This is a genomic window from Vibrio anguillarum, from assembly GCF_001989995.2.
Taxonomy (GTDB): Bacteria; Pseudomonadota; Gammaproteobacteria; order Enterobacterales; family Vibrionaceae; genus Vibrio; species Vibrio anguillarum.
In genome coordinates this window covers 115344-173014 of sequence record NZ_JAHGUP010000017.1, presented here as the reverse complement: position 1 = coordinate 173014, position 57671 = coordinate 115344, and the positions used below count along the sequence as shown (strand labels likewise).

Sequence of the window (57671 nt, the reverse complement as noted above, 5' to 3'; positions counted from 1 at the left end):
CAGCACAAGGCGTTGATGGTTTAAGTGCCATATTTGAACAAGCGGGCAAACACGTGTTGCTTGCCAATACTCATCAAGATCACGCTAAAGAGTTGGAATATATTCAAATATTTAATCAAAAGAGGGTCGAAGGCATTGTACTTTACGCCACACACCTTGATATGCCATTAGTGAAAGCAATCCAACAATCTAATGTCCCGGTGGTATTGGTTGGGCAAGATGGTTCACTGCACGATATCCCAAGTATTGTTCATGATGATCTTCGCGTTGGATTCGAAGCGGGTAAACGGTTGATAGCAAAAGGTTGTCAACACATTGGTTTTATTGGTGTTCAGAGCGATGACGTAGCGGTGGATTGCTTGCGTTCTCAAGGGTTAGAGCAAGCACTGGGTATCAACAATTTAACCCTGTTGTTTCATGTGCGTGGTGATTTTTCGATTGAATCTGGTTACTTACAAGCTAAAACATTAATCACGCAATACCCACAATTAGATGGTCTTTTTTGCGCAACCGATAGAATTGCGGTTGGAGCGGTGAAAGCACTACAAGAGTCTGGAGTTCAGGTTGGATCGCAAATAAAAGTATTAGGAGTTGGCAATGATGAGCTCGCATTTGTCAGTAACCCAAGCTTATCAACATTCAACTATGCCTTTGATAAAGCAGGTGAAAATGCAGCCAAGATGTTGCTTGAACGTATTGCTGGTCGTGGGCAGGAGATGAGTAAAGTCGTGTTAACATTCCAAAATATCGAACGTGAAACCGGCTAAGACTGAAGGTACTTGCTGAGGGGAAGCCCGCATAATTGAGGGCAATATTTCACCAATGCTTGCAAGCAGGCTTATTTTTTTATATTTTGCAATCGTTCCCAGAAATTGAGTGTAAGTCATGTCATTAGAAACAGTGCCAGTGGAAAAAATGTCATTTGAAGAGATGGTGAGATTAGTTGGCGGCCCGGCCAATATTCAGCGAGTACTCGCACCAAGAGGCGAAATCGTTATTGCGCTGCGAGATCCAGCTTTAGTCAATGTTTTGCCTAGCCACATGCGATTGCGTGAAGTGCTCGGTGAATGGCAGCTTTCATTTTTGATTCAACAAGATAGCATCAATGAATATGCCGATGAACTGATCAACAGTTTAGGTCGAATGATTGACTCTCAGCTGCGGCTTAATGCGTACGCCTATTCCTCGCCAAACGATTGTCCCTTTCGTCCAACGTGGCATATTTCTCCGCCGCAAGGGCTGCTCAATGACCCAAACGGTTTCATTTATCACCAAGGAAAATATCATCTTTTTTATCAGTGGTATCCTTATGGGTGTGAGCACAAGGATAAATATTGGGTACAACTGACGAGTACTGATCTTATTCACTGGCAATGGCAAGGTATTGCACTGACTCCATCAGATTGGTATGACAGTCACGGAGTTTTTTCTGGTCATGCTTTAAGTCACAACGATGAGTTGATGCTTTTCTATACTGGCAATGTTCGGTTAGGTGAACAGCGATTGCGTCAAACAACGCAGTGTTTAGCTGTGTCGCAAGATGGCCTCCGTTTTGAAAAACGTGGCCCAGTGATCCGTAATTTGCCAACGGGTGTCACGGAACACATTCGCGACCCTAAAATAGTGCGCCACCGAGGCAAATGGCTCATGTTGCTTGGCGCGCAAACAACGCAGTTGCAAGGTCGGATCGCTATTTACCATTCACATGATCTTAAAGAGTGGCATTTCGATGGTCTATTTGGTGAAGAAATCGCACCGCTAGGTTACATGTGGGAATGCCCTGATATGTTTGAAATTGCGGGCCAAAGTTATTTTGTTTTTGGCCCTCAAGGGATTATTTCAGATAACGTGAACCACACAGTTGTCCATCAAAATCGTATTGCAAAAGTCTTATGGGATGAAAATGATCATCCTCACTTTTGTCATCTGCAACCACTGGATCACGGCTTTGATTTTTATGCTCCTCAAACAATGCAAACGGCAGACGGGCGGCGCGTCTTGTGTGCATGGATGGGGCTGCCTGACGAAATTAATCATCCTAGTTGTGACAACGGCTGGCTGCATCAACTTACGGCACTGCGTGAGTTGAGTGTTGAGAATGGTCAACTTATTCAAAGGCCTATAAAGGAGCTAGAGCAGTTATGCAACCAGCCGGTAAGTTTGGAGTTAAGCGATAAATGCACCATTCTCAACACCAAAAGTTTTGAAATGTGTATCACTTTGCCGTGGGGGGCAAGCTTACGTTTGTTTGAAAAAGATGAGCAATACATTGAACTGAGTTTGGATGCCCAGCAAAAAGTATTACGCTTTGATCGTTCCCATACTTTGATACGCCAAGGTGATGTGATTCGTGAATTGGCCTTAGAATGTGAACAGGTTGAGCTGCAGATTCTCGCGGATAATTCTTCATTAGAAGTGTTCATCAACGGCGGAAAAGCAGTGATGAGTGCAAGAGTGTTTACCGAACAAGAGGCGACAGGAGTATCACTATTAAATGCGTTGGTTACGGCCAAATACTCTCCTATCCAGCCCGTCAGCGCTTCTTCATTCGCTACTCAATTCTAAATTAAGCCGAAAGTAAACTTTCGGCTCAAAAAATAATAACCTTTTTCTTTCTTGGTCTATCCTTAAGTAAAAGATAAGTGAGATCAACATGATCGGTATGAGTTCAGACAATAGCAGAGATGATATTGACCTCTCTTCTGGTCTGCATTGTCCTATTCATTAAACACAAGAGTCAGATGGTTATCATGCGGTGCGATGAAGCCAACGCACAGTGCTTAACTCATACCATTGATTAAGGCGAAATGAAGTATGTGGAAAAGTGTCAAAGTGATCTTTGTTACCCAAGTTGTTCTGGCAGTGTCCATTGTGTTGGGCATTTCTAGTTACATTGATTACCAGTCAAAGAAAGCGGAGCTACAGCATAGCCTAGATACATCAATCTTGAATGCAAAAGAGCGTTTGAGCTACAGCCTACCTAAAGCAGTTTGGGATTTTGATTTACATGCCGCCAAACTCACTATTTCAGCAGAGTTAAATAACCCAGACATACAAGCGGTTAGAGTGAAAGATGCGGGTGGTACACCGCTTCTTTTCCTGAGTACATCACCCGACTCTCAAGATGTGAAAGAGATGGAGCCCAATGAGGGGAAACAATACGAATCCATGCTCTCTTCGGTGCAAAAGCTCACCTTTGTTGAGTATGAAAAGGAAAATGAAGTTGGTCAGGTAGAGCTTTTCTATAACACAGATAGGCTAGAAAAAACCTTGTTACAAAGTCTGCAATATAGCCTGATTGAGTTGCTGATTTTAGATAGCGTAATGATTGTATTCCTAATTTTGGCGTTAACGAAAACCGTCCTTCGCCCGCTCAACGATTTAACAGAGCGAGTGGCCGATCTTGCAACCGGTGAAGGAGATTTAAGTCGTATCATTCCAGAACCCAAATATAGAGAGTTTTCGCAGATCATCCGCAGTATTAATCATTTTACGGAGTCGCTAAGGGAGATAGTTGTACAAGTAACGAATGCTTCTGTGCAGTTAAAAGACACCGCAGAGATGAGTGGTCAGGTTGCCATGAGAAATGCGCAGCAAATTGATCAACAAAAACACAGTTTATCGACCGTCGCTGCCGCTTCCACACAGATGAGTCAGTCGGTGGCAACAGTGGCTGAAACCGCTAATGACGCCGCAAGGCAAGCAAGTGAGGCTTCTCAATTGGTCGATAATGTTTACCACTCAATAGAACGCTCTGCCGCCGAGATTGTAAACATGCGTTCCGAAATGGGTTCGGTAAACGCGGAGATGCATAAGCTGCTTGATGAAGGGCGAAAAATATCAACGGTAGTCGGGGTGATTAATGACATTTCCGAGCAAACCAACTTGCTGGCACTGAACGCTGCTATTGAAGCGGCACGCGCAGGTGAGCATGGCCGTGGTTTTGCAGTAGTGGCTGACGAAGTGCGCAACCTTTCGACCAAAACTAGCCAATCCACCGAACAAATCCAAACCAATATTCGCTCACTTAGCAGTGCAACAGAATCGGTTGAGCAAGAAATTATTCGCATCTCTAATTTGTTAGAAAGCACCGCTAAGCGAGTATCAGAGTCACAACATTCTGTTGAGCAGGTGAAAAATACTATCTCTGAAATTTCTGAAAGAAATGGCGAGATTTCGCATGCTACAGAAGAGCAGAAACAAGCCATTGATGAAGTCAGTCAGGCGATTGTTGAAGCATCAGAGGCCACTAATGAGCTGTCGAGTAGTGGTCAAGATAATGCTCAGAGAACGAAAGAAGTTCTTCAACTGAGCTCAAACATTAAAACTCATATGCGTAAGTTCAAAACATAAGTTCCACCTTCAAGGAGAAGAAAGTATGAAGCGTCTGTTGATCTTTATTTTCAGTATGATGATGGCCTTACCGAGTAGCTTTGCTGCTACTATTACGGCTGCGCAAGATCCATGGCCACCGTTTATTTCACCGGATAAAAGCATGCCGGGGCTATCGGTAGAAATCGCTGTTGCGGCTATGAAAACACAGGGCTATGACGTCAATTTTCAAATCATGCCTTGGTCACGAGCATTAGATGAGGTGAGTAAAGGCAGAATTGATCTGTTGCCTGCAACTTGGTATACGCAGGAGAGAACGGCTTATTTACTTTACAGTGATTCATATTTAGAGAATGAACTGAGCTTTATTAAAAGAGCAGGCGATGCTTTCGAATTTTCAGGTTTAAATAGTTTGAGTGGCAAACAAGTTGGCATCGTTAGGGGCTATGGTTATGGGGATGACTTTTTATCCGCCACTAATTTCAACAAACCAGACGCTAATGATCTCACGACTAACTTGAAGAAACTGCAAGCCAAACGAATTGATCTTACCCTTGAAGATAAGTTGGTTGCGTTATCGACCATGAAAGAGGCGGGCTTAAATAGCAGTGATTTTCAGTTTACCACTGCATCTTTGTCTAAAAATCCTTTACATGTTACCTCAGGTAAAGCAAACCCTAATGCGCAGAAATATATTGATGCGTATAACAAAGGGTTAGCTACGATTAAAGCTGACGGAACATTTGATGCCATTTTAGCGAAATACGGTATTCAGTGATTTTTTTTTTAAAAAAAAGGCCGCAGTTTTAACGCTGCGGCCTTTTTCTATTCCAATAGGATTTGAATCCTTTGAAGTAAGCATTGGGGTAAATATTAGCGCTTTGAACCCCGCTGCTCAGCTTTACGTGCTAATTTTTGCGCACGCTTTTGCTCGATCAGTGATGCGGTATCGCCGCCAATGTGTGCTTCTCCACGCAGTTTTGCGAGCTGAACTTGTTTTTCTCGCTCACGGAAACGGGCCAGTTGTTCCGCAGAGTGAGTACCGAAGCAGGATGGGCAACTGACGCCTTGCTCGTAGACTTCGCTCTGTTTGTCTTCATCGGTAATCGGCAAACGGCAAGCGTTACATACATCGTAGTGACTCTCTTTTAAAGCGTGCCCTACAGCCACTCTGCCATCAAACACATAGCAGTCACCTTGCCATAAGCTCTCTTCTTGCGGCACTTCTTCTAAGTATTTCAAAATGCCACCTTCGAGATGGTACACCTCATCGAACCCTTGCTCTTTTAAATAAGCCGTGGATTTTTCACAGCGAATCCCGCCAGTACAAAACATCGCGACTTTTTTGTGTTTCTCTGGTGCGAGGTTCTTCTTCACATAATCAGGAAACTCACGAAAGGTTTCAGTGTGTGGGTTAAGCGCATTTTTGAAGGTGCCGATTTGGATTTCATAATCATTACGGGTATCGACAACCAGCACATCAGGGTCTGAAATTAGCGCATTCCAGTTTTCTGGTTTCACGTAAGTGCCCACAACGTGACGAGGGTCAATGCCTTCAACACCCATAGTGACAATCTCTTTTTTTAGCTTCACTTTGGTACGGTTAAATGGCTGCTCTGAGGCTTGTGATTCTTTGTAAACCGTGCCTTTCAAATTCGGTTCAGCATCAAGCCAAGCCAGTAGCACATTTATCCCTTTGCGTGTTGATGCCACGGTGCCGTTAATTCCTTCACTGGCTAATAATAGCGTGCCACGAATTTGGTTTTCCTCCATTAGTTCAAGAAGCGGTGCTTGCAGCTCTTGGTAGTGATTGAGTTCAACAAACTTATAGAGTGCACAGACGACGTACTGACTCATGGGGTACCTTTTAAAAAACGATATAAAGAATTGAGGCGCATTATAGCGAAGGGACGCGCCCACAAATACGGACAATTATTAAGGACAATATTAGATGGGGTAGACCATTGGGAAATCCATGGTTGGATGTGCGGCGACAAGCGACGAGTAGCCATACACCTGCTCAATTCTTTCTGCATTGAGCGCTTCCCAAGGTGGCGCATCACAAACCAGTTTGCCATTGTGCAGCATCACCATGCGATCTGCATATTGAGCCGCAAGGTTGAGATCGTGCAGCACGACTACAACAGCGCACTGCTCTTGGCGTGCTAATGAACGTGCAATGCGCAGTGTATTGTGCTGGTGAGCCAGATCTAACGCTGACGTTGGTTCATCCAGCATCAGGATTTTTTTGTCACCGGAGTGGTGAAGTTGAGTTAATACCCGCGCCAGATGTAAACGTTGTTTTTCACCACCCGATAAAGCCGGGTAGAGATTGTTCGCTCTATCGCTGATATCGGTTTGTTGCATGTAGTGTAGCGCCACTTCACTGACTTGTTGGTGGCTTAAATTTAATGGCAGTGCGCCTAATTCCACCACTTCTTGAGCGATAAAAGGAAAGCTCAACGTACTTTGCTGCGGAAGAATAGCCAAGTGCTTTGCTAACTCATTCGGTTGCCACAGTGCTTGCGGAACACCGAAGTAAGCCATTTTGCCTGTTGATGAGATTTCACCGCTGAGTATTTTCAGCAAGGTACTTTTTCCAGCACCATTGGGGCCAAGTAACGCTGTGACTTGACCTGAAAAAATCTCAATATCAATCTTATCCAAAATGGTTCGATGGCCAAATTTAACCGATATATTACTGGCTTGGATCGCTGCCGTTGTACTCAAAATACTTTGCCTTTTTGTTGAAACAGAAGATAAAGGAAGAAAGGTGCACCCACCAGCGCAGTCACAATCCCGACAGGCAGCTCCGCAGGTGCCACTGCTATACGGGCAAACATATCGGCGACAGTGAGTAAGAGTGCACCAAGTAAAGCCGAAATGGGGATCAAACTACGGTGATCGGGGCCAACCAGCATCCGGCCTAGATGAGGGATGACCAAACCGATAAAACCAATCATACCCACCGCGCTGACGGTCACTCCAACGCCGAGTGCGCTGAGTAAAATCATTGAACGTTTAAGCCGTTGCACAGAAATGCCTAGATGACGCGCTTCAGACTCGCCAAGTAATAGTGCGTTGAGCGCCATCGCTTGACGGGAGAAACAGACGAGCAGCAGCAGTAAGGTCACAGCGCACAAGAGAATATTTTGCCAGTTTGCACCCGCCAGTGATCCCATTGACCACAATGAGAGATCGCGTAGCATTTGATCGTCTGCAACATAATTCAAATAGCCAATACCCGCCCCCGATAGCGCGCTGATGGCGACGCCTGCGAGTAGCATGATGGTGACGGAAGTACCAAATTTACTGGTGCCTAATCGATAAACCAACAAGGTAGTCAATGCACCGCCTAAAAAGGCAAAAATAGGTACCACCGCAGCGCTCATCCACGGGTTGGAAAACAGCGCTAAATTGGCGAATAGCACAATCGCAAGTGCGGCTCCGAGGGCTGAACCTGCCGAAACACCGATAATGCCAGGCTCAGCTAATGGATTACGAAACAAGCCTTGCATCACCGTTCCGCACAGCGCCAAAATTGCGCCGACCAACAAGCAGAGCAGGGTACGCGGAAAGCGTATTTCGTGGATGACTAAATTGATGTGCGCGGCAATGTCATTGGAGTGCAGCACGAGACTTTTTATGCTGTCACTGAAGCTGATATTCATTGGACCAACGGTGACAGAATAAAGGCTCACTAAGATTACCAAAACTAACAGCGTTGCATTCACCACATTTTTTGAGAGATGACGTAACAAAATAAGCTCCTTAAGGATAGAGCAATGCGTTTAGACGTTGCGCTTCAGCCAAGCTTTTAAGGCCTAACCCGCCGACGAGAGCGTGGCCATCGATGGTGATGATCTGCTTATTTATCCCAGCCGGAGTTGCTACTAACGTCGGTATGGATTGCAAAATGGCGTCTGCTCCTCCGAGTTTTTCATAACTGCGGCCACTGACTAAAATCACGTCTGGTTGCATCTCAATTATCGCTTCCATCGACAGTGGTTTATAAGACGTCACTTGTTCAGCGGCTGGGTTAACCGCGCCAGCCAACTCAATAATGCTGTTTGGCGTGGTGTCACTGCCCGCCACGTTAGCTGCTCTTCCTTCGTGGATAAGAAGAAATAGCACCTTTTTCGGAGTCTTGTGGGTAGATTGATGGTGGATTAACGCCGCTATTGTGCTTTGAACTTGCTGTTTGAGCGCTTTAGCTTGAGGCTTTGCATCAGCGAGCGTCGCGATTTGGTCAATGCGTGCCAACAACCCCTGTGGTGTGGATTCATCATTCACCACCTCGACGTTAACGCCAGCGCCTTTAAGCTGTTGCAATGTGCTTTCTGGCCCCATTTCACTAGAACCAATCAATTGTGTTGGTGCTAAGGCTAATAATCCTTCTGCGGATAATTGGCGATGATAACCGATTTTTGGGAGAGCAAGATCGTTTGGAATTTCACTGGTGACATCGACCGCAACAAGTTTATTTTGTGCGCCTAACGCAACGAGGATTTCGGTCACCGCGCTGCCCGCACTGATGATCCGTTCTTGCGCGCAGAGCCAAGGTGAGAAGATGAAGAGCGTTATGGCAACAAGCCAATGAGAAAGAGATTTGTGTGTCATCGTGTTGTACTCATGAAAATCATACGGTTTTTAAAAGCGCGTATGAATAGGCTATTGGGGATGGTCGGTTAATAACTGAGTGGCAGCGATGCCATTGTCTTGCAAGAACGCCAGCAATTTAACCAACTGCTGCACTTCGGCGGTTTTGTCTGCGCCAATCACGATCGGGCGATCACTCGCTTTGCTTTGCTCTAACAACGCCAATGTGAAATTATTCCAATCGATATACTGTTTGCCATCGATAGCCCAGTAAGGTTCGTGCGCCAGAAGATTCACTGTGATTGACTGCTTGTTCACTTCACTCACGGTGGGTGAGTCGGTTGTTGGCAGTGAAACGTCTAATGACTCAAATTTAACCGCGGCTGTAAGCAGTAAAAACACCATGACAATAAAAATGATATCCAACAATGGCGTTAAATCTGGCATTAATGCGGATGAGTGAGAGTGCGGCGTTTTAATCATGATGCATTAACCACATCATTATCAGAGACGTCTTCATACTTAGCTACACGCTCTTGTTTGGTGGTGCAATCATGCTGTAAAGAAACACCTTCGAGCCATAAGTTGACATAATTTAGTGTGTGCTCAAGTTTTGCCATCACTCTGTCAGCCCATACGCCAAGCAATTGAGCGCCGGTAATTGCGGGAAGCGCGATCAGCAAACCTGCAGCCGTGGTTCGCATCGCAATGCCTAGGCCATCCGCAAGGTCGTTTGGCGTAATATTGCCAGAAGAGAGCGCCACCCCCTTGAACATTTCAATTAAACCTAACACAGTGCCAAGTAAGCCTAGCAGTGGGCTGATCACACCAATCAAAGATAAAATACGCAGTCCGGAATGCAGTTGATGACGCTTTTCTTGCAACCAAATGCCCGCCGCATCTTCACGTAATCCTTTGGAGAAATCGTGATGAGCAAGCAGCATGGCAACCCCTTTATAAAGCAATGGGCGCTTGCTGGAAAATTCACTGGCTAGCGTCTCAATTTGCGCTGTATGGGTCGGTGATATTTGGTTGAGCGCACTACCGATCGCACCTTTTCCAACACCAAGGCTAAGCAGTACTTGGAAAAGCCGTTCAGTAATGATCATGGTCGCAAGTGCTGAGCAGACAAAAAGAGGCCAGGCCATCAGGCCAAGTTGTTGTTCTAGTTGAGTAAGTAGTTCCATTATCCTTCCAATTTAAAACGTACTGGGATTTGCACTCGGTGGGCTATTTTTTCACCGTTCACCACTTGAGGAGAGAATTTCCATTGTTTGATGGCATTAAGAGCCGATTCATCTAGCAGCGCCGCGCCCGACGAAGAGAGCAAAACCTGTTTGATTTGGCGGCCGTTTTCGTCTAACCACACCTCATACATAGCGACCCCTTCAATTCCTCGTTTTTGTGCAAGCCTTGGATAAACAGGAGGGGCTGGGCGAGTAACAAAAGACGGCGCATCGACTAATTTCGGTTGATTAGTTGCGCCGCTGCTGCTTGGGGCGGCGGCGGTTTTCGGTGTCGATTCAGCGCTATTTTCATTCTCTACAGAGGATGTCACAGCTTCCTTTACAGGAGTTTGCACTTGTGCTGATTTTGTCGGTATTTTAGGAGCCGGCTTGTCTTTTACCGGTTTTGACAGGCTCTTTTTCTGCACCACTTTTTGCGGCTCTTTTTTTGCTGGTTTGGGTTTGTTGGCTCTCTTTTCTGGAGGTGGGGTTTTTGTTGCTTGCTCTTGTACTACCTGAGCTTGAGGTTGAGCCACAAAGTTAATCGACACTGAGGTGGATTGATTTCCCGCAGGCATGGCAAACACTTTTGATTCGTCATCAACAAACAAGATCGCCGCGTGAATCGCGAGAGATAGACTGCCAGCGACAAGATATCTAGTGAAATTCACGTGGTACTCCATATAACAACAAAGCGTTCTGTCTGATGAAGGGATTATTACTCAACATCAAAATAAGATCAATTATCAATTGCATTATCATTTGCATCAAATTATGATTTTACGAATTTAAAAGCTGGGTTAGAAATGCCTTGTTAGCACAGGGGTTTCCATCAACCATAATCAATCATAAACAACCTGAATTAATTCACCCTTGCCATAATTTTACTTACTAGATCGGGTTTTTAGTGGCGATTAATGTGATGTACTGAGCCAGCGTAAGGCGATTTAAAGCGAAGAACGAACTGGAAATGAATATGGATTTACTTGAACAGAAAGTGGCCTCTTTATTAGAGCAACAACCGACCTTATTGCCGGCAGCGATGGCGCAAGAGTTGGATGTGACCGAATTTGAAGTGGTGCAGGCATTGCCTAAAGAGATGGTTGCGATTGTTGATGGTGCTCAAGCTCAATCGCTGTTGGAATCATTAGCGGATTGGGGAATGGTCATAACGATTGTCCACTCTTTTGGCTCTATATTTGAAGTGAAAGCGCCTTTTCCAAAAGGGAAGTTGGCTCGTGGCTATTATAACTTGATGGGTAAAGAGGGTGAGTTACACGGCCACTTAAAGTTGGAATCCATCCAACACGTTGCTTTAGTCAGTAAGCCTTTTATGGGACGTGAAAGTCATTACTTTGGTTTCTTTAGTGAGCAAGGCGATAACATTTTTAAAATTTATCTAGGCCGAGATGAAAAGCGCGAACTGATTGCAGACCAAGTCGCACGTTTTAGAGCATTACAACAAGACGTTCATTCCAACCAATAATATTGATATAACGATAAGCCCTGAACGCTGAGCGAAAGGGCCGAGGAGAAAGTCATGGATCAGCAGATCAAACAAGAGCGATTACAAGGACGATTGGAACCTGAAATCCAAGAGTTTCGTCAAGAACGTCGTACATTGCAATTGGCTACAGTGGACGCGGAAGGCCGTCCGAATGTGAGCTACGCGCCATTTGTGCAAAACCAAGAAGGTTACTTTGTGCTGATTTCACACATCGCTCGTCATGCGCGTAACTTGGAGGTGAACCCGCACGTCTCCTTGATGATGATTGCAGATGAAGAATCATCAAAACAGATTTTTGCCCGTCAACGGCTGACGTTTGACGCCGTTGCGAGTGTTGTACCACGTGAAACGGCGTTATGGCAGCAAGTCATTGGCCAAATGCAAGCTCGTTTTGGTGAGATCATTGACGGCTTAAGCCAGCTGCAAGACTTTGCTGTATTCCAATTGAAAGTAGAAAAAGGTCTTTATGTGAAAGGCTTTGGCCAGGCGTATCAAGTGTCTGGTGATGACATGGTTGATTTTGTGCACCTTGATGAAGGACATAAGAAAATTTCCAACGCGTAATCTTAATCGCTCAAGATACATTGGACATTGGAAGAAAAGGCTAGTTATCTAGCCTTTTTTGATCGTGATTTACCGTTGTTACGAGTTAATGATTTATCTGTGACTTCGTGGGATCGTTAATCGAGTATGAGAAATGTAGATAAAACAAAGCCAAGCGTAGAGCTTGGCCTTGTTGCTTGGATGAGAGAACGTTAGAATTGATAATCTACATTTAAACCCCAGTTACGCCCAGGCTGTGATTTGCTATCGATGTTAAAGGTTTCGCCAGTAGCATCTCGGCCCGTGAGATCGCTATACAGCCAATATTTTTTATCGAGTGCATTGAATAGACCAGCGCGGATGGTTAGGTCTTGCATTGGTTTATAGTAGGCCGTTAAATCGATAAGTGTATAACCAGCGGTATCTGCATTTGTATTTGATTGCCAGTCCGTCTTACTTGCAACCATCTTAACATTAAGCAGTGCTCCGTATTGGTCGCGATCCAGCCCTAAGCCTACATTACTGGTTAGAGGCGCGACTGAATCTAAAGCATCACCTGTTTTCTTATCTTCTCCCTCTGCATAAGCAATGGCTAGACGGGTGTAAGTCCCTTGTGGGGCATTAAACGCTTTATCTAAGTCAATTCGAGAGCTAAATTCCGCACCATAAATCGTGACTTCATCCAAGTTCTCTTTGGTAAAGATATCCTTGCCACCTTGTTTGCCTGTCTTTGACTGAGTAATAAAATCGGTGTACTCGTTATAGAAGGTGGTGATTTCAAAATTAGTTGAGTCATTTTGACCACGTAGCCCAAGTTCATAGGACAAACTTTTCTCTGCTTTAAGATCTGGGTTCGCATCAATGATTGCCCCCTGATTATAGAAGTAGTAAAGGTCGTAAACAGTTGGTGCCTTGAATCCTTGGCTAATTTGACCAAATACCGCTAGGTTAGGATTGACGTGGTAAACAGAACCCAATCGAGCAGTGAATGCGCTGTCTTTATTGGCTTCATAAGACTGAGTGTAGCCAGCATCAACGCTGGGTGTCGCTTCAAAAGAATCGTATCGAAGACCAGCGGTTAATATTAAACGGTCTTGGATGAAGTAGGCTTGGTCTTGTAGGAATAGCCCCCACTGCACGATAGTCGCATCAGGAATGCCAGAGCTACCCGGGGTAGATGTACCTGCATCTAATTTATAGTCAGTATTATCGAGGTCGAAGTCGTTGTTGATGTAGCTGGCACCATAGGTAAATTCATGAAGGTTGCCATTGAGATCTACGGCTTTGGAGAGCTGTCCATCAAATTGAATCGATTGATCTGATGATTCCCGTTCACGTAACCGGCGGCCATTAGATGGCGTTGTGTCGTAGTTCTTAGCGAGAGCGCTAGAATCTTGGAAATTCAATGACCAATCTAAAGAGTCAGCAAGCAGGGTATTCATCAACCATTGATGCTCTATACCGACACGAAGACGCTCATTGGTATCTTGGTTGTAGTTATCGGTATAGGTAAAGCCGGGCATAATGGAATAACCGTTATAGTTTAGCTCGTCTTCATCATACCGTTTGTTGTAATACTCGGCGGTTAGCCCAAGTCGATGGTTATCATTGGCTTGATAAAATGCTTTTGCCAACAGGTTGCCAAGTTTGGAGTCAGCCGGGTTTTGAGCGCCGCGATCAGGGCCTTCGATTTCTGAACCTGAGCCATGAGTTTGGGTCTCACTGCCATTGGCATAAGTTGCCATCAGTAAGGTTTCCAGTTTATCTTGACGCATTGCCCACGTTAATGTCGTTTTAAATTGCTCGTTAGCGGACGTATAACCAGACTTGATACCGAAGCGTTGCTCATTTCCTTCTGTGACGAGAACGTCTTCTGGATTTTTAGTGCGTAGCAATACCACACCACCTAAAGCGTCAGATCCATACAGTGTAGATGACGCACCTTTGTTCACTTCAATAGCTTGTAGAGTGTCAATCTCTATTGCGTTTGGATATTTTCGTTGTTCAGTTGCGCCAGGGTTATAAGGTACAGGTTGCTGTACACCATCAACCATCATTTTTACACGGCTTCCATCCATGCCGCGAATATTAAATCCTGCTATTCCAAAGCGGCCATTACCTTCCGCTTCAACACCTGGGGTGGAATTTAGAGCTTGCTGAATATTATCAGCCATTACTTCTGCAATCTCAGAAGAGGAGATACTTTCAATGGATGACGATACATCTTTTTTACTCTGCTCGGTTCGCGTTGCCGAAACAACAACCTCATCGAATCGAGAAACTTCTTCTGCGAGAGCAGCAGGGGAAAGCGCTAGCAATATGGAGGCTGATAGTAGTGTTTTAGTGTACATCTGAGTTATTACCTTATTCATCAATAACAGATTCAAGCTGTGCGCAATGATATTGGATCTAAATGGTAATTACTATCATTTGTGTTTATGTGTTAAGGTGAAATGTAAATAGAACTAGGAGTATATGTTTTAAATATCAGTCATTTGATATGTAAAACACTTGCTTTACTTAATTTTTCGATGACTAAAGTTGTGACTTTAATCACTTTCTGCTAGTTCAAACCTAGCCAAGCTGCGCCACGGATGCCGCTGCTGTCACCATATTTTGCTTGGGTAAACACAATCTGTGCACTATCAGAAAAAACGTAGTTCGCTGTTGCCCGAGGTAGATCAACATACAGCGATGCTACGTTTGATAATCCTCCGCCAAGCACTATCACATCAGGATCCAACACATTGACGATGCAAGCAAAGCTGCGCGCCATTTGATCAATTAATTGTTGATAAAGCTTTGTTGCTTGTGGGTCTTGCTGCTGGTAGCGAGTGATAATTTCGGCTGCATTCCACTCTTGTTGACCAATCAACTGAGCACTCTTTGTTAAGCCAGAACCGGAGATAAAGAGTTCAATACAGTTATCGCGTCCGCAATAACAGTGGCGATTAGGCCCATCACGTTCATTGCTAAAACTTGGCAGCGGATTGTGCCCCCACTCACCGCATACGGCGTTCGCACCGACCAATACCTTCTTGTTGATCACAATACCGCCGCCGCAACCTGTGCCCAAAATCGCGCCAAAGACTACGTTGCCATCTTTGGCGGCACCATCGACCGCTTCAGACAGCGCAAAGCAATTGGCATCATTGGCAATAACAATATTGCGTTGTAGGCGAGTGCACAGATCGGCTTTTAAATCTCGACCATTTAAAAAAGTGCAATTGGCATTTTTGATAAGCCCTGTCGCTGGGCTGATGGCTCCGGGAAGTCCAATCCCGATTTGGCAGTGAGTTTGCGTTTCGCTTTCGGCCATTGCAACCAGTTGACATAAGGTGCTTAGAAAAAGATCGTACTCATGTGGGGTAGGGGTTCGGTGTTTAAAGAGGGTGTTTCCTGATTTATCCAGTACGCAAATTTCAATTTTGGTGCCACCAATGTCGAAACCTATCAGCATGATTTTTCCTTATTTTGGATGTTGAGTGTGAGTCCTGACTATGGAATATAGTCTAATAATCAACGTGTTTTGTCTTTGAACCGAACAAGATAACGTGAAGTGGTGAGATTTTTTCTTTTGATTGCTGAAAATTGTTATATTATAACATTTCTCAGCAAGTGATCTTTTTATTGAAAAGGGGAGTATCTATCCCCATAGTTAGGTCATTAATGGGTCAATTCGAATGCAAATCAATTCAGCATTGCAACAAGCAATTATTCAAGTGAGTGTAGATATGGCGGAAGTACGAGCCAGAGTGGATTTCAAAGTCGGTCTAAAAAGCAATATTGACGCCGAAATACTCTCTTTTAGAGGACTGAAAACAGACAAAGAACATGTTGCGGTCATTTTTAAATCCGCTGATGTTACTCAGGAAACTCCTTTAGTCCGTATGCATTCAGAGTGTTTAACGGGCGATGTTTTTCACTCATCACGCTGTGATTGTGGTGAACAATTAGAAGAAACCATTAATAAAATGGGTGAAGTTGGCGGCATTATCCTCTATTTGCGTCAAGAAGGTCGAGGCATTGGTCTGTACAACAAAATTGATGCCTATCGCTTACAAAGTGCGGGGATGAATACCTATGAAGCCAACAATCATCTTGGCTTTGGTGACGACCTGCGTGATTTCACTGAAGCGGCGCAGATGTTGAAAGCGTTAAATGTGACCAAGATTCGTTTAGTCACTAATAACCCTAAAAAAAGTCGTGAGCTGAAGGAGCATGGTATTGAAATTGTAGAGGTCGTGAATACCGCGGCACATATTAAGTCGGGTAATGAAAATTACCTCAAGGCCAAAGTTTCCCATGGCAAACACAACTTAAAACTATAATCCAGACTTATAGATGACAGCCAAAAACCTCATTTCGGTGAGGTTTTTGGCGTTTTTACCTTGCAAAAAAATGGATAATTTGTATTATCGGCGACTAAAAGTGCAAATGCTAATAATTAGCACTACCACAAGATAAAGCTCAAATCGCCTCAACAAGGATGCTCCCATGAAAGTTAACACGCTTCTTATTCAGTCAATTGCTGCCTCACTTGCCATCATAAGTAGTGCGTCATTTGCCGCTACCGTCACTAAGGAGCAGGTGGTCGAACATTATGCCAATATTGCCCATGCCGTGTTTGCAGATTCGCTGACGACCGCTCAATCATTAGAAAAATCAATTGATCAGTTCTTGATGACACCCTCGGCGGCTAAATTGGAAGAGGTGAAACAAGCGTGGTTAGCATCGCGAGTGCCTTACCAGCAGTCCGAAGTCTTCCGTTTTGGCAATGCCGTTGTTGACGATTGGGAAGGGCAACTCAATGCTTGGCCTCTTGATGAAGGGCTGATTGACTACGTCGCTACTGATTACCAATATGAACTGGGCAATGAAGGCGCCAGCGCTAACATCATTGCCAACCAAACGTTGAAAATTGGCGCGACAACGATTGATGTCTCCACTATCACACCAGAGCTGATTGCCAGCTTAAACGAAATCGGTGGCTCTGAAGCTAACGTCGCTTCAGGTTATCATGCCATTGAGTTTCTACTGTGGGGCCAAGATTTAAATGGCACCAATGCGGGAGCTGGTGCTCGTGCTTACACGGATTTTGTCGTGGGTAGCGAATGCACCAATAACCATTGTGATCGCCGTGCTCAATATTTAAAAGCGGCTGCTCAACTGCTCGTGCAAGATTTGGCATGGATGGAAAAACAGTGGTCTGCGGATGAAAAAGCCAATTACCGTCATGAATTGCTTGCGGAATCAGCAGACAATGGTTTGCGTAAGATGTTATTTGGTATGGGGTCTTTATCACTGGGCGAATTAGCGGGCGAGCGTATGAAAGTGGCGCTAGAAGCAAACTCGACTGAAGATGAGCACGATTGTTTCTCGGATAATACCCATAACTCTCATTACTACAATGAACAAGGTATTTACAACCTTTATACGGGTTCTTACCAGCGTCAAGACGGAAAGGTACTAACAGGCCCAAGCCTGAATGATTTAGTGGCACAAAAGGATGCACAAGCAGCTAAAGAGATTCAAAAGCAGTTTGACAGTGCGCGCGCTGAAGTCGGTAAATTAGTCACGTCGGCTGAAAAAGATAATCAGCATTTCGATCAATTGATCGCGGCTAACAATCCTCAAGGCAACGCGATAGTCAATGGAGCCATTATGGCTTTAGTGGCTCAAACCGCTTCGATAGAACGTACCGCTTCAGTGATTGGGATTGATAACCTTAATCCAGATACTGCAGACCACGAATTCTAATAATAAGATGAAAGATCCAAGGGCTCAGATGAGCCCTTTTCCACGTTTACACTGAATAAAGATGTTGAGAAAAGCCCAATGAGATCGTTTTTTACCGTCGCGCTCCTAACCTTGTTTGCCAACCCCGTTTATGCCGATGAGGTGAAATCGGGTGGCAAAACCAGTACAACCAAAGCTGGGCCGAATGCTTACTCGCTTCCTGCGGCCAATTTGCCGATGAGCAAACGGCTCGATTTTAGCGTGGGAAACAGTTTCTTTCGTAACCCTTGGGTGCCAGCGCCATCATCCACTGATGCAAGAGATGGTTTAGGGCCGCTTTTTAACACCAATGGTTGCCAAAATTGTCACATCAAAGATGGTCGCGGCCATCCGCCAGAAAAAAATGACACACATGCCGTTTCGATGTTGGTTCGCCTGAGTATTCCAGCGGTGACGGATGAACAAAAAGCGATCTACGCCAAAGAAGGGGGGATCCCCGAACCCGTCTATGGTGGACAGTTACAAGATTTCGCTTTGCCCGATCAAAAAGCAGAAGGACAAATCCACATCACTTATCAAGAGATTGCGGTTGCTTTTACGGATGGCCACCAAGTGATGTTACGCAAACCCAATTTAAAAATTACTGAACTTGGTTATGGCGATATTCATCCTGACACTCAGTTTTCGGCGCGTGTCGCTCCGCCAATGATTGGCCTTGGCCTGCTTGAAAGCATCGCGGATGCCAGCTTATTAGCAATGGCAGACCCTGAAGATAGTGATGGCGATGGTATCTCTGGCAAAGTGAACCGTGTTTGGGATGTAGAAAAAAAAGATTTTGCCATCGGGCGTTTTGGTTGGAAAGCCGGGCAGCCTAGTTTAATGCAACAGAATGCCGCGGCGTTTAACGGCGATTTAGGATTGACCAGCCGTTTATTCCCAAAAGAAAACTGCACCGAGAAGCAAACACTCTGTCAAACCTTACCTAATGGTGGCGATCCTGAGGTTAGTGACAACATTCTTGATTTTGTCGAATTCTATTCTCAGCATTTAGCTGTTCCAGTGCGTCGCAATGTCGACGATTCACAAGTGAAGCTGGGTCAATCATTGTTCAAACAAGTTGGCTGTGAGAGTTGCCACCGCACTGACCTTAAAACGGTAAAAAGAACGGATCGCCCAGCCTTGTCAGAGCAAGAAATTCATCCTTACAGTGATTTACTACTGCATGATATGGGCGAAGGGTTAGCCGATAATCGTCCAGAAGCCTTAGCTAATGGACAAGAGTGGCGTACCCCGCCTTTGTGGGGGATCGGCTATACGCAAGAGGTGAGCGGCCATACTTATTTTTTACATGATGGCCGAGCGCGTAATCTCATGGAAGCGGTACTTTGGCATGGTGGTGAAGCGCAAAGTGCCAAAGAGAAAGTACGTCAATTCAATGCCAGCGAACGCAACGCGTTGATCGCTTTTCTTAATTCTTTATAGGGTGCGAGCATGAAATTTCCTCTGTTATTTTCGATAGCGGTTACCAGCGTACTTTCGGCTTGCCAACCCACGCCGAAATCAGCGCTTGAGCCGCAAAAAAACAATCATGTTAGCCAAGGTGTTTATGAGGTTGAATTTGCTGCGGTGCAGCGTTTTGCTCAACAATCGCACCAGCTTGCTCAATTATTTGATCAGCAATGTCAGCTGGGCGATATCGCATTGCCCTTGCTGAAAGAACAGTGGCAGCAAACTATTGGGGCGTGGATGTTTTTACAAGGGCAAGAGAGAGGGCCAGCTAAAGCACTCGAGCAAAGTTGGAACGTACAATTTTGGCCAGATAAAAAAGACACTACCGGGCGAAAAATGAGCCTGTTAACGAGCAGTGGCAAGCACTGGAGTGAGGAGCAGATTGCAAACCAGAGTGTCACAGTGCAGGGGATTGGCGCATTGGAATGGTTACTCTATGACCCTCAATCGCCGCTTATGAAAAACCAGCAATTAGAAACTGGCTGTATGATTGGACAAGCGATCAGCGCGAATTTGGCGACGAAATCTCATTTGATTGCTGAGCAATGGCAACAGAATCCATGGTTGATGCTGGATCTGAGCGCTTGGCAAGCCGAATACATTGCGTTGCTCTCCAATCAGCTTGATTACAGCATGAAAAAACTGAGTCGCCCCTTAGCCAATATCGGCCAGCCACGCCCTTATTTTTCAGAATCGTGGCGCGCCAAAGTCTCTTTGAATAACCTGCAAAAGAATGTTCAAGCGATGCAAGCACTCTATTTAGCAAAAGACGGTTTAGATCAGATGTTGCGGGAAAGAGATCAAGTCGTCATGGCCGAACGCGTAAAAGCACATTTATCCTTGATGTTGGAAACGTGGCCGCAAACGGCCAGCTTATTTGATTTATTGCAAACGAAAACAGGCTACCGTGAGGTGCTTGCGCTCTATAACAAGTTCGAGCAACTTAATTATTTACTGCATGATGAAGTCGCGGTAGAGCTAGGTGTAGTGATAGGATTTAATGCAACCGATGGTGACTGATCTAACAAGGCGTACGCTACTGAAAGCGGCGTTATTGAGCGCATCAACGCCCCTGCTGCCACTGGGGTGTGCCACTACGCGCCGTGGCCCACAACCCGCTTTGATTGGTTGCGCTATTCATAAAGGCTCGCAGTTTCGCGCCGTTGTAGCCGACGCCCAAGGCCAAGCGATTAACCAATTACCTTTGCCTGCAAGGGGACACGGTGTTGCTATCCATCCTACCTTGACGCATGCAGTCGCTTTTGCCCGTCGTCCCGGCGAGTTTTTGATGGTGTTTAACTATCAAAATGGAGAACTCATCAAATTGCAACTGGCGCAACCCACGCGACATTTTTATGGGCACGGCGTTTACTCAAATGATGGTGCGTGGCTTTACGCAACCGAAGGTGAGAAAGCGACAAGTCGCGGCATTATTGGTGTGTATGATGTGCAACACAGTTACCAAAAAGTGGCTGAGTTCAGTGGGTTTGGTATTGGCCCTCACGAAGTCATTGTGATGCCAGATGGCAGGCTCGCAATTGGGGTGGGTGGGGTGCATACCTTCGGCCGAGAGCCACTCAACGTAGAGAGCATGATGCCAAGCTTGACCTACCTTTCTCATCAAGGAGAAGTGCTTGAGCAACGGATATTGAACGACCACCATTTGAGCATCCGCCATCTTGCTCATGATGGTGCAGATACTGTGCTGTGCGGCCAACAATACCGAGGTCAGCCGGAAGAGTATCCACCTTTGGTAGCGCTACATCACCAAGGTGGCGAACTCATTCCGCTCTTGGCAGAGCCTGAACAATGGGCAAGATTCAACCATTACATTGCCAGTATTGCGGCGACCGACCAATGGATTTTAGCGACTTCTCCACGAGGTAACTGTTACGGTATTTGGTCAAAAGAGACACTGCAACTGGTTGAGTTGGCCTCTTTGCCGGATGCTTCTGGCGTGGTAGTGCAAGATCAGCAGTTCCAAGTCAGTTCAGGAGCTGGCTTGGTCGTTAATTCACCCTATCCTCAACCTGAAATACGCACGCGTAGTAATGTCCAATGGGACAATCACTGGTCTGCCATTGATTACTCTCTCCAAAAAAGCTGAGTAAGCGAACTAAATTTGTTTAATGATGATTCTCATTGCATGAGAGTTTATGAATATATTGTTGATATCGACAACAACGTTTAGCAGATAGCCGTTTCTTTTGCCATACTGAAACGTGAATCAGCGTTGTTGGATAGATCGGAATGAGTAAAAGCATCCTATTTGCTTTATTATTGATTTTTAGTAGCTTTTCTCTTTACTCTGCCGAGAAGGTACAGCCTTTTGCTGTCTCGCAAGAGAATGCCTCGTTGCAATCTTTTATCCAATATCCGCATTTAGTCGAACGAATTTACCAAGAGAATGAGAATCGGCGCATTTGGCAAGATGAGCAGATTGTTCGTCAATTTGAACATCAATTGGAAGTGATTCGCCGAGCGGGGTTTAGCCCTTTATTTTCACGCCAGTTAGCGCAAATGAAAGCGTACCGGAATCAGCAAGCGTTCAACGAATACGATCTGCTGGCGACCGATACTTTACTTTTGTATTTGAGTTATGCCGAGCAAGCTCCCAAAGTCGGTATGGCTTGGTTCTTTGAACGTAAGCTCAACTCTGCCATCGCTCCACCAAGCCAAGAAGCCTTGTTCGCCCTTCATGTTGCGGTGGAAGTTAACAGTATCGGCGATCTGCTCAATGGCTATGCGCCGAACAACGCGGCTTATGATCAACTGCTACATGCCTATGATTTTCTGCTCAGTACTGAAAATGCAGCGCTCTCGTTGTACAGCCAAAAAGGGTTAAAAAAACCTGGCGATAAGCTCTCACAACGTAGTGTGCTTATTGCCCGCTTATCATTAGTTAATATCGATGTTAGCACAGTGCGTGACGACGTAACTTGGTATGACAACAGCTTGGTCAAACCTGTGAAAGAGTTTCAAGCGATGCACGGTTTAAAAGCTGACGGCATGATTGGCCCCGAGACCTTAAAGTGGTTAAATTTGTCTTTGCAGGCACGTCTGTCCATGTTGGCATTAAATGCAGAGCGAACTCGTTTGTGGCCAGAATCAAAAGAGACACAGATCGTAGTCAACGTTCCCAGTTTTGATATGCGTTACTGGTATTTAGGTAAAGAAGTCTTTCAGTCTAAAGTGGTGGTGGGCCGAGTTTCACGCAAAACGCCACTCATGAGCACCAAATTGGATTCTTTGATCCTAAACCCGACGTGGAATGTGCCATACAAAATCATGGTTGAAGATATTCTGCCGATGGTAAAAAAAGATCAAAACTATTTGCGTCAAAACAATATTGATATTGTTTCGAGCTGGCGCTCGAACGATCAAATTGACCCAAGCAACATCAACTGGTCTGCGGTGAATCCGGCCTCTTTTCCCTACCGAATGCGTCAGCAAGCCGGGCAAGATAATGCGTTAGGTCTGTATAAATTTAATACGCCCAATCGTAGAGCGATTTACCTACATGATACGCCGAGTAAATACCTATTCAATAATACGTCGCGAGCCTTTAGTTCGGGTTGTATTCGAGTACAAAATGCCGATAAGTTTGCTTCGATGATATTAGAAACCCAAGGTATTAATGGTGATAAATTAACGGGTAAAGAAGGGCCTGCGAATGGCACGATCCCATTAAAGCAGCGCATCCCCGTACACATCATCTATCAAACCGTTTGGTATGAAGGTGGGGAACTGCACTACCGAGATGATATCTATCGTTATGATGCATTCAGCACCAGTAATGGGTGAATGGATACCGCTAGAACGGTGGTCACCTAAGTAAGCAGGGCTGCGTCTCTCAATTTACCAAAAAATCACTTAATAAAGATCTCTTTTATGTTCAAAGAGTAACGATGCAGTTGCTCTCTCTTGAGCATTTCGAGCACAATTTATGCATTTGATCTTCACAATGGAGTCCGGTAGTGTCCGGGCTTGTTGAAAATAAATTCAGTTGTGAAGGTATCCAACCTTGTTAGTTTCTCGTCGTCATTTTATAAAATTGGCTGGTAGTGGTGTAGTTGTAGCGGCGTGTGCCCCCCAAATAGTATTGGCATCGTACCCTGAAACCTCTCGCATACTCGCGATGAATAATTTACATACCGGTGAAACACTTGAAACCTGTTATTTCAACGGTGTTCGCTATGTTCGATCTGAGCTTGATCGGCTCAACCATATTTGCCGTGATTTCCGCCGCAACGAAGTCCATCCAATGGACAAAAATCTATTTGACCAAATATCGAAAATTCAATCTCTACTTGGTACGCAAGCGGAAGTACAAATCATCTCTGGTTATCGATCTCCTGCCACCAATGAAATGTTGCGCACTCACTCCTCTGGGGTTGCTAAGAAAAGTTTCCATATGCTAGGCCAAGCAATTGATTTTCGGTTAGATGGTATTCAGTTGAGTCAAGTACGCGAAGCGGCGATCGAATTGGGCGCTGGCGGTGTTGGTTATTATCCTAGCAGTGATTTTGTGCACATTGATACTGGACCTGTACGTCATTGGTCATAAGGCTGTTCGTGACTTGTCAAATGAAAGTGTCAATGTCATAGTTCGGCCAACTGCGAATTCGAACAAGGTTTTAGTATGTCGTTAAAGTATCAAGTGGTGCCCGTCACTTCCTTCTCTCAAAACTGCTCTATCGTTTGGTGTGATGACACCATGGAAGGGATCGTGGTTGACCCTGGCGGTGATGTGAAACAGCTCGTGATGTTGATCAATGAACTCGGGGTAAAAGTGGTCAGTTTGGTTCTTACTCATGGTCATTTAGATCATGTCGGTGGAACCGAACCGCTGGCGCAGCAGTTGGGCGGCGTCGATATTATTGGACCACACAAAGCAGACAACTTCTGGCTACAAGGCCTCGAAGGTCAAAGCCAAATGTTTGGTTTTCCACTGACGGAAGCCTTTGAACCTACCCAATGGCTTAATGACGGTGATGAAGTGAAGTTTGGCCTTCAAACTCTACAAGTATTGCACACGCCCGGCCACACGCCCGGTCACGTGGTGCTGTTTAGCCAGCAAGCGAAATTGGCGTTTGTTGGTGATGTATTGTTTAACGGTAGTATCGGCCGTACGGATTTCCCGCAAGGTGATTTCAATACCCTGATTCACTCGATCAAAACTAAGCTATGGCCACTTGGCAACGATGTGACGTTTGTGCCCGGCCATGGTCCGCAATCGACTTTTGGCCGTGAACGTGCCAATAACCCTTATGTCGCAGATGAAATGCCCCTGTATTGATCTTGATTCGGCTCAGAGTGTTCCTTCTGCGCCCATTAAACCATGTCTTAGTCTGGTTCGGCCGCCGCGAGGTAGCGCCGAATCAGCCCCACAAACGCCTCGGCGTCACGATCCAGATCGTGCGCTGAGATAAAAATATCATAATCAAAAAATTGCCGTTGATAGCGCATCCGATTGGCTAACATTGCCATAAGCCCATGATAGTAATTACCGTTTGGCGCAGTGTAAGGTGCGTTGTCGAGTACCAAATCTTCAAATTGAGTCTCTTTGCGCTGTTGTTTTGCTCCTAAGTAGAGCAGCGCGCGCTGGCTGAGCAAGATCTCACTAGCGATTCTGGGACACACACTCTCAAGGTAAGGTGAATAATCCTTCAGTTTGATCCCAATCCAAGGCAAAGGTTGGTGCCAACCATGATATTCATAACTGCATACCCCAATGCGGCTGATATTGTTCCATTTTACGACCCAACCTCCTTTAAAGAGATGCTGCTGAAAATGGGTAGCGGTTAGGGTGTAGCTAACTTTTCCTTTCAAAATCAAAAGATAGAAGGTGATTAGAGTCACTGCCAGTGCACTTACTAACAGCAGCGCATGAATAATGTTGGATGAGAACATGACAATGCAAATTGAAGCGATGATACAAGTCGTATTGATCCATTTAACCACAGGTGATTGCAGAGAAAAGCGCGTATTAGACAAATGTTGGGTGTGCATAAAACAGTGAAACTCCTTCGAGCTACAGCATCGTTGTTGGCTGTTGCGACCTGTATAAATTGTAGTCAGTTACCGCATCAAAATGCGTTTTTGCCCCTCAATCTGTGCTATGCCCTACAAATCGAGGACGATTTTTGATATAAAACGCGCTTCAAATTTTCACCACTGCTTGAAACGCAGTGAAATGGAGAAATATTCGATGAGACTTGCTCATAAGCGTAAGGTGCAGGCAAAATTGCAAAAGCGTATTAAAGCGACTGTTGCAAACTTGATCGCCTCTCAATCAGCAAAGCCTGTAACAGCGCAATCGACCGTAGCAAAAACCGCTGCAACAAAAGTAGTTGTGGAGAAAGCTGCGGCGAACTCTAAAAAAGTGGATGTTGCGTTAACGCCAAAACAGCAACAGGTTTTAGATATCGTCGCTAACCACGCAGAAGGTATGAATCCTAAATCGATCGGCTTAAGTGCTGGTCAAGAAGATGCGAAAGCTGCCGCTTGGGCCACTGGCGCACTCAAGAAACTAGTAGAAGAAAATCTGGTAGTGAAAGAGCAGTTAGCAGGCAACAAAGTTATCTATAAAGCCATTTAATCTGCTGTTCGTTGTGAATGAATTAGCCTCGGTAGCCCCGAGGCTTTTTTACGATCAAATTTTAAAATGCAATCAAAGCTACTCTTCTTTGGTAATAGAGCCAATTTCGAGCATCGGTGCGACATCGATGTTTTCGGCATTCATCATAGAAGATAAACGTTGTACTGATGAGAGCAACAGGCTTTGCTCCCACTCTTGAAGCTGCCTAAATTGTTCGACAAAGCTTTCTTGCAATGGTTGCGGTGCCTTTTCTAGCAGCTTCTTACCTTCGTCCGTTAAATGGGCGTGCACTTTTCGTTTATCGGTATTGCTGCGAATTCGCTGTACGTATCCGTTGCGCTCTAATCTATCCAAAATGGTGGTGGCAGTGGCCTGGCTCATGTTCGTATGATCCGACAATGTGCGGATAGTCACCTCACCAAGGGTTTGAATTGAGCGCATTAAAATAAGCTGGGGACCAGTAAGTCCAGCGTCTCTATTCAGTTTTTTAGAGTGCAGATCAATTGCGCGGATAATTTGTCGAATTGAGATCAAAACTTCTTCATGTTTTTCCAAACTCATTGTCCCAAAAAGAAAGTTATTAATAAGCGGGGACCATAGCGCAGTTCTTTTCACTTGAAAAGTAGCATTCGACCTCTTTTGTTTTGGTCTAAGATGATGAGTGTATAAGTTGAGATGTAAAATGATTAGTGCTCGAATGTTTTTGTTTTCAATTCCCACCCTTCATTGGTTGATATTTAACCTTTTAGGCTTGACTTTTGCCTTCTATGGCATTTTTTGTTGATTTTTAGTGGAATTTTTCTGTGATGTTGGTAGGGTATTCAGCATATTGAAAAACAAATTGCTATGAGTACGAAGTTATTTTTGGTTTTTATCTTAAAATTGTTTCGTTCTCATGGTTATTAATCTCAACTGAAAAATCATGTCTAGATTTCTAGAGAGGTAAAATGACAAAAGGTATTGATAAGTACAGTATCGACAGTACTGACTACACTGTCGGGCAAGATAACGTGCAAAAGTGGGGGTTTGATGTTCATAACCCAGTGTTTGGCTTTAGCGCCGGATTTATTGCGCTATTTTTAGTCGCCGCTTTAGTTGTTGATCCTGAGGTTGCGAAGAGCGTGCTTGATGGCGTTAAATGGAAAATTATTGGCACTTTTGACTGGCTGTTTATTTGGTCGGGTAATCTTTTTGTGCTGTTTTGCTTAGGCTTGATTGTTTCTCCCTTTGGTAAAATACGTTTAGGTGGCCAAGAGGCGACAGCAGACTACTCTTTTATTTCTTGGCTCTCTATGCTGTTTGCCGCAGGGATGGGCATTGGTCTCATGTTCTGGAGTGTCGCTGAACCTGTGGCGTATTTTACCGGTTGGTATGAGACACCCTTAGGTGTTGCAGCCAACACACCCGAAGCGGCTAAACTAGCATTAGGTGCAACCATGTACCATTGGGGTCTACACCCTTGGGCCATTTACGGTGTGGTAGCGCTTTCCCTTGCGTTCTTTACTTACAACAAAGGGCTTCCGCTTTCTATTCGCTCTATTTTTTACCCGTTGCTTGGCGATCGTGCTTGGGGCTGGGCAGGGCATATCATTGATATTCTGGCTGTATTAGCAACATTATTTGGCTTAGCAACGTCATTAGGGCTGGGTGCTCAACAAGCGGCTAGTGGTATCCATCATGTATTTGGCATTGATGCCGGAATGGGCTTACAAATTGTCGTGATTACCGTCGTTACTTTATTAGCAGTGGTCTCCGTGGTGCGTGGTATTGATGGTGGTGTCAAAGTCATCAGTAACATCAATATGATCGTTGCGTTCTTGCTGCTGATTTTGGTTGCACTGATTGGCTATACCGTAACCTTTTCATCCATTCCAACCACATTAATGGCGTATATTGAAAATATCATCCCACTCAGTAACCCGCACGGTCGAACTGATGAGGCTTGGTTCCAAGGTTGGACAGTGTTCTATTGGGCTTGGTGGATTTCATGGTCACCATTTGTTGGAATGTTCATTGCGCGAGTATCAAAAGGTCGTACTATCCGTGAGTTCCTCACCGCCGTATTATTAGTACCTACTGCTGTTACCTTGATTTGGATGTCTGTATTTGGTGGTTTGGCGATTGATCAAGTCATCAACAATGTTGGCCAATTAGGCGCGAATGGTTTGACCGAAGTGCCACTGGCGATGTTCCAAATGTTTGATGCACTGCCTTATGGCACGTTACTTTCAGTGATTGCGGTTGTGTTAGTGTTGGTATTTTTTATCACCTCATCAGATTCAGGGTCACTGGTCATTGATAGTATTACTGCTGGAGGCAAAGTGGATGCCCCTGTCCTACAGCGTATTTTCTGGGCGTTGATGGAAGGCGCTATCGCCGTAGCCTTGTTATGGATTGGTGGCACCAATGCTATTGAAGCGTTGCAAGCCGCCGCCATATCAACGGCGCTGCCATTTACTATCTTGCTGCTGCTGATGTGTGTCAGCCTACTGTTGGGAATGCGAACCGAGCTCTTGAAACGTTAATTTCGACATTGATTTGAAAAGGCGACGAAAGTCGCCTTTTTTGATGTTTTTTTGACGATCGTCATTAGAGTGTTTTGCTAAAATACTAAGAAAAGCAAATGGTTATCTTGTGTCAGAATTCGACATATATTTCGTGCATCTTGTGTTAAATCTGGTTAATATTCGCCTCCGTTCCTGTATCTAACATTCTGCAAACCAATGAAATTAACCTTAAAGCAAAAGTTAATCGGTGCCAGTCTTTCTGCCGTCGTCGTTATGGCGAGCGCGTTGACTTGGCTAGCCGCTGATCAACTCTTTGAACAAACTCGAAATGGCGTATATTCGCGGGCAGAAAGCTTGTCAGCTGCCGCTGCGAAAGGCATTTCGGACTGGATTGTGGTCCGTAAAGAGATCTCAACCGCTTTTAATGACTACACCGCTCAAGATGATGTCGTTCCTTTCTTACAGCAAGCTCGCAAAGCGGGTGGCTTTGATGATATTTTCTTTGGCACACCGCAAGGTGAGATGTATCGTTCACACCCTGAGCGTAACCGTGCTGACTATGATCCTCGCCAACGTCCTTGGTATAAAGATGCCGTTTCAGCGAATAAACAAATTATCACCACCGCTTATAAAGACGCGATCACCAATGCACTGTTGGTGACAATTGCAGATCCTGTGCGTCGCAATGGGCAATTTGTCGGCGTCGTTGGTGCCGATGTGTTAATCGATCAGTTGATCCAAGATGTCATCAGTTTAGATGCGGGCAAAAATGCCTACGCGATGTTGATTGATGCGCAAGATGGAACCTTTTTAGCGCATCCAGATAAAAATTTCTTATTAAAACCAGTGTCGTCATTGTCGAAGACGTTGACGATGAACATGATAGAGCAAGCAGTGGCTTCAGGTACCGTTGAAGACGCGTCATTACAAGGTGTTGATAAGCTATTTTACTTCGCCAAAGTGCCGCAAACCGATTGGATCTTTGCTATCCAAATGGATCGTGCAACGGAAGAAGCAGCGCATACATCCTTGCTCATTGACCTAATTGTGACTGCACTTGTGATTACTATCGCTGTGATTGTGATCGTCTCTTGGTTAGTGAGCTTTCTGTTTAGAGATCTTAGCCGAGTATCCAAAGCCTTAGAGGAAATTGCTTCCGGAGACGGTGATTTAACTCAACGTCTTGAACCAAGAAGTGATGATGAAGTTGGGCAATTAGCACAAAACTTTAATACCTTTGTCGGTAATATGCACACCATGGTTTCTAAACTCAGCTTTGTTTCTGCTGCGTTGTCTGAACAGTCAAAACAGACGGCCGCTCAAGCCAAAGAGCGTAGTGCGCGTATCCGTTTACAACAAGATGAAATTAATATGGTGGCTACGGCCATCAATGAAATGGCCGCAGCTACACAAGAGATTGCCGGTAACGCAGATCATACCGCTCAGAACTCTGGCGAAGCGGTAACGGCTTGCGTACATGGCTCGAATCAAGTTTCACAAACACAAGGTTCGATTCAAAATCTGGCTCAAGAAGTTCAAGTGGCCACTGATGTTATCCTTGAGCTGGAAGCACACGGTAAACACATCAATACGATTCTGGCGACTATTCAAAACATAGCAGAGCAAACTAACCTGCTAGCATTGAATGCTGCGATTGAAGCTGCACGTGCTGGTGAGCAAGGTCGTGGCTTTGCGGTGGTTGCCGATGAAGTTCGTGTGCTTAGTCAACGTACACATGCTTCGACAAAAGAAATTCAGCAGATGATCGAAACGTTGCAATCAACGACGGGTAAAGCGGTTGGCATTATGGGTGATAGCCGTATGCTTGCTGGAACCAGTGTAGATGATGCGAACGCCGCTGCAGCAAGTTTGATGCAAATTCATAATTCAGTTGAGCGCATCAGTGACATGGCGACGCAAATTGCCTCGGCCGCTGAAGAGCAAGCTTCTGTGACGTCGGAAATTACTCGCAACACGGAAGGGATCCGCGATGTGTCTAACGATCTTGCACAAGAAGCGCATGAAGCAGCCGCACAAGCATCACAACTTTCTGAGCTTTCGCATCAGTTAGAAAATGAAATTCGTCGCTTTAAGCTGTAAGTTCTAAGCGTAAAAGCAGCAAGGCGAGATGTGATTAAAAAAGAGGAACCTAACATGGGTTCCTCTTTTTTTGCTCGTGTCGATCACGGTACTAAACCTTGAAAGAATCCCTTGAAAGGATAATCAAAAAGTTATAGCCACAACGTTCGGACACTTTGCTGCCGATCAAAATGATGAGCGATTTGTGCTTGGAATAATTCCGCGGTGGCAATAGCATCAACTAAAGCGTGGTGTGGAGTGTACGCTGGTAGCCCATAACGCGCTCGCGCTTGCCCTAAACGCACTGATTGTGGTTTTTGCCCTTTTAACTGGTTCCATAAACCTCCATGTAACCGTTGTTGAATTTGCGTTTCCAATTGCAAAGTATCGATCACCGGGAACTCAATGCCTTCACCCAATCGCACTTTTAATGCTTGATTGAGAAAGTTACGTTCAATATGACGGTAATGGACCACAACAATTTTTCCAGATAAGGCCTTCAGTATCGACTCCTGCACTTCTGCCAAATCTGGCGCATCTAAAATATCGTTGTGTGTGATGCCATGGATAACCACCGAATCCTCTTTTAACGCTTGGCGTGGCCGAACTATCCAATGTTTAGAGCGGTTGAGATAGATACGGTTTAAGGTAAAAGGCACCAAGCCAATGGTGATAATGTCATCATGCTGCGCACTTAACCCGGTTGTTTCCAAATCTAAAGCGACAAACTCTATTTCATCGATTGGCGTGCAACCCTTAGCAATCGGCCTTGAATAAAAATCTTTGAGTAACGGATGGTTAACCAACGACTGCTTATTGGCATATTTTGCTACCCAATCGATGCTCGGTTTTTGAAACCATTGTTTAATCATCACTTTCACTTAAAGTTATTGCTGGCTTGATAACGGAATTTCAAGAAATTTTGCGCATTGCTTAGGATTTGAAACGCATCTTTTAAGTTACGTCTTTCAAAATCAGATAGGTTTTCTGGCTCGATATTGTTATCTGGCTCTATTTCTTGTTCAACGTCAGCCGCTTGGTGGCGAATGCGTACCATCGCGATAAACTCCATTGCATCACGCAGATCTTGCGCCCGTCCTTTGGGTAGAATTCCGGCTTCAATGATGTCATCCAAACGTTCAAACGAGTTGGTAGAACGTGAACCGACAGCCAATGCATGCACACGGATTAAATCCGCTAACGGTGCAGTGCCGCGACGTTTTAAATTGATGGTGTTATTGTGTCGTCCATCTTTTTCCATCACAAAGTCTTTGAAAAACCCCAATGGTGGCGTGCGGTTCAGCGCATTTCGTGCAAGGCATGCAAGAAATCGATTATTTTTGCGTGCTCGACGGACAATAAACCCATTCAGTTGTTCTGCCCATTTGGTCCTGCCACACACCCCGTATAAGTCAAAAAAGATGGATGCATTCAATAGCGCCTTAGGGTTAGGGTTATCTATCCAATCGGCAAAGCAGGCTTCCCATTCTTTACGAGTCATACGCCACATCGGGTTGCTGGCCATAATGTCCCCCGTACAGTAGCTGTAACCGCATTGATCTAAGCTGTCGCAGACAAATTTGGCGAACGCTTCGAAATAAGCACCATGCTGTGTTTCTTCATAGCTATCGTCCAAAATTAAAGCGTTATCTTGGTCCGTGACAATTAACTGTTCGTCACGGCCCATAGAACCCAAGGCTAAAAAGCAGTATGGAATAGGCGGCGAGCCTAGTAATTCTTCAGCAAGTTCAATGATTCTTTGTTTAAAGCTACGGCCAATCACTGACATCGCCGTGCCGATCATATGTGAGTTTGCATCTTCATTGACTAAACGAACAAAACTGTCTTTGACTTGGTGCGACAGTGTGGCTAACTCTTCAACGCTTTGTTGCTGGAAGATGCGACTGACGAGCAGCAATGAGTTTTGTGATTCGTAGCGAACAATGTCGGTCGCTTCAATGATACCGATCGGCTTTTTTTCTTTGAGTATAGGAAGATGATGAACATTGTACCGAAGCATTTTTAGCATGGCCTCATAGACATAAGCATTATGATCTAATGAGATAACCTCCGTTGTCATCACTTCCGTGACGAGGTGATTAGGATCGATGCCAACGGCTAATACACGCGTGCAGAGATCTCGGTCAGTCAGGATGCCGATTACTGGGCTGTTATCGTCGTCACTCTCTTGCAAAATATCAGGGTCAATCACCAGCAGTGAAGAGATACTCTCTTCCGCCATCTTGATCGCCGCATGTTGAATGGTTTCTGTTTTGTAAACGAAAGGGGCTTCTCGGCTGAGTAAGGTTCGCACTTTCGAGGTGGTGAGATCATTCTGCTCTGTTTTACTCAGTACGGCTTGGCGAAGGCGTGCGTTATCTTGCACTTCAACGAAATCAGCAAAGGAATCATAGTTGTCATATAAATCCTGAAACCTTGCCTCTGGAATACAATAAACCAGCGTATCTTCAATCGCTGTGACCGGAAAACGAACACGGTTATTGGTCAATAGCCCCATTTGACCAAATAAACCGCCTTCGGTTAGGCGGTTGTATAATTCGCCTTTGCGACGGTATACCTCGACGACGCCGCTGCGGATCAAATATAAGTCTTGGATATGATCACCAAAATGAATGATGGGTGTACCTTGTCGAAAATAGGAGATTTCTACGCTCTGCGTCACTTCGATCAGTGTTTCTTCAGGTAGTTCATTGAACGGTGGATACTGAGCAAGGAAGTTCTTGATTTCAATTAATTCTGCTTCCATGGAGGCTTCCTTGTGTTTCGGAATTCATATTGTGGGATTCTGACGTCGTGAGCCAGCTAAACGATGTAACTTGTCAAAGGGATCCGGTTACATCGGTGGCATTGGACATAGGATTCAGAGAGTTATAGTACATGAAAAGAACGTGCTTTGCAGGCAAGAGGGGAAAGTGTACGCGCTTTGAGGTGAATCAAGTGTCATTTCAGTGAATTGAAGATAAAAAAATAGCCGACAAGTGGCGGCTATTGTTGTCTATTTCTTATCATTATCGATTATAGAACCGCTGCAATACCTTTGCACAGTGGGCCCATATTCGATTTCGTCATGCCTGCCACACTGATACGGCCGGAACCGACGATGTAAATTGCCAATTCATCTTTCAGACGAGCAACTTGTTCCTTGTTCAAACCAGAAAAAGAGAACATGCCATTTTGACGTTCAATAAAGCTAAAATCAGCCTTCACACCTTCGGCTTTTAGGGTGGTAACAAACAGCTCACGCATCTCTTGAATACGTTCACGCATTTCAGTCACTTCGTTTTCCCATTCTGCGCGCAGTTCGGCGTTGTTGAGGATATAAGTAACCACAGCAGCACCGTGCGCTGGTGGGTTTGAGTAAATGGAACGAATGATCGCTTTGATTTGTGAGAAAGCTGTTTCAGCAACATCTGTTGAGCCAGCAACGATGGTAAACGCACCCACGCGCTCATTGTACAAACCGAAGTTTTTAGAGAATGAGCTCGCTACTAAGATCTCTTTATTGTATTTCGCAAAAGTACGTAGGCCCTGTGCGTCTTCTTCAACACCTTTCGCAAAACCTTGATAAGCAAAGTCAAACAGAGGAAGAAGCCCTTTATCAGCGACTAATTTTGCTAACGTTTCCCACTCTTTATCGGTTGGATCAATGCCAGTTGGGTTGTGGCAGCACCCGTGTAGAAGAACAATATCACCCGCTTGAGCTTGCTCAAGATCGGTAAGCATCGCTGCGAAATCTTTATCTTTCGTTTCGGCATTGTAGTACGAATACTGCGTGGTTTCTAAACCAGCCGCATTAAAAACACCGTGATGGTTTGCCCATGTTGGGTTGCTGATCCACACTTTCACGTCGCCGATTTGACGCTTAATAAATTCACCAGCTACACGCAGTGCACCAGTACCACCCGGCGCTTGCGCCGTTTTTGCGAGCTTTTGCGTCACAATCTCAGATTCATCGCCAAACAGCAGTTTTTGTACCGCGAGCCCATATTCAGCAGTACCTTCAATGGTGAGATAAGATTTGGTCTTTTCAGACTCAAGCAACGCCGCTTCCGCTTTCTTTACTGTCGCAAGAACAGGTGTTTCACCTGCTTCATTTTTGTAGATACCAACACCGAGGTTAATTTTTTCAGTGCGAGGATCTTTTTTAAACTCTTCGGTTAAACCAAGAATAGGGTCAGCCGGAGCTGCGACAACTTTTTCAAACATAATCATCATCCATGTAAAGTGTTAGAAGGGATTTTAGAAACATAAAATTAAGGTATTTATACCTTTATGAAATATCCGTTACAACACACAAAACAGAAAAACTGAAAATAATTTGTGTTGGCTAAGAATCATGAACAAAAAGGCGATTTTTTTAAAAAAACTCTATCATCCACCGTTTTCAGGCGGGGAGATTAAATAGGTTTTACTTTGAGAAGTAGTCAGCTCAACGGCAAAATTCATCATCAAATACGATATTTTGCCATTGAGCGGAGGAGCTACTGTAATAAGAGATTAATGTTTATCCTGATGGCGAGCGGCAATGGCGACAAATTGTTGTTCAACACTCAAAAAAGCCTCTACGACTTGTGGGTCAAAATGTGTCGCTTCGCCCTGTAGAATGATGGCTTTTGCTTCATCATGAGAAAACGCGGGTTTGTAAACGCGCTTTGAGATGAGCGCATCATATACATCAGCCAGTGCCATTAAACGGCCTGAGAGTGGAATCTCTTCCCCTTTGAGTTGTTTTGGATAGCCCGATCCATCCCATTTTTCATGGTGAGTGAGGGCGATTTCTTTCGCGATTGCTAAAAAGGAACTTGTGCCAAGGTGCTGCTCGGCAATCGACAGTGCTTGTGCGCCGATCTCTGGGTGCCCCTTCATAATAATGAACTCATCATCGGTGAGCTTGCCGGGTTTCAGTAGGACGGCATCAGGGATACCGACTTTGCCGACGTCGTGTAATGGGGCTGATTTGTAGAGTAAATCAATATAAGTGGGCGTTAATAAAGGCTGATATTTCGGTTTTTGGCTTAGATATTGCGCGAGTACTTTGACATATTCTTGAGTACGTAAAATATGAGCGCCAGTTTCATTATCGCGAGATTCAGCTAAAGCGGCTAGGCTGACGATGGCGACATCACGCGTGGTTTTTACTTCATCCTGTGAGTTTTGTAGGCTATCCAACATTTGATTGGTCAACCAAGCTACAGAACCTAACTCGTTATTTTCAAAAATTGGTAAGCGTTGTGCTATATCACCTTGAGTCACTTGGCATAGCGAATGCTCTTGAGCGTGCAATATTTGCTTCATCAGCCTTCCCCACTGCCAGAGGATAGCGATCACATAACCGCCCAAAACCAAAGAAACATAAATAAACTCTTTAATAATGCTTATCTTGCCATGCCCATTGATTAAACTGGCAGGGTTATGTTCAAGCCAAAAAAGATCTTTCACCGCGACCATCGTGAGTGTGGCTGTCAGAGTGATGATCATCAGCATCATTAACCCGATCATCTGCTTAACAATCGAATGCCTTTCACCTTGGAGTTGTTGACGATTCAATTGTACTGCGTGCTGGCGATATTGGGCTCGTTTAGCGATGAGTTGTAATAAGCTTCCGGTAAAGAAACCAAACAGTGTTAAACCAAACAGGACTTTTACGTTGCTATCGATGGTGAATTGATAGTGCTGATTGTAATAAAGAGCGAGTGGAATACTGACAAGAAAAAACAAAACACTATCGAGTTTTGCATACTGTTCTGTTTTTGCCCAATGATGGTGAATAAAGACATATCGACGCATTACCCATGCACAAAATACACTAATCGTGACATGAGTGGTGATTTCTAATGCGCTTAAACTGGACAACATCGGACAGATTCGTCCGCCATAGGTGGCAAATAGCAGCGCAGCTAAGAGGTAGAGCAGTGCGGTGAGTTGGCTGTTGTTTCGCTTGGTATTATTCATGAATTTGATTTCATTACAGTATGTGATGCTTAAGTTTAGGTGATTAAATTCGTTCAATGTTGTGTTTTCGTGATTAACCGATGTGCGGAGGATCAGAAAAGCGATGGATTCTAGTGATGTATTTCTAGGAAAGATAGCTAAATAAAATAAAGCCAATGTGATCCGATCAGTGCGTCATGTTATGAGTACAGAGGAGAGGGCTCAATGACGTTACTCAGCCGAACTTAACGAAAGTCAATCGTTACTCTGATTGATAAGAGTGGACTGTTTAAAATTACCTAAAACAACAAAAGTAAAATTACATCTGCCGACTACATTGCAGATTCCTCCAAGCTTTCCTATCTTTAGTTATGAGCTCCAGGCGTTGCATAACAACTTCTTACATAACGTCATAGCTTTCGTCAGTGTTTTATGGCTAAAGGATAATAAATCATGCTCCTCATTAGGCTGGTACGTGTTTACGTGCCCTTAGTGCTATTGTCGATAGTTGCTCTTATGCCACAGCCAACACATTTTGGTGTTTGGGCTCTATTATTTGTGACTTTTGCTAGTGTTAGCTATGCAATTTGGAATTACGAATCCTTCATTTCCCAAGTCAAAGCGCAAAAAAAGACAATTGAACACCTTTCTCAAACACAAGAGATCCAACTGGATGGATATCATTCTTTAGAGCCTCTCTTTGCTCAATCTCTGCCAGTGTGGTCTCGTCATATTGATTTAGCCAATGTGCAACTTACCGATTCTGTTACTCAACTGAGCCAGCAATTTGGTGATCTTGTCACGCAGCTTTCACAAGCACTCTCCTTCTCGCAAGGCTCAACCTTAAAAGATGAGCGTAATTTAATGAGCGAAATTGAGCGTTGTCGAGCGATGCTTTCTAAAGCGGTTGATGAGCTTAGAGAAAGCCAAAAGACAAGAGAGCATATGCTTGATGAAATGCGCAGCCTTGATCAATACACAGTCGATTTAAAAAAAATGGCAACCGATGTGGTGGGCATTGCTGAAAAAACCAACTTATTAGCACTTAATGCTGCCATTGAGTCAGCCAGAGCAGGAGAGGCAGGTCGAGGTTTTGCAGTGGTGGCCGATGAAGTGCGTAACCTTTCACAGCGTTCAAGGGAGATCGCTAGCAGCATGACGGAGAAAGTGAACGTTGTCAGTGATGCGATTAATACTACATTTAAGATGGCTGAAATGGCTATTGCGGCTGAGAGTGAACAAATGGAACAAACCGAGCAGCGTATCGATTATGTCATTAACCACTTCCAAGATATGGCACAAACCTTACAGCAACAGTCTGAGCGGTTAAAAGAAGATGCATTTTCGGTGAAGGAAACAATCAGTAGTGTGATTGTGAAATTGCAATTTCAAGACCGAGTAAGCCAAATATTAGAGCAAATCAGCACCAATCTCAAAGAACTCAGTGACTCATTAGAGCTGCTCAAACAAGACAGCAATCATGCGATCGCAGGCGAATTATCCCCGCAAAAATGGCTGGAAAAAATGACCAAGAACTACACCATGATAGAACAACATGAAAGCCACAAAGGCAAGGTTACTGAGGTGAAAAGCAAGGTGACTAGCACGGACATTACTTTCTTTTGAGAACCGTAAATGAATAAATGAGGAACTCTGTGATGAACAAAACGGTACTTGTTGTAGATGATTCGGCTTCAATTCGGCAGGTTGTGAGTATGACCTTAAAAGGAGCAGGCTATCAGACGATCGAAGCTCATGATGGTAAAGATGCATTATCCAAATTGGCCGGGAATCGTGTTCATTTGGTCATCAGCGACGTAAATATGCCGAATATGGATGGCATTACCTTACTTAAAGAGCTGAAGCAAAGGCCAGACACAAAATTTACGCCGGTGATTATGCTCACAACTGAATCTGAGGCATCGAAGAAAGAACAGGGTCGTGCTGCGGGTGCGAAAGCTTGGGTTGTAAAACCCTTTGCACCTGAACAGATGCTTGCCGCCGTAGCAAAACTGATCCAAGCCTAAGGGGGGATTATGCTGACTCCACACCAAACCGATGAGCAATTAATGTTAAAACTTGACGGTGAACTGACGATTTATGAGGCTCGAAATTTGTTTGAGCAGCTGACCCCTTTTGTGTCTCATAGCGAGAAGATCGCCATTGAACTTTCCCAAGTCACTGCTCTGGACAGCAGTTGCGTACAAGTATTGATGGCATTTAAAAAAGCAAGAATAGAACAGGGATGTGAACTGATTCATCACAGTGAAGTCGTGGTGGATGTGCTGGGTAAACTGGGGCTAGTGGGATGGTTTCATGACCCTATCGTTCTTTCGAGTTCACAATAAGACAAAGTGACAAGCTAATGACGAAGCCCCAGGGAGATACTATGGACGAAATGATGGCTGCGGCGCTCCAAACTTATTTTAATGAGAGTAGGGAGTTGCTTGAAGGGATGGAATCTGACCTTCTTGAACTGGATAGCGGAAATCTTGATGGCTTAAATGAGCGATTAAACGCAATTTTCCGAGCAGCGCATACTGTAAAAGGCTCAGCAGGGATATTTAACTTAAATGAGATCGTTCGTTTTACTCATAAAGTAGAAAGCTTGCTTGATTTATTGCGCTCAGAACAACTTAAGTTGCATGAAAAGCATATTTCCTTGTTGCTTGAGTGCCGCGATCACATGGTGAGCTTGATTGATGATGCTCAAACGGGGCAAGAGTCATCAGAAGATGACGTTACCGGACAGCGCTTAGGAGCCCGATTGTCTGAGTTTTTAGGTCAATCTGAACCAGAAAGTCATTCACCAGCCACGGAATCTGAACCTGATCACACCGCACTCGACAATTTCTGCTGGCATATCTCTTTAACTTTCCCGCTTCATGCATTCCAAGATGGTATGGATCCGCTCTCTTTTCTTTCTTATTTAACTACGCTGGGAGAGGTTATTTATATCGAGGCGGTCGACCGAAAATTACCTGATTGGCACAACTTTGATCCGGAATGTTGTTATTTGGGTTTTGAACTGCGTTTCTATTCGCCGGCATCTAAACAACAAATCGAAGACGTGTTTGAATTCATTCGTGAAGAAGGTGACGTTCGCATCTTTCCGCCCAGTGCCAAAGTGGGTGACTTCATTGAGCACATTCAATCAATGCCCGATGAAAATTATAGAATTGGCGAAATATTAGTTCGTTGTGGCGCGCTCACTGAGACTGAATTGAAGCGTGCATTGCAGCAACAAAGTGAGCGGCGAGAAGCGAGTTCGGACGCGATACCCATAGGCGAAATTATCACTCAGGCTGATGCTCAATTAGCACCCGTACTCAATGCGGCGGTCGATAAACAAAGTAAAGCCCGAGAGGCGCTAACCAAAGAGCAAAAAAGCTTGCGAGTGGATGCTGAAAAGTTAGATACCTTAATTAATTTAGTCGGGGAATTGGTCACCGCAGGTGCCAGCAGTGCATTACAGGCGGAGCTAATTGGCGAAAATGTAATGATTGAATCTGTTGCACGGCTCAATGGCCTTCTCGAAGAAGTCAGAGACGCGGCACTACAGCTTAGAATGGTGGCTATCGGTGCGACATTTGCCCGTTTTCAACGCGTTGTTCGTGATATGGCGAAGGAGCTAAACAAAAGTATTCATCTCACGATTACCGGTGCGGATACCGAATTAGATAAATCAGTGATTGAAAAAATTGGCGATCCTTTGATGCATTTAGTGCGCAATGCGATTGACCACGGCATTGAAACAGAGGAAGAGCGTGTCGCAAATGGTAAACCTTCTCACGGCACCATCACGCTCAATGCTTACCATGACTCAGGCAATATAGTGATCGATGTGAGCGATGACGGAAAAGGGCTCAACAGCGAAAAATTGCGCGCAAAAGCGATTGAAAAAGGGCTACTTGATGAAAACCAACTCGTGAGCGATGACGAGATTTTTCAGCTCATTTTTGAGCCCGGCTTTTCAACGGCCCAGCAGGTTTCCAATATTTCAGGTCGCGGTGTCGGTATGGACGTAGTGAAGCGAAATATTACTGATTTGCGAGGTCGAGTAGAGATTCACAGCCTACTTAATCGAGGAACAACTATCCGCATTGTATTGCCGCTCACACTCGCGATCATTGATGGTTTCCTAATTGAAGTGAGTAGCGAAACCTTCGTTGTGCCATTGGATGCCGTTCAAGAATGCGTCGAACTTGATGACCAGTGGCTCAAAGATGGCCAAGGCAAACCTTATATTAATCTCAGGGGACAAGTGCTGCCTTTAATTGATTTAAGAGTGCAATTTAACCTCACTGCGCGTCGCTCAAAACGCCAAAATGTGGTGGTGGTCAGTAGTGCGGGGCAAAGTGCTGGTTTGATCGTGGATAATTTGTTGGGGGAATTACAAACCGTAATTAAGCCACTTGGGCCGATTTTTTCACGGGTTAAAGGAATCAGCGGTTCGACTATTTTGGGCAGCGGGGATATTGCTCTTATCTTAGATATCGCCAGTTTATCGCAACATATTATGAAGGAAGAGTCGAAGCATCGCTTATTGGCAATGCACTAACTTGGCTCAATTACATCGTCAGAAAGGAATAGGCTATGTTTAAAAATATTTCAGTTAAATTCAAACTAAGTATGCTAGTTGGCATCTTAAGTTTGTTACTCATTGTGGTCGGATCACTAGGGCTTTATGGCATGCAAAAAACACTGCATGGGCTAGAAACGGTCTACTATGACCGAACCGTACCAGCACTGTCTATAGGTGACATTAAATCTCGTCTTCTGAGCAATCGTATAGCGCTGGCTTTCTCACAACTGTACCCAGAAGCGGATATTATTCGTGCTCAGATTGAGACGGTTGAGAACCACCTCAAAGTGATTGATGACAAATGGGGCAAATACAAGTTAACTAACTTAACTAAAGAGGAAGCTGAGTTAGCCAAACAGTTTGAGGAACAGAACAAAGCCTTTGTTGAGCAAGCTCTACAGCCCACCATTGATGCTTTGCGACGTTTAGACATTGATGAAGCGACTCGCCTTGCGGTTGATAAAGTACGCCCACTCTATGCACCCGTTGAAAAAACAGTAAATGCATTAATTCAGCTGCAATCTAATGAAGCGCAGAATGTTTATAACCATGAGGTTGAGCTTTATGACAACCTACAAATGATAGCCATTGGATCAATTATATTGGGGCTACTGTTTGGTATTGGATTTGCGGTTACCTTGATCCGCGGGATCTGTAATCCTTTAGAGCAAGCAGTGTCGCTGGCTAACCGACTCGCTGTGGGTGATTTAACAGGTAAAATTGAAGCGACGTCAGGCGATGAATTAGGTCGCTTGCTTGAAGCCATGCAAAAAATGGTGGCCAAGTTGTCAGACATCGTAGGTGAAGTGAATAGCTCAAGTAATGCATTGGCTTCGGCATCCGAAGAAGTTTCAGCTACCGCTCAGAACTTAAGTCAAGGGGCGAGCGAACAAGCGGCCAGTGTTGAACAAACTACCTCGTCGGTAGAGCAGATGTCAGCCTCAATCGCGCAAAACACTGAAAATGCGAAAGTGACCGATAGCATGGCAGGTAAAGCGGCTAAAGAAGCGAAAGAAGGTGGAGAAGCGGTAGCTAAAACCGTGTTAGCGATGAAATCGATAGCTGAGAAAATTGGTATTATTGATGATATCGCTTATCAAACTAACTTACTTGCGCTCAACGCCGCAATCGAAGCTGCTAGAGCTGGCGAGCATGGTAAAGGTTTTGCAGTGGTGGCTGCAGAAGTCCGAAAATTGGCAGAGCGCAGTCAGGTTGCTTCTCAAGAAATTGGTGAGGTCGCTAAAAATAGCGTTGGTTTAGCGGAACAAGCCGGAAAACTGCTGGATGAAATGGTGCCTTCTATTCAAAGAACATCCGATTTAGTACAAGAGATCAACGCAGCTTCAATGGAACAAGCAACCGGAGCAACACAAATTAACCAAGCGATGGAACAGCTCAACAGTATCACGCAACAAAGTGCTTCCGCATCAGAAGAGCTTGCGTCGACCTCTGAAGAGATGAGCAGCCAAGCACAGCAGCTCCAGCAACTAATGACCTTCTTCAAAACAGAAAATAATCGCCGTGAAGCAGTAAATAAATCTTCAGTTCACCACGAGCAGCAACGCCCTAAACAGAAGAAAGATGTTGAGTTTGTCTCTATGGACGATGAACCTGAGTATGTGCGCTTTTAGTGGCTGGAGGTGAATGTGGCTAATCTTATCCCGGTTGAGGCTAACTCGATGATATTGGCTAAGTCCAATACAGAATTAGCACAAGATCAACAGTACTTAACATTTCAGCTCAATGGTGAAATGTACGCCTTTGCGATTTTGCATGTTAAGGAAATATTAGAGTATGGCAAAGTAACTCAGGTGCCAATGATGCCTGACTACATTCAAGGCATTATTAACTTGCGTGGTGAAGTGGTACCTGTCGTCAATCTAGCTCGGCGTTTTTATCTTAAACCGCAAGAAGTGAATAAAAAGACTTGTGTTGTCATTATCGAAGTGACGAATGAAGAACAGCGTCAAGACCTAGGTGTTATGGTTGACAGTGTTTCTGAAGTCATTGAAATATCAGGTAAGTTTATGAGACCTGCCCCTAATTTTGGTACCAAGATCCGGACCGAATTTATTTGTGGTATGGCTCAATTCGATGAAGAGTTTGTCATTATTTTAGCGGAGGATAAAGTCCTATCTGTTGAAGAGTTGGCCATGATGGAACAGGTCAAAGAGCAGAATGAACTTGCAAGTTAAGCACAAATCTCAGCAACTTGGGAATTCAGCCATGGAGCAAATGTCCATCATCAGTGATGCAGACTTTGAGTTGTATCGTGGCTGGATATATCAATCTGCAGGTATCGCACTAACACCCAGTAAGAAAGCGTTGGTGGTTGGGCGTCTAAGCGGGCGCTTAAGAGAGCTCGGTATAAGTTCATATCGGGACTATTTTGAGTATTTGACGAAATTTAGCGATCAGCAAGTACGCAAACTTGAGCGGCAACGAGTCATCAATTTACTGACCACCAATGAAACGTACTTTTTCAGAGAAGAGGCCCATTTTGCTTACATCCAGCACCATCTCTTTACTGTATGGGGGAAAAAACAGATCCGTTGCTGGAGCGCAGCAAGCTCGACAGGTGAAGAGGCTTATTCTCTGGCAATGTTATTAGACAGCCGTTACCAAGGAGAATGGCAAATAGTTGGTACCGATATCAATAGTCAAGTGTTGCAAATTGCATCACAGGGTATCTATCCGATGCTACGCCATGAACATATACCGAAAGCCTATCTCAAAACGTATTGCCGAAAAGGCATCGATACCAAGCATGACACATTGAAAATCGTTAATTCATTAAGGAAAAAAGTGAAATTCGGATTAGCGAACTTACAAAATCAGTTGGATGAACTTGGTCACTTTGATCTTATTTTTTTACGTAATGTTATGATTTATTTTGATCAAAATACCAAACAAAGAGTCATCAGTAACGTTACGAACCGATTAAAAAATGGCGGTATTTTATTAATAGGCCACTCAGAAACATTAAACGGACTCAACTGCGATGACTTGCAATTACTGCAGCCGTCTATCTATCAAAAACGAGGGATTCGTGATTAATGGCGAACGAATTTTTACCTAAAACAGAGGCTCTGAACTTGATGCCTGGCGAGATATTCTTTGGTCATCACAGAGGTTGGATTCATACGCTACTGGGTTCGTGCGTTGCCATTACGTTATGGCATCCAAAAACGCAGTTAGTGGGTATGTGCCATTATCTGTTGAGCCAGCGATCCGCCCTAGGTGAAGAGGCCAAACAACCTGAAGGCTATTATGCTAGCGATGTTGTGGCGTACTTTTCCCTTCAGTGTCGACGACATCAAATCAATCCTAAGGAATGTGTTGTTAAAGTATTTGGAGGTAGCACTATGTTTGCAGGTCACTACAGCAAAGTCGCTTCGATAAATGTTGCACAACAAAATGTGCGACTGGGTATGCAGTTACTGAAAGAGCACGGTTTTCAAGTAAGCCGCAATGATGTGGGTGGAAAGCGTTATCGTAAAGTATTTTTTGATGTCCAAAATGGTGATGTTTGGGTTCAATATGGGCGATCTTCTGCAAGAGAGGTAGCTTATTAATCAGCCATTGAGTGTCGACTTATAGAGGCATTACATGAAAAAAATAAAAGTATTAATCGTGGATGACTCCGCGGTTGTTCGGCAAGTGATCAGCGCTTTGTTGAGTAATGAACCTGATATTGAAGTGCTTACTCCCGCTTCTGATCCCATATTCGCTCAAAAAAAAATGGCTGTTCAATGGCCAGATGTGATTATTTTAGATGTAGAAATGCCTCGTATGGATGGTATTACGTTTCTTAAGCAACTGATGGCGGAGCATCCGACGCCTGTCATCATTTGTTCTACACTGACGGAACGTGGTGCGGAAGTGACTATGCAAGCATTGCAAGCGGGTGCGTTGACGATTATCACTAAACCCAAAGCAGGGTTGAAAGATTTTCTACAAGAAAGTCGGCAGGAAATGTTAAGTGCGGTGCGCGCCGCCGCACAAGCAAAGCTAGAAAATATTGTTAAACCCAAACCTCATGTACTCAAGAAAGTACAGCAAACAATGCCGAATCCGAATCACTCGACATTAACATTGAAGACCACACAAAAAGTGGTCGTGATCGGCACATCTACAGGTGGGACACAAGCTTTAGAAGCGATCTTAACAGCATTGCCAGCAGTCTCTCCGGGGATTGTTATCGTGCAACATATGCCCGAAAAATTTACCGCGATGTTTGCTGACCGGCTCAATGGGCTTTGTCAAATAGAGGTCAGGGAAGCAAAGAATGGCGACCGAGTTCTTCCGGGGTTGGCATTGATCGCTCCGGGTGGCCGTCACATGCAACTGAATCGAAGTGGTGCACATTATCAAGTCGAAATCAAAGATGGCCCCGCAGTTAACAGGCATAAACCATCAGTCGATGTACTTTTTCGCTCAGCGGCAAAGCATGTAGGCCCTAACGCTGTCGGTTTTATTTTGACGGGAATGGGAGATGATGGCGCACGAGGTTTGCATGAGTTGAAAGAAAGCGGTGCCTATACAGTTGCACAAGATGAAGCAAGCTGTATCGTTTTTGGTATGCCCAAAGAGGCAATCGAACGTGGTGGTGCTTGTTCGGTGCTACCACTCAATCAAATAGCGCAGGAAATATTGCAACGAGCTTCATCGAGGCACTTATAGATCAGATCTTCATTTATTTTTAGTTGAAACCGACTTGTTGAGAGGCTCCCAACAAGTCGTAGTAGTTACTTTTTTAAGCCAATTTGAGATTCGATGGCTTCGGTTTCTATTTCAGGGTGTTCGGCGAGCTTTTCTGAAGCCCATTGATTGATATGCTTCAAAATAGCCGACACGGCATGTTTTTTTGTTGCTTGCTCATTTTCTGCCACATCTAACGCTTGTTTAGGCTTTAAGCCAGTAGCATCTTCTGCGATATGAAGCCAATCAGGATGCCAGTAGTAAGGTTGACCAGAAGGGGTCATCCAGCCATGAACACCGTTTGTTTCACCATTGTACTGCAAATTATCTACATCATTTTTTTTCATATAAGTTCTCGCCATGGGTCGATCTGAATACGTGGTTAATGTAACTCGGTTGCATAGCACAATAGAGTGAACATGATCATGTAATTGAACTAAATGTAACAAAGGAAGATGAAATTGAGGTGATTTTGATCTCATGTTTATTTGAAATTCACTCTATTGTTATTGAGAATGAACACTGATTGTTGGGGAAATAAAAAAACCACCAAGTTTAACGTCGGTGGTTTTTACAAAAATCGTGTTTGATTTTTAGAAGTTTGCAGAGCGTGGTGTACGTGGGAAAGGAATCACATCACGCACGTTGCCCATACCGGTCACATAGGATACTAAGCGCTCAAAGCCAAGGCCGAAACCCGCGTGTGGTACAGTACCGTAACGACGTAAGTCGCGATACCAACTCATGTGTTCAGGATCAATGCCCATTTCAATCATACGCGCATCAAGAACATCTAAACGTTCTTCACGTTGAGAGCCACCGATGATTTCACCAATACCTGGGGCAAGAACATCCATTGCAGCGACAGTTTTACCATCGTCGTTTAGACGCATGTAAAATGCTTTAATGTCTTTAGGGTAGTTCTTGACGATCACAGGCGCTTTGAAGTGCTCTTCAGCAAGGAAGCGCTCGTGTTCAGAAGAAAGATCAATGCCCCATTCAACATCAAATTCAAACTTACGACCTGAATCGATTAGGATCTTCACAGCATCGGTATAGTCTACTTGCGCAAAATCTGAATTAACGAACTGCTCAAGACGAGTAATTGCCTCTTTGTCGATACGCGAAGCAAAAAACTCAAGGTCATCACGACGTTCTTCAAGAACGGCTTTGAAGACATACTTCAGCATATCTTCAGCCAGTTTCGCGACATCGTTTAGATCAGCAAACGCGACTTCTGGCTCTACCATCCAAAATTCTGCAAGGTGGCGGCTCGTGTTTGAATTTTCAGCACGGAACGTTGGGCCAAAAGTGTACACTTTGCTTAATGCACAAGCATACGCTTCGGCATTTAACTGTCCTGAAACTGTAAGAAATGTCTCTTTGCCGAAGAAGTCTTCATTGAAATCGACATTGCCTTGCTCAGTACGAGGAAGGTTAGCGAAATCCAGCGTTGAAACACGGAACATCTCACCCGCACCTTCTGCATCAGAAGCGGTAATCAGCGGCGCTGACATCCAGAAATAACCTTGCTCGTGGTAAAAGCGGTGGATGGCTTGAGAAAGGGAGTTGCGTACACGAGCCACTGCGCCAATCACGTTGGTGCGTGGGCGAAGATGCGCTACTTCACGAAGATATTCAATTGAATGGCGAGTTTTTGCCATTGGGTAGGTTTCAGCATCTTCAACCCAGCCAACAACCTTCACCTCAGTTGCTGCAAGTTCAAATGCTTGACCAGAAGCAGGGGACTCAACAATCTTACCTGTTACTTCGACAGAGCAGCCAGTAGTGAGCTTTAGCACTTCGTCATTGTAATTATTCAGATTATTAGGGACCACGGCCTGAATCGGGTCGAAACAAGAGCCGTCATAAATGGCAAGAAAAGAGATTCCAGCTTTGGAATCACGACGAGAACGAATCCAGCCTCGGACAGTCACTTCACTGTCAACGGCCAGCTTACCGCTCAATACGTCTGTTACAGGCGCGTAAGTCATGTTTGATATAGTCTCCATTGAGGTAAAAATTCAACCCAATGTTCAAAGGTATTCTCACTCTATAAAGTGGACAAAAAACAAGCGAAACATTGGGTTGCTTATTACTTTTTAATTCAATGGCACATATTACCTGTCAATTCGTTCGCATCAACCTTTATTGTCGATTCGTGGCCGAATTCTTAGCAGAAAGCGTAAATTGATTCATCAATGTTTCTAAGCGCTGCGATAGCTGTTTTAAATTGACGCTGATTTCTCGGGTTTGCGTTGCCGATTGAGACGTATCATCAGCATGTTGAGTAATGACTTCGATCTTCCCTTGAATTTCTTGGCTGACTTGTGTGGTCGTTCGTGTTTGATCTTGAATATTGTTTGCATGATCAAGCACCTGCTGCATCTCTTGTACTGCATTACTCATTGCGGAAGATAAAACTTCGACTTCATTTGAACGTTGATGCGCATGTGAGCAGACCAAATCAACTGAGGCGAGCGATGTTTCACTGTCACGTTGGAATTGAGCGATGATTTTCTCAATGTTTCCAGTCGCTTCTGCCGTTCGTGAGGCGAGTTTTCGCACTTCATCGGCCACGACCGCAAAGCCTCTTCCTTGTTCACCCGCTCGTGCTGCTTCAATCGCCGCGTTTAAAGCCAGCAAATTAGTTTGTTCGGCGATACTTTTAATCGTTTCAAGAATGGAGGAAACCAGCCCTGTCTGATTATTAAGTTCAGAAATTTTATCTTTCACGGACTCGATATCGCTTACCAAACCTTTGATATCTGCGCTAGCTGTATGTGCTTGCTGTGCACTTTGTTGAGCGACGTTAGCGGTATGTTTGATAAGCTTTGATGCATCAACCGTAGCTTGATTAACCGTCTGTTGTTGAGATTGCATCTCTTCAATATTGAGCTGGACGTCAGAGGTTTCACGCTGCTGATTTTTTGCCGCTTGGTTGGTTGTTTGTGCTACGTCGGTTAACTGGTTTGCTGAATCGGCAAGCGAATGAGAGGTCTCTTGCACTTTTGCCAAACTGTCCGAAACCGTGTCCATTAAAGAGTTGATGGAGACCGCGAGTTGTCCGAGTTCATCTTTTTTGGTGCTGATAAGTCGTTTTGATAAATCTTTGCTCTTACTGATTTCACACATGAATCGTGACGTATGCTGGATAGGGCGAACAATCATCTTGCGGATCAAAAAAAGCGTGATCATAAATCCGATAAAGGCAATGGAAGCCATAATAATAACGGCAATGACAGTGTGAGTACTGATCATTTGGTTTACATGGCTCAGGTTATATTCAAGACGAATAGCTCCTAAAACGGTTCCTTCTTCCGCCATATGACAAGATACGCAGTTTGTGCCTCGGTAATCTAGGCTTGATTTCATCGGTAAGGCGACGACCAATCCTTTCCCCCAGGAAGCATTGAATGGTTCAATGACGGTTTCCCCGGCCAGTGCGCGTTTATCTATCTCGTCCATTGGCTGTTGATTTTCTTTTCCAGGACCATAAAGTTTACTGACCGCCTCTGAACGTAATACTCGCACCTGTTCAATACCATCTTGCGCGAGTGCCTTTTGGCGTAAGGTCTCTTTCTGAGCCATGGTACCAGTCAACATCATCATATTGAGACTATCAAAGTAGTTACTCGCTTTATCGTGTAACTGCTCACTCAACACCGAATTGAGCAGGTCACGCTGTTGTATATATTGATAGCTCGTTGACACCGTTAATACAAAAGCAAAAACTGTGATGAGCGTAAGTAGCAATTTGGATGTAATTGTTGAGTTCATGATAATTTTATTATTATTGAGAGGATGACTATGTAAATATAGCGTTAATATGCACTAGTGCAAAAGTTGTAGTCGTTGGAGTGTGATTCTATACATATTATAGGTTTAACAAATGTGATGTGGCACATTCTGGTTGCATATCGTAGCTTAACATATTGCCTGAAAGGCTTGAGTTATGAAGAGGTGTTATTGTGCGCAATCGAATGATTTTATCTGCCTTGCCATGCAAACAAAGCTGTCTAGGAACTTGTCTCGTACGTCTATATTCCTTAGTATTGCCTCTCTTTTAAAAGCTTGAGAACCAAGATGAAAACAGAATTATACAAAGAGTTTATGTTTGAAGCCGCGCATCGTTTACCTCATGTACCTGCAGGGCATAAGTGCGGCCGTTTACATGGGCACTCTTTTTTAGTTCGTCTGTATGTAGAAGGTGAGGTCGATCCTCATATTGGTTGGGTGATTGATTTTTCTGAAATTAAAGCGATATTTAAACCTATTTATGATCGTTTAGATCACTATTACTTGAATGACATTGAAGGGTTAGAGAACCCAACCAGTGAAGTGCTTGCGAAATGGATTTGGCAACAATTAAAGCCAAGCTTACCACTGCTCAGCAAAGTTGAAATTAAAGAAACCTGCACGGCGGGTTGTATTTATAAAGGCTAATACCAGCAGACAATTCCGAACAACAAACAATAAATAACAAGTAGATAGGCACTACTATCGCGCCTATCTACTTACCCAATATAAAGAGCCAGCCTAATAACCCCAAATTTGGCTTACATATTCAGGATGATCGATATAGGGATTTCGGTTACCTTGAAATTGATAAACGGCGTCATTGCGCTGGCGTTCTTTAGCACTCACAGGATCTTCTTGGTGCCAACGCTTTAGCATCGCCAGAGCCCAAGCTTCAAAAACCACCGTGCTAGTACCATCAAGTATGGCATCAGCGTTGTCAGTATTTCCTTGCCAGCTGCCGATACGGTTCTCGTAGCGGGTTGCTATGTAAAAATAGGCGCGCGCTAGATCGCCTTTAAATTCATCAATAGGCTCAAATACGGTGCCATTATAACCTAGCGTATTGCTTGCACTGCCAAGTTTTGAACCATTACTTGAGGTATAAGTGATATGACCAACTTCGCCAAATGGCCAGTTACTGCGTTTTGCATTGACAAAACCATCAGTGGCAAACAAGTGGTGACCGTCGGAATTCATTGGCTCAACGCTGCCCCCAAACCAACTTTTAGGAAAAGAGTGTTCCCTATTGTAACAATCGCCTTCTCGTCGATACTGACCACACTGATCGCTGACTTTAGTAAAACTAACACTGTCGTTGTTGTCAGGTTTCTCAGAATAGATATCTAATATTGAACCGTCATTCTCATAGTAGTTATCTATGTCTGCATTTTGTAATAGTGTCCAAATTGCGGAATAACCGCGGCTATTATGATTCTTTATGATGTTGTATAATGCCGTTTTTAGTTCAAAACCTGTTTTTCCTATCGCGGCTTGATAATAGTCATGGTTAGCGGGAGGTGTTGATTCACCAAGTAATAAGCTGTTTGATTGGTTGTATTGAAATTCTCCACCAGAGGCCAGTATTTCCGAGCCTTTGGCTAAGGAATAAAGACCATTGCCAGAGCCACAGCAAATACCATCACCATAGCTATCATGGATGGTGAATTGATATTCACCATCCGATAAACATATTTCTTGGCTATAAGATGTGGAGTCTGAGTAATTATTACCCGCATAAATAACCTGTGAGAGGCTGTTTTTTATTTCCCAACTTGTTTCAGAAGCGTATTGATCGGTGGTTAAATTCAGAGTCAGGTTGTGAGCGCGACATGTCACATGGCTTGATGGTTGCTCAGCGTTACTATTTTCTGTCTGCGCACTGATAAGGGGAGAGCAAAGCAGTGCCAGTAGGGTAAGGTATGAAATTTTCGTTGTCATAATTTTCTCATTGGATGGTTAAATCGCAACTAAGATAACCATTTGCTCAGCCAATAAATTAAACCTATATCGCATTTTAATTTGTTATGTATGTGATGTTTCATTATTTATGCAGGAGATCTCACGTTCAGAAGGCTGTGCAAAAAGGTGTTCATAAAAACCTACGCAGTCTGCATATGTACAATCTCTTTTCTTACCGTGACTGACACGCTGCCGTTTAGTCAATATCTGTGCAATAAAATCGCTAAAAAGTTGATCGCTTAATCCTCTCAATGCTCATGAACAATCGTAATCATTCTCTTTCGGTGTGCGTGTTATATTCTTAAGTATCATTGTTTCTGATTGATTTTAATAAAATTATTTATTGTTTGTATGCATTTTTGTTGCACACTTTTTCGCGTGAATTCTCACTTTCAAGACATCAACCTCATTGGGTTGGAACCCTTATCTCGTTACGGACATAGTGATTCTATCGAAATGAAATTAGGTAACTAATAATGAATCGGTAACCCAGTTGTCTATATCCGGAATCGATTGTTGCTTAACTAGCGCAGATTTCGTGGGTTGCTGCTGCTGAAATTCAGGCACGTCACTATAAACTAAAATGAGCAATCCAATGATGAATAAGAAACCATTAACGCTTCTGGTAGCAGGGCTACTGGGAAGCGCACCCGTTTGGGCGCAAAATGAGCTCACCTTGATCCAGATCGGGGAAAAAATCGTCGAGCGGTTAGAATCGATTAAAGCGACCGCCGAACGTGGAGAAGGGGTGTTTGAACGCAACGGTGAGCGTTGGATCCAGTATAAAGGCTTCGATTATCGGCTTAGTTACAAAAATGATCTGCAATTCCCCTTTATACCTTATCAAAGTGGCGATGATACGCCTTATCGCAACGTGATCGACTTTGTCGATCAGAGTTGGGAATTCATGGTGTACGACGGCGGTTTTTATCTGATGAGCCGCGAATTTGGTGTTTACGAATCGGACGAGCAAGGCTGCTTTGTCGAATACATTCCTGCGGCACACGGGTCTAAGCGCGCCGATGGTAGCTACATCTGGCAACGTGATGTCATCTATCGTACCGAAACCTCTGATTGTGGTGCGTTAGTGAAGCCAGAGATTACCTCGTTAACCGTCTCGAGCCTGTCTGATGTCGGTGTGTCATTTGACTGGCTTGGGCAAAATGAAGCCGATAAGACTCAGCTCACCTTAACCAATTTGAGTGATGCGAAGGATGTTCGCCGCTATGATTCGGTTTCTGCGGGCTTTTTTATCGGTGACCTTAAGCCAGGCACATCATATGAGATGGTGTTGAACTCGTGTAATCCAGTGGATTGTGCTGAGCCCAAGGTAGTGCGCTTTACTACTCAAGATGCTCGAGTCGGTTTTGCCGATGAAATCCCAACCCCGAACCATTTGCAAGGCAGTTTAGAGGGTGGGTTGGGCATTACTCAAACCCATACATCAGTCGCGCCGAATAGCAATGAGTTAACTGGTCAAGGTCATCTCGATGCGATCATGAACCGTGAAGCGATGCTGCTGTTTACCCCGCAACAAGGGGAAGAGATTAACCAAGTCCGCGCCGAAGTGTTCCTCGATGGCGAATTAGTGCACACCACCTTGATGCTGCCGCCCAGTGCTCTGGCCGCATCGGATCAGCCAGAGAATGGCCGTATGAAGGTGGTGTTCTCTCATCACGCTTGGTCACTGCCGCTGCAATGGAACTGGATGAAGCCGGAGCTCTCACTGCGCTTGACCGACAACTTAGGCCGTGAAGGTGTGCTCAGCCAAGGAGACATCCAGGTTGGTGGTGCGCCTGAGTTGGTGATTCAAAATATCGACATGGGCATGCTGACTCAACCGCGTAACCGCAATACGATGATTCAAAATCTTCCAACTTTGGCCGCGGATTATTTCCAAAAAATACCCGCGTCTAAATTGGTGATGGCTGACTACACTCCTGCCTATTTCCCTGTTGTCACTATGCCAAATGGTGTGGTGTACACCGATAAGAGTGCGAGTACGGGTGGTTGGCACAGCGGCGATATGCGTGAAGCGATCGGTAAAGCGTTGGTCTCTACAGGTGTTAACAACGCCAACGTCGGCATTGTGAGTAGTGCGGGTTATTCGCAGCAATACAACCGCCGCTACAACCACATTACCGCACACACCAACGTCGGGGTGTATACCAAAGAAGGTACAGATTTAGCTCAAGTTGTGGTTCATGGCGGCAGTGGCGGTGGCGGTAAAGTAACCCTGCAAAATACTACCGGCAATGAATGGTCCCATGAACTGGGCCATAACTATGGGCTTGGCCACTACCCATATATGGCGTCGATTCACGATATGGAATCTGGCTGGGGTTGGGATGCGTTCCAGCAACGCTTTATCGGTAACTTGCACTGGAAAGGCGACGTTTACACCCAACAGCAAGGTGACGATATTGTACCGCCGTTTAAAGATGCGTTCCGTTTCCTGCGTGATGCACAAAATGGCGGTGAACAAGAGTACGTTGGCACCATCAGCCGCTTTACCTTGGAGCATCCGGCTCAGTCGCGCAAAGCACAGCGTTGGATGAACAACGGTTTTAACCTTGATAGCAACAGCCCAAGCGGTTATGTGCAGTGGGATCAGAGTACCCAACGTTATAAAGCGGTAGAAACCGATACACCGAAACCGCAGCAAGTGGGCGTACCCGTAGTTACTTTATTGGGGATTTACGATCCGCAGAATGAGAACCCTAGCCAAATCTATCCTCTGATTTACTCGAATTATGGCAACGTGTTTGAGCTGCCACAGCCAGAGCAAGGGGATTATCAGCTGGAAGGTTGGCAAGCGGTGGCGAACCTGACTCAGGCACTGCTCGATAGCGATATTTGGCAAACATTACGCATAGATGGTGAGCAGCAACGTTTGTGTAAGTTTACTTTCCAAGCGGCCAATAGCGATAGATCGCAGTTTGTCGGTGGAGTTGAACCCAGTACCGACCGTTGTTCTGTTGGACGCGATGTGACATGGAACATCAACGTGAACATGACTTCTGCACAAGGCGAGTATGAACTGCTTTCCAAGTATGGTCGCGGAACGGTGACTTACACACCGACGGCCGATGTCGGTGAAGTGAGCCTATGTACACTCAATAAGTCTGGAAATGATCACGATGGAGCTGGATTTGTCGTCGGTAATCACTGTGAACAGGTTGCAGGTGTGATGCATAAAAATGGCCAAACGTGGCGCTATGCCATTCGTGGCGATGAAGTGTTGCGTCCTACTTACCAGGTTCAGGGCCAGTGTCAGTTGGATGTTGAATTTGCAGATGGGATCCGCGAACAAGTTCGATTGAGTGCCTCTCGCCACGCTGGCAATGAAAGTAACAAGTTCCACGTTAACTTATCGATGGAGAATGGAGTACCAACTCAAGTGAGTTTGCATTGTTCGGATCGAGGTGGTGAAACAGAACTGACTCGAATGACGCCAGATCAGAACCCGCCGCTGGATAAGCTCAAAGGCCCAATCATCATTGGCCAAGAGTACGGATACAGCCAAGTGGTAGATATGACACCAACCTTCGCACAGAATGAAACTCTGCTGAACACGGATTTTGCAACGATCGCTGAGTTTGATGCTTTTGTGGCCGAACACTATGGGCGTGGCGTTCTAAACAATGGCGTGACGAAAGCGGAGCGCCGAGCGGGGGCATTGTATGTCTACCCGAACCCAGAAACGGGCATGCGTGATTACTTTGTAATGCGTATGGTAGATGCTGGCGCATTCCCGGCCGATCAAACCAGTAATCAAGGTTGGAAATACCTAGGTTCGGCAGATCGCTATGTGAACTTTGCTTTCAACCCAATCAAGCTCAATAGAGCGGCTGGTGTGAGCATTGAAGCGCGTGTACAAAGCTATTTTGGTGTATCCCGCTTATTGACATGGGATGAGCGTACCTCAACCACTTGGGATAAGGCGCAAAATGCGGTGTTTGTTGGGCAAATCGATGGTGAAAACCATTACTTTATCCAAAAACGCCCAGGAGAGGGGGAAGCTTTCCCGATGCTCGGAGAGTCAAACCTAGATTGGGTTTATCTTGGCAGCGACAGCACCATTCAAGCTTATCTTGCGGAATTAAATCGTGATTTGGCAAGCTTTGAACGTACGCTACTGGAGTGGTATCAACAAGATGCGATGGGCGTGTGGGGCAGTGATGGCCAGCGTGGTCAAGTGAACGATATTTATCAATACGCTTTCCGTGGCGGCTATCATTATTACCGCTTGAAAGTGACTAAGTACGGTTATTTCCCTTACCCAACCGATCCTAATCCAACCAACAGTAGCTGGGAATATCTCGGTCAGTTTTAAGTTCCTCACTGGATCGTGAGGTAAAGTCGTAAAATGCGCCACTCGCTGTTAAGCGAGTGGCGTTAAGTTTTAATGAACGAGGTTTTTAAATAGATAGGTGTTCGTTAGCAAACGACTTTAATCGCTAAACCACCTTGGGACGTTTCACGATATTTGGCGTTCATATCTTTACCTGTCTCAAGCATGGTTTCGATCACTTTATCAAGCGAAACACGAGGTGCCGATGAGCGGCGTAGCGCCATCCGCGTTGCGTTGATCGCTTTCACTGCAGCAATACCATTGCGCTCGATACAAGGCACTTGTACTTGTCCTGCGACAGGGTCACAGGTTAAGCCCAAGTTATGTTCCATCGCAATTTCAGCGGCCATGCAAACTTGTTCAGGGCTTCCACCCATCAGTTCTGCAAGGCCTGCGGCTGCCATCGAACAGGCAACACCTACTTCACCTTGACAACCCACTTCCGCACCAGAAATAGAAGCGTTACGTTTGTAAAGCCCACCGATAGCTCCAGAGGCGGCAAAGTAACGGATATAGTCTTTTTCAGTAACGGTTTGAATGAATTTATCGTAATAGGCTAACACTGCAGGAATAATACCGCATGCGCCATTAGTAGGTGCCGTCACCACACGCCCACCCGCGGCATTTTCTTCGTTCACTGCAAAAGCGTACATGTTTACCCAGTCAACGACCGCCATTGGATCATTAGTGGTTTTTTCTGAGGTCATTAACTGTTGACGAAGTGCTGCTGCTCGGCGTGGAACACGAAGAGGCCCTGGTAAGATACCTTCAGTATTCATACCTCGGTCCATACATTCGCGCATGGTTTTCCAAATATTGGCAAAGTAAGTACGAACTTCTTCATCAGAATGCAGTGCTTTTTCGTTAGCCATAACCAGCGTACTGATGGAAAGACCACTCTCTTTGCATTGGTTCATCATCTCGTCAGCGCTAGTGAAGACATAAGGAACTTTAATAGGGTTCTCTTTTTCTTTACCAAAGTTTTCTTCATCAACGATAAAACCACCGCCGATAGAGTAGTAGGTTTTTGAGTAAACGACTTCATCATCGATCCACGCGTGGATCTGCATGCCGTTTTCGTGCAAGGACAAATTCGTTTTGTGGAAATTCATTCCACCTTCTTTAGGAAACGATACGGTATGACAGTGCATACCAACGGGAAGACGCTCGGTTTCTTCAACGCGTGCGATAAAGCCTGGAATAGCATCGATATCAACTTTCTCAGGGGTATTACCAGCAAGACCCATGATGATAGCGATATCTGTGTGGTGACCTTTCCCTGTCAGTGATAATGAACCATAAACGTCCACGGTGATTTTAGTGATGTCGCGCAATTTTCCCATTGAACGTAAATCATCAATAAACTCTTTACCCGCTTTCATTGGTCCCACTGTGTGTGAGCTTGAAGGACCAACACCGATTTTATAGATATCAAATACACTAATCATATCGATTACCTCAAAAGTAAGCCCCCCTAGCTAAGAGGGAGGCTCATTATTATAGTTATGTTCTGTATGCAGTATTCATGACGGTTGATATAACCACCAGATTAAAGAGCGCCGTAGATTACAGAAGTAATAGCAGCAAGACCACAGATAGTTGTGAAAATCTGTACTGGTGCTGAAGTCTTGAACTTCGCCATTGCAGGAACCTTGTGCATTGCAAATACGGGCAGTA

48 protein-coding genes and 1 pseudogene (2 of these 49 cut by a window edge) are annotated in these 57671 nt (G+C 44.7%); 28 read left to right on the top strand and 21 right to left on the bottom strand.

What is annotated here, in order from left to right; genetic code table 11:
• From PL85_RS04215 to PL85_RS04200, 4 genes are all read left to right on the top strand, one after another.
• A protein-coding gene (locus PL85_RS04215) for a LacI family DNA-binding transcriptional regulator (RefSeq protein WP_010319758.1) crosses the window boundary here: on the top strand, positions 1–767 show its 3' portion. It extends 220 nt beyond the left edge of the window; the window shows 767 of its 987 coding nt (coding positions 221–987); its start codon lies off the left edge, out of view; its stop codon occupies positions 765–767.
• Positions 768–885: 118 nt separating this feature from the next.
• A complete protein-coding gene (locus PL85_RS04210; RefSeq protein WP_094148119.1) occupies positions 886–2565 on the top strand; it encodes a glycoside hydrolase family 32 protein in 1680 nt (559 codons plus the stop codon).
• Between the two features lie 249 nt (positions 2566–2814).
• A complete protein-coding gene (locus PL85_RS04205; RefSeq protein WP_115339845.1) occupies positions 2815–4353 on the top strand; it encodes a methyl-accepting chemotaxis protein in 1539 nt (512 codons plus the stop codon).
• Positions 4354–4378: 25 nt separating this feature from the next.
• Positions 4379–5110 carry a transporter substrate-binding domain-containing protein gene (locus PL85_RS04200; RefSeq protein WP_013856728.1) on the top strand — a complete coding sequence of 244 codons (732 nt, stop codon included), beginning with the start codon at positions 4379–4381 and terminating at the stop codon, positions 5108–5110.
• 95 nt (positions 5111–5205) lie between these two features.
• Here PL85_RS04200 and trhO read toward each other — a convergent pair whose 3' ends face one another.
• The 7 genes from trhO to PL85_RS04165 all read right to left on the bottom strand — a co-directional run bounded on the left by trhO (position 5206) and on the right by PL85_RS04165 (position 10828).
• Positions 5206–6189 carry an oxygen-dependent tRNA uridine(34) hydroxylase TrhO gene (gene trhO, locus PL85_RS04195; protein WP_115339844.1) on the bottom strand — a complete coding sequence of 328 codons (984 nt, stop codon included), beginning with the start codon at positions 6187–6189 and terminating at the stop codon, positions 5206–5208.
• Positions 6190–6279: 90 nt separating this feature from the next.
• Positions 6280–7062 carry a heme ABC transporter ATP-binding protein gene (locus PL85_RS04190; RefSeq protein ID WP_010319753.1) on the bottom strand — a complete coding sequence of 261 codons (783 nt, stop codon included), beginning with the start codon at positions 7060–7062 and terminating at the stop codon, positions 6280–6282.
• Positions 7059–8003, bottom strand: a complete 945-nt coding sequence (locus tag PL85_RS04185) for a FecCD family ABC transporter permease (protein WP_232471681.1) — start codon at positions 8001–8003, stop codon at positions 7059–7061. The genes PL85_RS04190 and PL85_RS04185 overlap by 4 nt, the downstream gene beginning before the upstream one ends.
• Before the next feature lie 100 nt (positions 8004–8103).
• Positions 8104–8952, bottom strand: a complete 849-nt coding sequence (locus PL85_RS04180; protein ID WP_115339843.1) for a heme/hemin ABC transporter substrate-binding protein — start codon at positions 8950–8952, stop codon at positions 8104–8106.
• A gap of 51 nt (positions 8953–9003) precedes the next feature.
• Complete coding sequence (locus tag PL85_RS04175) at positions 9004–9414, bottom strand: ExbD/TolR family protein (protein ID WP_013856733.1); 411 nt, start codon at positions 9412–9414, stop codon at positions 9004–9006.
• The gene (locus tag PL85_RS04170; RefSeq protein WP_088732524.1) at positions 9411–10118 is read right to left on the bottom strand and encodes a MotA/TolQ/ExbB proton channel family protein; all 708 of its coding nucleotides are present in this window, start codon (positions 10116–10118) and stop codon (positions 9411–9413) included. The genes PL85_RS04175 and PL85_RS04170 overlap by 4 nt, the downstream gene beginning before the upstream one ends.
• Positions 10118–10828, bottom strand: a complete 711-nt coding sequence (locus PL85_RS04165; RefSeq protein WP_026028299.1) for an energy transducer TonB — start codon at positions 10826–10828, stop codon at positions 10118–10120. The genes PL85_RS04170 and PL85_RS04165 overlap by 1 nt, the downstream gene beginning before the upstream one ends.
• Before the next feature lie 305 nt (positions 10829–11133).
• Here PL85_RS04165 and hutX point away from each other — a divergent pair, with 305 nt between their 5' ends.
• Both hutX and hutZ read left to right on the top strand, forming a co-directional pair.
• Positions 11134–11643 carry a heme utilization cystosolic carrier protein HutX gene (gene hutX / locus PL85_RS04160; protein ID WP_115339842.1) on the top strand — a complete coding sequence of 170 codons (510 nt, stop codon included), beginning with the start codon at positions 11134–11136 and terminating at the stop codon, positions 11641–11643.
• Positions 11644–11697: 54 nt separating this feature from the next.
• The gene (gene hutZ, locus PL85_RS04155; RefSeq protein WP_094147124.1) at positions 11698–12228 is read left to right on the top strand and encodes a heme utilization protein HutZ; all 531 of its coding nucleotides are present in this window, start codon (positions 11698–11700) and stop codon (positions 12226–12228) included.
• A 191-nt stretch (positions 12229–12419) separates the two neighbouring features.
• On the opposite strand, the gene PL85_RS04150 is transcribed toward hutZ, so the two are convergent.
• Positions 12420–14558 (bottom strand): TonB-dependent hemoglobin/transferrin/lactoferrin family receptor, encoded by a 2139-nt coding sequence (locus tag PL85_RS04150; RefSeq protein ID WP_115339841.1) that lies wholly within the window; start codon positions 14556–14558, stop codon positions 12420–12422.
• 212 nt (positions 14559–14770) lie between these two features.
• Entirely contained in the window at positions 14771–15667 is an 897-nt protein-coding gene (locus PL85_RS04145) for an ROK family protein (RefSeq protein ID WP_115339840.1), read from the bottom strand.
• 223 nt (positions 15668–15890) lie between these two features.
• Between PL85_RS04145 and PL85_RS04140 the strand changes: the two genes are divergently transcribed.
• From PL85_RS04140 to PL85_RS04105, 8 genes are all read left to right on the top strand, one after another.
• A complete protein-coding gene (locus PL85_RS04140; protein WP_013856740.1) occupies positions 15891–16538 on the top strand; it encodes a GTP cyclohydrolase II in 648 nt (215 codons plus the stop codon).
• Between the two features lie 166 nt (positions 16539–16704).
• Positions 16705–17967 (top strand): imelysin family protein, encoded by a 1263-nt coding sequence (locus tag PL85_RS04135; RefSeq protein WP_115339839.1) that lies wholly within the window; start codon positions 16705–16707, stop codon positions 17965–17967.
• 78 nt (positions 17968–18045) lie between these two features.
• A complete protein-coding gene (locus tag PL85_RS04130; protein ID WP_115339838.1) occupies positions 18046–19428 on the top strand; it encodes a di-heme oxidoreductase family protein in 1383 nt (460 codons plus the stop codon).
• A 9-nt stretch (positions 19429–19437) separates the two neighbouring features.
• Positions 19438–20475: an imelysin family protein gene (locus PL85_RS04125; protein ID WP_096036432.1), complete on the top strand. Its 1038-nt coding sequence runs from the start codon at positions 19438–19440 to the stop codon at positions 20473–20475.
• Positions 20465–21562: a DUF1513 domain-containing protein gene (locus tag PL85_RS04120; RefSeq protein WP_174223836.1), complete on the top strand. Its 1098-nt coding sequence runs from the start codon at positions 20465–20467 to the stop codon at positions 21560–21562. Before PL85_RS04125 ends, PL85_RS04120 begins: the two co-directional genes overlap by 11 nt.
• Positions 21563–21705: 143 nt before the next feature.
• Complete coding sequence (locus PL85_RS04115; protein ID WP_115339836.1) at positions 21706–23259, top strand: L,D-transpeptidase family protein; 1554 nt, start codon at positions 21706–21708, stop codon at positions 23257–23259.
• A 220-nt stretch (positions 23260–23479) separates the two neighbouring features.
• Positions 23480–24022 (top strand): YcbK family protein, encoded by a 543-nt coding sequence (locus PL85_RS04110; protein WP_115339835.1) that lies wholly within the window; start codon positions 23480–23482, stop codon positions 24020–24022.
• A gap of 75 nt (positions 24023–24097) precedes the next feature.
• Positions 24098–24754 carry an MBL fold metallo-hydrolase gene (locus PL85_RS04105; RefSeq protein WP_010320728.1) on the top strand — a complete coding sequence of 219 codons (657 nt, stop codon included), beginning with the start codon at positions 24098–24100 and terminating at the stop codon, positions 24752–24754.
• 47 nt (positions 24755–24801) lie between these two features.
• Here PL85_RS04105 and PL85_RS04100 read toward each other — a convergent pair whose 3' ends face one another.
• Positions 24802–25467: a DUF2982 domain-containing protein gene (locus PL85_RS04100; RefSeq protein ID WP_013856748.1), complete on the bottom strand. Its 666-nt coding sequence runs from the start codon at positions 25465–25467 to the stop codon at positions 24802–24804.
• A gap of 199 nt (positions 25468–25666) precedes the next feature.
• On the opposite strand from PL85_RS04100, the gene PL85_RS04095 reads away from it, so the two are divergent.
• Positions 25667–26056: a hypothetical protein gene (locus PL85_RS04095; protein WP_026027541.1), complete on the top strand. Its 390-nt coding sequence runs from the start codon at positions 25667–25669 to the stop codon at positions 26054–26056.
• Positions 26057–26134: 78 nt separating this feature from the next.
• On the opposite strand, the gene PL85_RS04090 is transcribed toward PL85_RS04095, so the two are convergent.
• Positions 26135–26611: a MarR family winged helix-turn-helix transcriptional regulator gene (locus tag PL85_RS04090; RefSeq protein WP_010320725.1), complete on the bottom strand. Its 477-nt coding sequence runs from the start codon at positions 26609–26611 to the stop codon at positions 26135–26137.
• A 392-nt stretch (positions 26612–27003) separates the two neighbouring features.
• On the opposite strand from PL85_RS04090, the gene PL85_RS04085 reads away from it, so the two are divergent.
• Complete coding sequence (locus PL85_RS04085) at positions 27004–28581, top strand: BCCT family transporter (protein ID WP_115339834.1); 1578 nt, start codon at positions 27004–27006, stop codon at positions 28579–28581.
• Between the two features lie 198 nt (positions 28582–28779).
• Complete coding sequence (locus PL85_RS04080) at positions 28780–30663, top strand: methyl-accepting chemotaxis protein (protein WP_017043629.1); 1884 nt, start codon at positions 28780–28782, stop codon at positions 30661–30663.
• A 131-nt stretch (positions 30664–30794) separates the two neighbouring features.
• On the opposite strand, the gene PL85_RS04075 is transcribed toward PL85_RS04080, so the two are convergent.
• The 4 genes from PL85_RS04075 to PL85_RS04060 all read right to left on the bottom strand — a co-directional run bounded on the left by PL85_RS04075 (position 30795) and on the right by PL85_RS04060 (position 36615).
• Positions 30795–31514 carry a 3'-5' exonuclease gene (locus PL85_RS04075; RefSeq protein ID WP_214649688.1) on the bottom strand — a complete coding sequence of 240 codons (720 nt, stop codon included), beginning with the start codon at positions 31512–31514 and terminating at the stop codon, positions 30795–30797.
• Between the two features lie 5 nt (positions 31515–31519).
• A complete protein-coding gene (locus PL85_RS04070) occupies positions 31520–33409 on the bottom strand; it encodes a putative nucleotidyltransferase substrate binding domain-containing protein (protein ID WP_013856754.1) in 1890 nt (629 codons plus the stop codon).
• A gap of 269 nt (positions 33410–33678) precedes the next feature.
• Positions 33679–34869 carry an amino acid aminotransferase gene (locus tag PL85_RS04065; protein ID WP_088717991.1) on the bottom strand — a complete coding sequence of 397 codons (1191 nt, stop codon included), beginning with the start codon at positions 34867–34869 and terminating at the stop codon, positions 33679–33681.
• A gap of 291 nt (positions 34870–35160) precedes the next feature.
• Positions 35161–36615 carry an HD domain-containing phosphohydrolase gene (locus tag PL85_RS04060; RefSeq protein ID WP_115339832.1) on the bottom strand — a complete coding sequence of 485 codons (1455 nt, stop codon included), beginning with the start codon at positions 36613–36615 and terminating at the stop codon, positions 35161–35163.
• 432 nt (positions 36616–37047) lie between these two features.
• Here PL85_RS04060 and PL85_RS04055 point away from each other — a divergent pair, with 432 nt between their 5' ends.
• The 9 genes from PL85_RS04055 to PL85_RS04015 are packed head-to-tail and all read left to right on the top strand — an operon-like array spanning position 37048 to position 45862.
• Positions 37048–38220, top strand: coding sequence for a methyl-accepting chemotaxis protein (locus PL85_RS04055; protein ID WP_115339831.1), 1173 nt, complete (start codon positions 37048–37050; stop codon positions 38218–38220).
• 17 nt (positions 38221–38237) lie between these two features.
• Positions 38238–38621 carry a response regulator gene (locus PL85_RS04050; RefSeq protein WP_013856759.1) on the top strand — a complete coding sequence of 128 codons (384 nt, stop codon included), beginning with the start codon at positions 38238–38240 and terminating at the stop codon, positions 38619–38621.
• Positions 38622–38630: 9 nt separating this feature from the next.
• A complete protein-coding gene (locus PL85_RS04045; protein ID WP_013856760.1) occupies positions 38631–38942 on the top strand; it encodes an STAS domain-containing protein in 312 nt (103 codons plus the stop codon).
• Positions 38943–38959: 17 nt separating this feature from the next.
• The gene (locus PL85_RS04040; RefSeq protein WP_115339830.1) at positions 38960–41155 is read left to right on the top strand and encodes a chemotaxis protein CheA; all 2196 of its coding nucleotides are present in this window, start codon (positions 38960–38962) and stop codon (positions 41153–41155) included.
• A 35-nt stretch (positions 41156–41190) separates the two neighbouring features.
• Complete coding sequence (locus PL85_RS04035) at positions 41191–42810, top strand: methyl-accepting chemotaxis protein (protein WP_115339829.1); 1620 nt, start codon at positions 41191–41193, stop codon at positions 42808–42810.
• Between the two features lie 15 nt (positions 42811–42825).
• Complete coding sequence (locus tag PL85_RS04030; protein WP_231564188.1) at positions 42826–43374, top strand: chemotaxis protein CheW; 549 nt, start codon at positions 42826–42828, stop codon at positions 43372–43374.
• Positions 43358–44236 (top strand): CheR family methyltransferase, encoded by an 879-nt coding sequence (locus PL85_RS04025; RefSeq protein ID WP_115339828.1) that lies wholly within the window; start codon positions 43358–43360, stop codon positions 44234–44236. The genes PL85_RS04030 and PL85_RS04025 overlap by 17 nt, the downstream gene beginning before the upstream one ends.
• Positions 44236–44754, top strand: coding sequence for a chemotaxis protein CheD (locus tag PL85_RS04020; RefSeq protein WP_013856765.1), 519 nt, complete (start codon positions 44236–44238; stop codon positions 44752–44754). The genes PL85_RS04025 and PL85_RS04020 overlap by 1 nt, the downstream gene beginning before the upstream one ends.
• A gap of 34 nt (positions 44755–44788) precedes the next feature.
• Positions 44789–45862, top strand: a complete 1074-nt coding sequence (locus tag PL85_RS04015) for a protein-glutamate methylesterase/protein-glutamine glutaminase (protein ID WP_013856766.1) — start codon at positions 44789–44791, stop codon at positions 45860–45862.
• 65 nt (positions 45863–45927) lie between these two features.
• Here PL85_RS04015 and PL85_RS04010 read toward each other — a convergent pair whose 3' ends face one another.
• From PL85_RS04010 to PL85_RS04000, 3 genes are all read right to left on the bottom strand, one after another.
• Entirely contained in the window at positions 45928–46227 is a 300-nt protein-coding gene (locus tag PL85_RS04010) for a hypothetical protein (protein WP_017043621.1), read from the bottom strand.
• A gap of 246 nt (positions 46228–46473) precedes the next feature.
• Positions 46474–47874, bottom strand: coding sequence for an asparagine--tRNA ligase (gene asnS, locus PL85_RS04005; RefSeq protein WP_026028293.1), 1401 nt, complete (start codon positions 47872–47874; stop codon positions 46474–46476).
• A 154-nt stretch (positions 47875–48028) separates the two neighbouring features.
• Complete coding sequence (locus PL85_RS04000) at positions 48029–49660, bottom strand: methyl-accepting chemotaxis protein (protein WP_115339827.1); 1632 nt, start codon at positions 49658–49660, stop codon at positions 48029–48031.
• A 306-nt stretch (positions 49661–49966) separates the two neighbouring features.
• On the opposite strand from PL85_RS04000, the gene queD reads away from it, so the two are divergent.
• Positions 49967–50326: a 6-carboxytetrahydropterin synthase QueD gene (queD, locus tag PL85_RS03995; protein WP_115339826.1), complete on the top strand. Its 360-nt coding sequence runs from the start codon at positions 49967–49969 to the stop codon at positions 50324–50326.
• A gap of 93 nt (positions 50327–50419) precedes the next feature.
• Here queD and PL85_RS03990 read toward each other — a convergent pair.
• Positions 50420–51490, bottom strand: a pseudogene (locus PL85_RS03990) (HNH endonuclease signature motif containing protein); the annotation flags it as partial.
• 748 nt (positions 51491–52238) lie between these two features.
• On the opposite strand from PL85_RS03990, the gene PL85_RS03985 reads away from it, so the two are divergent.
• Entirely contained in the window at positions 52239–55976 is a 3738-nt protein-coding gene (locus PL85_RS03985) for a M66 family metalloprotease (RefSeq protein ID WP_160117747.1), read from the top strand.
• Positions 55977–56080: 104 nt separating this feature from the next.
• Here PL85_RS03985 and PL85_RS03980 read toward each other — a convergent pair whose 3' ends face one another.
• Together PL85_RS03980 and PL85_RS03975 are read right to left on the bottom strand one after the other, a co-directional pair.
• Complete coding sequence (locus tag PL85_RS03980) at positions 56081–57442, bottom strand: L-serine ammonia-lyase (RefSeq protein WP_013856773.1); 1362 nt, start codon at positions 57440–57442, stop codon at positions 56081–56083.
• Between the two features lie 101 nt (positions 57443–57543).
• Positions 57544–57671, bottom strand: partial view of an aromatic amino acid transport family protein gene (locus PL85_RS03975; RefSeq protein ID WP_064625282.1) — the 3' portion only. It continues 1126 nt past the right edge of the window; the window shows 128 of its 1254 coding nt (coding positions 1127–1254); the start codon falls outside the window, past its right edge; the stop codon is at positions 57544–57546.

Excerpts from the sequence above, each read along its gene's own strand:
- PL85_RS04125 (WP_096036432.1), top strand. The coding sequence starts at position 19,438 with ATGAAATTTCCTCTGTTATTTTCGATAGCGGTTACCAGCGTACTTTCG.
- PL85_RS04095 (WP_026027541.1), top strand. The coding sequence starts at position 25,667 with ATGAGACTTGCTCATAAGCGTAAGGTGCAGGCAAAATTGCAAAAGCGT.
- PL85_RS04170 (WP_088732524.1), bottom strand. The coding sequence starts at position 10,118 with ATGGAACTACTTACTCAACTAGAACAACAACTTGGCCTGATGGCCTGG.
- PL85_RS04150 (WP_115339841.1), bottom strand. The coding sequence starts at position 14,558 with ATGTACACTAAAACACTACTATCAGCCTCCATATTGCTAGCGCTTTCC.
- PL85_RS04065 (WP_088717991.1), bottom strand. The coding sequence starts at position 34,869 with ATGTTTGAAAAAGTTGTCGCAGCTCCGGCTGACCCTATTCTTGGTTTA.
- PL85_RS03980 (WP_013856773.1), bottom strand. The coding sequence starts at position 57,442 with ATGATTAGTGTATTTGATATCTATAAAATCGGTGTTGGTCCTTCAAGC.
- PL85_RS04120 (WP_174223836.1), top strand. The coding sequence starts at position 20,465 with ATGGTGACTGATCTAACAAGGCGTACGCTACTGAAAGCGGCGTTATTG.
- PL85_RS04080 (WP_017043629.1), top strand. The coding sequence starts at position 28,780 with ATGAAATTAACCTTAAAGCAAAAGTTAATCGGTGCCAGTCTTTCTGCC.
- queD (WP_115339826.1), top strand. The coding sequence starts at position 49,967 with ATGAAAACAGAATTATACAAAGAGTTTATGTTTGAAGCCGCGCATCGT.
- trhO (WP_115339844.1), bottom strand. The coding sequence starts at position 6,189 with ATGAGTCAGTACGTCGTCTGTGCACTCTATAAGTTTGTTGAACTCAAT.
- PL85_RS04100 (WP_013856748.1), bottom strand. The coding sequence starts at position 25,467 with ATGCACACCCAACATTTGTCTAATACGCGCTTTTCTCTGCAATCACCT.
- PL85_RS04185 (WP_232471681.1), bottom strand. The coding sequence starts at position 8,003 with ATGAATATCAGCTTCAGTGACAGCATAAAAAGTCTCGTGCTGCACTCC.
- PL85_RS04070 (WP_013856754.1), bottom strand. The coding sequence starts at position 33,409 with ATGGAAGCAGAATTAATTGAAATCAAGAACTTCCTTGCTCAGTATCCA.
- PL85_RS04180 (WP_115339843.1), bottom strand. The coding sequence starts at position 8,952 with ATGACACACAAATCTCTTTCTCATTGGCTTGTTGCCATAACGCTCTTC.
- PL85_RS04035 (WP_115339829.1), top strand. The coding sequence starts at position 41,191 with ATGTTTAAAAATATTTCAGTTAAATTCAAACTAAGTATGCTAGTTGGC.
- PL85_RS04145 (WP_115339840.1), bottom strand. The coding sequence starts at position 15,667 with ATGCTGATAGGTTTCGACATTGGTGGCACCAAAATTGAAATTTGCGTA.
- PL85_RS04205 (WP_115339845.1), top strand. The coding sequence starts at position 2,815 with ATGTGGAAAAGTGTCAAAGTGATCTTTGTTACCCAAGTTGTTCTGGCA.
- PL85_RS04200 (WP_013856728.1), top strand. The coding sequence starts at position 4,379 with ATGAAGCGTCTGTTGATCTTTATTTTCAGTATGATGATGGCCTTACCG.
- PL85_RS03985 (WP_160117747.1), top strand. The coding sequence starts at position 52,239 with ATGAATAAGAAACCATTAACGCTTCTGGTAGCAGGGCTACTGGGAAGC.
- PL85_RS04040 (WP_115339830.1), top strand. The coding sequence starts at position 38,960 with ATGACGAAGCCCCAGGGAGATACTATGGACGAAATGATGGCTGCGGCG.
- PL85_RS04130 (WP_115339838.1), top strand. The coding sequence starts at position 18,046 with ATGAGATCGTTTTTTACCGTCGCGCTCCTAACCTTGTTTGCCAACCCC.
- PL85_RS04175 (WP_013856733.1), bottom strand. The coding sequence starts at position 9,414 with ATGATTAAAACGCCGCACTCTCACTCATCCGCATTAATGCCAGATTTA.
- PL85_RS04210 (WP_094148119.1), top strand. The coding sequence starts at position 886 with ATGTCATTAGAAACAGTGCCAGTGGAAAAAATGTCATTTGAAGAGATG.
- PL85_RS04105 (WP_010320728.1), top strand. The coding sequence starts at position 24,098 with ATGTCGTTAAAGTATCAAGTGGTGCCCGTCACTTCCTTCTCTCAAAAC.
- PL85_RS04045 (WP_013856760.1), top strand. The coding sequence starts at position 38,631 with ATGCTGACTCCACACCAAACCGATGAGCAATTAATGTTAAAACTTGAC.
- PL85_RS04020 (WP_013856765.1), top strand. The coding sequence starts at position 44,236 with ATGGCGAACGAATTTTTACCTAAAACAGAGGCTCTGAACTTGATGCCT.
- PL85_RS04050 (WP_013856759.1), top strand. The coding sequence starts at position 38,238 with ATGAGGAACTCTGTGATGAACAAAACGGTACTTGTTGTAGATGATTCG.
- PL85_RS04085 (WP_115339834.1), top strand. The coding sequence starts at position 27,004 with ATGACAAAAGGTATTGATAAGTACAGTATCGACAGTACTGACTACACT.
- hutZ (WP_094147124.1), top strand. The coding sequence starts at position 11,698 with ATGGATCAGCAGATCAAACAAGAGCGATTACAAGGACGATTGGAACCT.
- PL85_RS04025 (WP_115339828.1), top strand. The coding sequence starts at position 43,358 with ATGAACTTGCAAGTTAAGCACAAATCTCAGCAACTTGGGAATTCAGCC.
- PL85_RS04010 (WP_017043621.1), bottom strand. The coding sequence starts at position 46,227 with ATGAAAAAAAATGATGTAGATAATTTGCAGTACAATGGTGAAACAAAC.
- asnS (WP_026028293.1), bottom strand. The coding sequence starts at position 47,874 with ATGACTTACGCGCCTGTAACAGACGTATTGAGCGGTAAGCTGGCCGTT.
- PL85_RS04140 (WP_013856740.1), top strand. The coding sequence starts at position 15,891 with ATGCAAATCAATTCAGCATTGCAACAAGCAATTATTCAAGTGAGTGTA.
- PL85_RS04075 (WP_214649688.1), bottom strand. The coding sequence starts at position 31,514 with ATGATTAAACAATGGTTTCAAAAACCGAGCATCGATTGGGTAGCAAAA.
- PL85_RS04000 (WP_115339827.1), bottom strand. The coding sequence starts at position 49,660 with ATGAACTCAACAATTACATCCAAATTGCTACTTACGCTCATCACAGTT.
- PL85_RS04115 (WP_115339836.1), top strand. The coding sequence starts at position 21,706 with ATGAGTAAAAGCATCCTATTTGCTTTATTATTGATTTTTAGTAGCTTT.
- PL85_RS04055 (WP_115339831.1), top strand. The coding sequence starts at position 37,048 with ATGCTCCTCATTAGGCTGGTACGTGTTTACGTGCCCTTAGTGCTATTG.
- hutX (WP_115339842.1), top strand. The coding sequence starts at position 11,134 with ATGGATTTACTTGAACAGAAAGTGGCCTCTTTATTAGAGCAACAACCG.
- PL85_RS04060 (WP_115339832.1), bottom strand. The coding sequence starts at position 36,615 with ATGAATAATACCAAGCGAAACAACAGCCAACTCACCGCACTGCTCTAC.
- PL85_RS04015 (WP_013856766.1), top strand. The coding sequence starts at position 44,789 with ATGAAAAAAATAAAAGTATTAATCGTGGATGACTCCGCGGTTGTTCGG.
- PL85_RS04135 (WP_115339839.1), top strand. The coding sequence starts at position 16,705 with ATGAAAGTTAACACGCTTCTTATTCAGTCAATTGCTGCCTCACTTGCC.